Source organism: Pseudomonas putida, assembly GCF_028682635.1.
Taxonomy (GTDB): Bacteria; Pseudomonadota; Gammaproteobacteria; order Pseudomonadales; family Pseudomonadaceae; genus Aquipseudomonas; species Aquipseudomonas putida_AE.
In genome coordinates this window covers 173,015-225,606 of sequence record NZ_JANHLK010000010.1, presented here as the reverse complement: position 1 = coordinate 225,606, position 52,592 = coordinate 173,015, and the positions used below count along the sequence as shown (strand labels likewise).

Below are 52,592 nucleotides of genomic sequence, written 5' to 3'. Positions count from 1 at the left end.
GCCGGTGCGGGTGATGCCCATGTCCTCGTAGTCCGAGGAGTCGCGCTGGTTGACCTGCGTCAGCCGACCGGCATCCACGGTCAGGCCTTCGAGTTCGAGCGAGGTCAACTGACCGCCCTTGAAGGTTTGTGGCAACAGCCGTGAATCGTTGGCCAGTACCGTCGGCAGCTTGGGCAGCAACGTGCCGAGCTTTAGCGTACTTTTCGAAGCGCGCAGTTTGGCGGTCAGGCCCAGTTCGCCGTATTCGTCCTGGGCACCTTTGCTGGTGTCGCTGTGGCGTTTGAGCAGGCCGGAACCGGCGCGATCGGGGCTCGAATCGAGTTTGACGCCGAGCAGGCCAATCGCATCGAACCCCACGCCGATCAAACCGTCAGTGAATCCCGATTCATAGCGCAGCAGGAACCCCTGGGCCCATTCCTCTTGTTTCGATTGCGCGGCGTTGGTCTGGCGATAATCCCGGTTGAAGTAAAAGTTGCGCAGTTCCAGGCTGGCCTTGCTGTCCTTGATGAAGTCAGCAGAAGCAGGCGCCGTGAGGCTGATGACGCCGCCGGCCAACAGGAGACGGGTAGCGAGAATACGAGTGCTGCGGTCCATGGTGAAGCCCCTTGGTTTTTATTTTTGAAATGACGGGCACAGCAGCCCCTGCCGCAATGGCAAGGGCCCGGGAAGTAAAAACCGCGACGCCAAAAGAGAGGAGCCGACGCCGCGGCGGTTCAATCGTCAGAACTGTTCGGCCGACAGGCCATACAGCGAGGCGCTGCCAGCACGAATGGATTGCTCCAGGCTCAGAATGCGTGGCAACAGGCGGTGGATGTAGAAGTCGGCGGTGGCGATTTTCGCGCCGTAGAAACTGTCGTCTTCGCTGCGTTTCTGCCCGGCAACCTGGGCCATGCGCGCCCACAGCCAGGCGTAGGCGACGTAACCGAACAGGTGCAGATACTCCACCGAGGCGGCGCCGACTTCGTTGCGGTTGGTGGCGGCGCGATCCTGCAGCCAGTCGCTGATGTCCTCCAGCCGTTGCACGGCATCGAGCAGTTGTGTGGCATAGGGGGCATCGGGCCGGGCGGCGAAGCGGCGAATCTCGCCGGTGAACTGGCGCAGCGCGAGACCTTTGTCGGCGAGCACTTTGCGCCCGAGCAGGTCCAGCGCCTGGATGCCGTTGGTGCCTTCGTAGATCTGCGCGATGCGCACATCGCGAACCAATTGTTCCTGGCCCCACTCACGAATGTAGCCATGCCCGCCGAACACCTGCTGGCCGTGGATGCAGCTTTCCAGGCCGGTATCGGTGAAAAATGCCTTGGCCACCGGTGTCAGCAGCGCGACCAGGTCCTGTGCGCTTTCCCGTTCCCCGATATCGTCGGAAAACTTCGCCAGGTCCAGTTGTTGCCCGACATAACTGGCGAACGCGCGACCCCCTTCGGTCATGGCCTTCATGGTCAGCAGCATGCGTCGCACGTCGGGGTGAACGATGATCGGGTCGGCCACTTTGCCCGGCGCCATGGCGCCTGTCGGCGAGCGGCTCTGAAGGCGTTCGCGGGCGTACGCCACGGCGCTCTGATAGGACGCTTCGGCACAGCCGATACCCTGGATGCCGATGGACAGGCGTTCGTAATTCATCATGGTGAACATCGCCGCCAGCCCCTTGTTCTCCTCGCCGACCAGCCAGCCGCTGGCGCCGTCGAAGTTCATCACGCAGGTCGCCGAGGCCTTGATCCCCATCTTGTGTTCGATCGAGCCGCAACCTACGGCGTTGGCAGCGCCGAGGGAACCGTCGGGATTGACCAGCACTTTGGGCACGACAAACAGCGAAATACCTTTCGGGCCCGCAGGTGCATCCGGCAGTTTGGCCAGCACCAGGTGCACGATGTTTTCGGTCAGGTCCTGATCGCCGCCGGTGATGAACATCTTGCTGCCGGTGATCTGGTAGCTGCCGTCAGCCTGAGGCTCGGCACGGGTGCGGATCAGTCCCAGGTCGGTGCCGGCATGGGCTTCGGTCAGGCACATGGAACCGGCCCAGCGGCCTTCATACATCGGCGGCAGGTAGAGGTTTTTCAGGGTCTCGCTGGCATGGGCATCCAGCGCCAGGCAGGCGCCGGAACTCAATGCCGAATACAGCGCAAAACTCGAGTTGGCGCCGTAGAGCATCTCTTCGAATTGCACCGCCAGCATCTTCGGCATGCCCATGCCACCGAACCCGGCGTTGCCGGACAGCCCGACCCAGCCGCCTTCGATGTAGGTGGCGTAGGCCTGTTTGAAACCGCTGGGCGTGGTGACACGACCCGCATGCCACTGCGCGCCTTCTTCGTCGCCGCTGCGATTCAAGGGCGCAATCAGCTGCGAGGTGACTTTCGCCGCCTCCTCGAGAATGGCGTCCGCGGTATCGGCGTCGACACTGTCGGCCAGGGCCGGCAGGCGCGCCCACAGGGCCGGGGCGTCAAAGACTTCATGCAGGACAAAGCGCAGGTCGCGCAGCGGGGCTTTGAAATCGGGCATAACGTGAACCTCAAAAGGACGGTTGTGCGATGGGCACGGCAGCGAATGCCGTGCCCTTGCAATCAATGACTGGAAGCGCTGGCGGCACCCAGGCCGGTCTGCGCGCGCACGAACTGGTCGGCGTAGGCGTCACGTTCCTTCTCGGCGCGCACGCTGCGGTCGAGCCGGGACACCACGACAATCACCAGGAACGCCAGCGGCATGGAGAACAGGGCAGGGTGGTCGTATGGGAAAATGGCGTGGGTATTGCCAAGCACCGTGACCCAGACCGCAGGCGACAGGATCACCAGCACCAGTGCGCAAATCAGGCCGGCGAAGCCGCCGATGATCGCGCCTTTGGTTGTAAGCCCTTTCCAGTACATGGCCATGATCAGCACCGGGAAGTTGGTCGAGGCGGCAATGCCGAAGGTCAGGCCCACGAGGAACGCGACGTTCATCTTCTCGAACAGGATGCCCAGCAGGATCGCGATGATGCCCAGCCCCACGGTCGCCATGCGCGTGACGCGCATTTCCTGTTTCTCGCTGGCCTTGCCTTTCTTGAACACGGTGGCGTAGAGGTCGTGGGAAATCGCCGAAGCACCGGCCAGCGCCAGCCCGGAGACCACCGCGAGGATGGTGGCGAACGCCACAGCCGCGAGGAAACCGAAGAACAGGTTGCCGCCGACCGCCTTGGCCAGGTGCATGGCAACCATGTTGCCGCCGCCGATCAGGGCACCGCCGACTTCACCGTTGACGTAGTACTGCGGATCGGTACCGATGATCACCATGGCGGCAAAACCGAGGGTGCAGACCACGAGGAAGAAGAAGCCGATGAAGCCGGTGGCATAGAACACCGACTTGCGGGCTTCCTTGGCATTGGGCACGGTGAAAAAACGCATCAGGATGTGCGGCAGGCCGGCGATGCCGAACACCAGTCCCAGGGACATCGACGCGGTGTTGATCGGGTCGGCGAGCATCGAGCCCGGGCCCATGATGTTCCAGCCACTGGCGTGGGCCTGGACGGCCTTGTCGGCCAGGGTCTCGTAGCTGAAACCGAACTGCGACATCGCCATGACCGCAAGCGTGGTGCCGCCGGCCAGCAACAGCACGGCCTTGATGATCTGTACCCAGGTGGTCGCGATCATGCCACCGAAGATCACGTAGACCAGCATCAACGCACCGACGATCACCACGGCTACCGGGTAGTCGAGGCCGAACAGCAGCTTGATCAACTGACCCGCGCCGACCATCTGTACGATCAGGTAGCAGCACACCACGGTCAACGAGCCGAAGGCCGCGAAGATCCGCACCTTGTTCTGGTCCAGTCGATAGGAAACGATGTCGGCGAAGGTATAGCGCCCCAGGTTACGCAGACGCTCGGCCATCAGGAAGGTGATGATCGGCCAGCCGACGAAGAAACCGATGGTATAGATGAAGCCGTCGTAGCCCTTGGCAAACACCAGGCTGGAAAGCCCCAGCAGGGTGGCCGCGGACATGTAGTCACCGGCAATCGCCAGGCCGTTCTGGAACCCGGTGATACCACCGCCCGCCGTGTAGAAGTCGGAGGTGGACTTGGTCTGGCGCGCAGCCCACCAGGTGATGGCCAGCGTGCCCAGCACGAAGACGAAGAACATGCCGATGGCATTCAGGTTGAGCGGTTGTTTTTCCACCGCGCCCAGCGCGGGCGCGGCAATGGCGACGGAAACAGGCAACAGGCCGGCAGCGGCGAGGGCAAGCGTACGGAACAGGTTCATCACTTGCTCTCCTCGAGAATGGCGGCGCCCAGTGCGTCGAAGCGGGTGTTGGCGCTGTACACGTACCAGCCGGTCAACAACCAGGAAAACACGATGATCGCCGCGCCTACCGGCATCCCCAGCGTCAACATCCGATGTTCCCCAAGCGGCGCATGCAGCCACTGCGGGGCAAAGGCCACAATCAGCATGAACAGGTAATAAATGCCCAGCACGGCGGCGCTCAACGACCAGGCCAGGCGCGACCGGCTACTCACCAGTTGGAGGAATTTCGGATTGCCGCGAATGCGTTCGCAGCGTTGCGTATCGGTTGAATGGATGTCGGTCATCGCTAGCTCCACTTTGTTCTTGTTATCGGTCTGTGGGGGCCGGGCAGCCGTATTCGGCGTGCACGAGCCCGAGGCGGCAGGTCAATCACCTGCCACCGTGGGGTACAACGTGGTTTTCGGTTAGAGCGCCTTGGCCCGGTCGCGCAGCACGTACTTCTGCACCTTGCCGGTGGACGTCTTCGGCAACAGGGTGAAGATCACGGTGCGTGGTACCTTGAATCCGGCCAGGTGTTCGCGACAGAAACTGATGATGTCGGCTTCGCGAACGTCCTGGTGATCGGCCTTCAAGGTGACGAAGGCGCAGGGCGTTTCGCCCCATTTCTCATCGGGGCGGGCGACCACGGCCGCTTCCATCACGCCCGGGTGGCGGTAGAGCACGCCTTCGAGCTCGATGGTGGAAATGTTCTCGCCGCCGGAGATGATGATGTCCTTGAGCCGGTCCTTGATCTCGACGTAACCATCGGGATGACAGACCGCCAGGTCGCCGGTGTGGAACCAGCCGCCTTCGAACGCTTCGGCGGTGGCGGTCGGGTTCTTCAGGTAGCCCTTCATCACGGTATTGCCGCGCATGAAGATCTCACCGATGGTCTGGCCGTCACGCGGGGTGGGTTCCAGCGTCGTCGAGTCGCCGACCATCACGCCTTCGAGCGTGGTGTAGCGCACGCCCTGTCGGGACTTGATCTGCGCCCGCTCATCCAGGGGCAGCTCATCCCATTCCGCGTGCCAGGCGCACAGCGTCACCGGGCCATAGGTTTCGGTCAGGCCATAGACGTGAGTGACCTGGATGCCCATCTCTTCCACGGCGCCGATCACTTTGGCCGGCGGTGCGGCACCGGCGACCATGGCGTTGACCGGGTGATCGATGGCCGCTTTCGCCGACTCCGGCATGTTCACCAGGGCATTGAGCACGATCGGCGCGCCGCACAGGTGAGTGACCTGATGCTCGCGGATCAGCGTGAGGATTTTCTGTGGATCGACCCGGCGCAGGAACACATGCACACCGGCCATGGCGGTAATGGTCCAGGGGTAGCACCAGCCGTTGCAATGGAACATTGGCAGGGTCCAGAGGTACACCGGATGGTTGCCCATGGCCCAGGTCATCTGGTTGCCCAAGGCGTTAAGGTACGCGCCGCGGTGGTGGTAAACCACGCCCTTGGGGTTGCCGGTGGTGCCGGAGGTGTAGTTCAGCGAGATGGCTTGCCATTCATTGACCGGCCATTTCCAGTCGAACGCAGGGTCTCCTTCGGCCAGCAACGCTTCGTAGTCCAGGTCGCTGACGGCCTGGCCTTCGCCGTATTCCGGGTCATTGACGTCGATCACCAGGGGCGGGTGATCCAGCATGCCGATGGCTGCGTGAATCACGCTGTGGAACTCGCGGTCGGTTATCAGCACCTTGGCCTCGCCGTGCTGCAGCATGAAGGCGATCGCTTCGGCATCCAGGCGCACGTTGAGCGGGTTGAGCACGGCGCCGATCATCGGCACGCCGAAGTGCACTTCAAGCATTTCCGGAATATTGGGCAGCATCACTGCCACGGTGTCGTCCTTGCCGATACCGCGCCCGGCCAAAGCCGAGGCCAGGCGCCGACAACGGGTATAGGTCTGCGCCCAGGTGCGGCGGATCGAGCCGTGGATGACGGCGGGGTAGTCCGGGTAGACGTTGGCGGTGCGCTCGATGAAGCTGAGCGGAGACAGGGCAATATGGTTGACAGCCGAAGGGCCTAGCCCTTGTTCATAGATCGACATGTACGGGTACTCGGTGGCTGATTGTTAGCTCTATGGGAGCCCCTGCGGTGTACGCGCCGGGGTCGCCTTTTTTATGTCCGGTTTACTTTATATAACATTCATCCATTGGTATGGAAGTACAACCTAAGCAATATAGTAAATGTACTATATTCAATTAGTCCGGTACCAAATCACTTGCCCCCGGACTTCCGTAGCCGGTATATGCTTGGATTTATTGAAGAAGTGGACCGGCAATGACCCTGACTCCCGTTCGACTGCACAGCTGGTTGCGCCTGCAACGTGAAGGCGTGTCCCTGGCTGCCCGGGCCGACGCGCTGTGTCATGCGCTGCAGGATTGCCCGGAAGTGCAGCGGGCGGTTTACTTGAGTTGGCAGCCCAATGCGCGGATCTACAGCCATGAGGGGGCGGCCCAGCATTTCCCGCCGGGCCTGGGCGACCCGGCGCTGGCCAGCGATCAGTTATTGTTCGAGCAACTGATCGAGGCCGGGCGCCTGGACCTGGCGCAAGTCAGGCAATTGGACTGCTGGCTGGCCGGCCGCCTGCGCCGAGCCGCCATCAGCCATGGCCAGGTATTCGACCTGGCCTTGCAGCCGGGGCAGGCGGGATTGCTGCTGGTGGAAGTGTGCGAGGGGGTGAGTCTTGACTGGCTGGGCTGGGTGCGGGATTTGCTGACGACGCTGTTGAGCAGCGTCAACGGCATGCTCCGCGGCTCGCCGCTACTGGGCCACGATCCACAACCGAGCCTGTTGCTCGATGCACAGGGCCGACCGCTGGAGTTCAATGCGGCGCTGTTGGCCCTGCTGGCCGAGAAGCCATTGCCTGATGTATTGGGTTTTTTGCCAGTCAATCATCGGGTGCTGGTGCGCGCCTGTCTGGATCAGCAACGGGCCATCGAAGGTGTCGAGGCTCAGTTCGAAACGCAGATCCTGATCTGGACATTCATTCCCGACCCGCAGGACAACCGCGTGCTCGCCCGTTGCCGCGACGCCACGACCCAGGTCCTGGCGGAACGAGAAGCGATCACCGCACGCCGGCTTTACCGGCTGATCATCGAAAACACCACCGACCTGATTTCCCGCCACACCCCGGACGGGCGCTTCCTCGATGCGTCGCCCGCGTCCTGGACCCTGCTCGGCTACTGGCCGGAGGAATTGCGCGGGCAAATGGCCCAGGGCCTGTTCCATGGCCAGGATCTGGCCGGCCTGATGCAACGTGCACGGGATGCGCTGGAACAGGATGGCTATCACACCATGACCTATCGCATCCGCCATCGCGACGGCCATTACCTGTGGTTCGAATCCGCCAGCCGGGCGATCCGCGAAACCTATACCGGGGCGGTGGTCGAAGTGGTGAGTGTCTCCCGGGACATCACGGCCCGGGTGCTCGCCGAGGAGAACAAACGACGCCTGGCCGAAGTGGTCGAGGCCAACATCGATCCGGTGTTGTTCATCGCTCCCGAGGGCCTGGTCACTTACCTCAATCCCGCCGCGCGCCGCATCCTCGGGATTGATGAGCAGCAATCCATGCCGGCCCTGGCCGATCTGTTCGCCAGCGGCGACCTTGCGCGCCTGCAACGGGATGGCTGGAGCAGCGCCGAGCGCGATGGCGTCTGGAGCACCGATGCGCGTCTGCAACCACCAGGCGGCGGTACGTCCGTGCCGGTATCGCTGGTGTTACTGGCCCACCGCTCCGCCGGCGGCGAGCGTTATTACTCGCTGGTGGCGCGGGACATGACCGAACGGGAACTGCGCGAAGCGCAACAGCGCCGCCATCAAGACGAACTGGCCCACACTGCGCGCCTGGTCACACTCGGTGAACTGGCCTCGGGCATCGCCCACGAAATCAACCAGCCGCTGGCTGCCGTGGTGAATTACGCCAACGCCAGCCAACGCTATCTACAAACACTGGGTTCCAATCCGCAGGCCGCCGTCCGGGTGGCGCAAGGCCTGGAACGCATCACCCATCACGCCACCCACGCTTCCGAAGTGATCCGCCGGTTACGCTCGTTTTTGCGCAAGGGCCAGCGGCGCATGCAGGCGCTGAACCTGACCGACATTGCCCGCGAAGCCGTGCGTTTATGCGCGTGGGAGGCCAGTCATTGCGAAGTGACAATCGAGGATCGACTGCCGGATAATCTGCCGCCTGTTTATGCCGACCGCGTGTTGCTGGAACAGGTGCTGCTCAATCTGTTGCGCAATGCCATCGACGCCAACCGTGACCAGCATCCGCACGAGCCCTCGCTGATCGTGATGGCGGTGGAGCAGGGCAGTGGCGCCACCGTGGAAATCAGTGTGCAAGACCAGGGCCCGGGCGTCAGCGAGCCCGAGCTCGAGCAGATATTCACCCCGTTCTTCACCAGCAAGCCCGATGGCCTGGGGCTCGGGTTGTCCATGAGCCGCAGCATCATCGAAGGTTTCGGCGGCGAACTGAATGCCCGGCTCCAGCCTGTCGGGCTGCTGATGTGTTGCCGATTGCCGCTGGCCGGCCCAACAAAACAACAACAGGAATGACGTAATGGCAGGTGTGGCGGAGCACGTGGTGTATGTGGTCGACGATGACCAGGGAATGCTCGATTCGACGGTCTGGTTATTGGAGTCGGTCGGCCTGACAGCCCTGCCGTTTACCAGTGGTATCGAGTTTCTCGAGGCCTGCGATGCCAGTCTGGATGCCTGCGTGCTGCTCGACGTGCGCATGCCCGGCATGGGCGGGTTGAACGTGCAGGAGGAAATGCGCGTACGCCAGCTGAATCTGCCGATCATCTTTGTCAGCGGGCACGCCGATGTGCCCATCGTGGTCCGTGCGTTCAAGGCCGGTGCCCATGATTTCATCGAGAAGCCCTATAACGAGCAGTTGCTGCTGGACAGCGTGCAACAGGCGCTGGGCAATTGCGCCGCGCAACGCTGCGGCAATCAGGGCCAGGAGGCGTTGCAGGCCCGCTTGCTCACGCTGACGCCGCGAGAGCGGGACGTCATGTTGCCGTTGGTGCAGGGCTACACCACCCGCGAAATCGCCGAGCAACTGGGGGTCAGTGCCAAAACCGTCGATCTGTATCGCTCTCGCGTCATGAAACGCATGCAGGCCAACACACTGCCGGATCTGGTGGGCATGGCGATTGCGGCAGACTTGGTGGATCCACTTAAACTGCGTTGATCCTTCACGTTGTGAATTGTGCGTCTATGCTGGGCTAACCGGTTTTCCTTCCCAGTGAACTGTCAGGAGACGTCCATGGTACCCATGCCGCTGTCAGAGAAGGCCTTGTCCCGCGGGTTGCTCGATATTTTGATCCGCGCCGGACTGATTGTCGTGCTGGTGCTGTTCTGCTTTGAGATTTTTCGCCCGTTTCGCGACTTGATGCTGTGGTCGGTGATCCTGGCGATCACCCTCTACCCCTTGCAACAACGGCTGCGGGGACCGATGGGAGAAAAGGACGGACGTATTGCGACGCTGATCGTGCTGGTGGCCATCGCCATCCTCATGGTCCCGATCTACCTGTTGGGCACCTCGATTGCCGACTCGGTCGAAAATGCCATGACCGTGGTCCGGGACGAAGGCATCCGCATTCCGCCTCCGTCCGATTCCGTTGCCAGCTGGCCACTGGTGGGTAAACCGCTGTCGGCGCTGTGGCTGCAGGCGTCTACCGACCTTCCCGGACTGACGTCAAAGTACATTCCGCAAATCAAGGACGTCAGCCTGTCGGTACTGGGCAAGGTGGCCGGCGTCGGCATGGGCCTGCTGATGTTCATCGTCGCGCTGATCCTTGCCGGGATCTTCATGGCCTATGGCGAAGCGGGTAGCCGCGCCTCGGTGCAGATCGCCTCGCGGATCAGCGGACCGGAAAAAGGTCCCCAAGTGGCCACCTTGTGCACCGCAACCATCCGCGCCGTGGCGCTCGGGGTGGTCGGCATCGCGTTCATCCAGATGCTGCTGGTGGGGCTCGGGTTCGTGTTCAAGGGGGTTCCCGGCGCCGGGTTGCTGGCATTGGCGGTGCTGCTGCTGGGCATCATGCAGCTGCCGGCAACCTTGATCACAGTGCCGGTCATTGCCTTTGTCATCGCGACCGAAGGGGCCAATACCGTGACCATCATCTTCTCCATCTACGTCTTCGTCGCGGGCCTGGTGGACAACGTGCTCAAGCCATTGATGCTGGGGCGCGGGGTCGACGTGCCGATGCCGGTGATATTGATCGGAGCCCTGGGCGGGATGGTCACCGGCGGCATCCTGGGCTTGTTCATCGGCCCGGTGGTGCTGGCGGTGGGTTACCAGTTGTTCTGGCAGTGGGTGCAGGATCCGCCGCCGCCGGTGGTGGAAGAACGACTGTAGACAGGATCGAAAAGGGGCCGGCGCGCCGTCGGCCGGTTCCTGCTTCAGAATCCGAGGTAACAGCAGTAGACAAGGGCCAATGCGGCGGCGACACCGAAGGCTCCCAGCGCCTTGATGGTCAAGGGGTGCGTGGACTCGGGGTTGATCTCGCGCTGCAGGCGGGGATCGGAGTAGGCCACCGGTTGATAGGGCCCGCGCATGATTGCCAGGTAGGTGTAGCGCAACCCGATCAACAGGAACAGGCTCGCCAGGCTGAGGAGCAGGGTGGCAAAGGTCGCAGGTCCGGCCGCTTTCCCGTGGTCATTTTCGCAGGCCGCGCTGTCGACTGCCACGACACTGATTTGCCCATGATCCGTCGAAGGCCGTACGCCTTCATTGAGCAGCCCGGCCTGTTGCACCAGGTCCAGAGTCTGGTACTGCCAGAGCGTCGTTGACCCTTCCCGGCAGTAGGTGAACCTTCCGGGGCTTTGGGCGGCGACGATGCACGCGTCGTCGATCCCACGCTTCTTGAGGGTTTCCATGGCGGTGCGGGAGAAGTCCAGATCGAGCACCGGCGCAATCCCCGTGGCGCAAACCGCGCCCGAGACCAGCAGACTCCCCACAACGCCGATAGTTGAAGTTTTCAAGGCTGGACTTCCTGGTTTTTATTGGCTTTTTTGTCAGGGACGCGGAGCTTTAATGAACCTGCCAGTAGTGGAGTCTAGAACGCGTTAGTCACTTTGATAAGCATGCGCATTTAAAAAATTGAACGGGTCGAACTAATCGCAGTCATCGGCAACGGCCTTCTCGGCACGCTGGATTTCCTGCTTGATGTCGGTGGTGATGCGCTGTTCCTTGCGTTCCTGGACGAGGAACTTCTGCTCACCCCGGGACTTGACCTCTGCGTCTTCAGCATGGATCTGCTTTTCGATGGCGGCAGAATGCTGGTCGATCACGGCATCGACCTCGGCTTCGTTCTTTGCCGTATCCAGCGCCGACACCAGTTTGCCGGCCTCGGCCTTTTCGGCTTCGGCATAGGCCTCCACCGACAACCCGGCGGCCAGGGCCCGCGCCTGTACTTCCAGGTCCTTGAGGTGCTGGCGCGCTAAGGTACAGACCGCTTCCTGACGCTCGCTCTGCAGCGTTTTCCAAGTGTTCAGTCCATAGACAGCGGTACCGATGACGACGACGGTAACAGCGACCCCCAGTAACTTGGCTTTCATTCCATCCCCTCAAGTGGCCACGAAACAGCCTTTGGCAATGATTCCCGAATCCATTCGGGGGAAAGAAAAGCGTAGCAGACTGGGTGGCACTCAAGTGCCATCTGGTTCGCAAGAAAGGCTTTGCAGGAGAAAGTTCGCGCTTATGCAGGGTTACTTTCACTTGACGGGTTGGCGGCGCACCAGCGATTTCGTCCCTGACGTTTCGCCGCGTAAAGCAGGGCGTCAGCGGCTTTGATCAGGGTGGCCGGCGTCACGTCCTCGACGTTCGGCCGGTGGGTGGTGATACCCGCACTGGCCGTGACCCTGCCCAGGGGATGGGCATTATGCTCGATGTCCATTGATCGAATGGCCTGCAGGATCTCTTCGGCGACCTGGGCTGCGCCCGCGCCATCGGTATTGGGAAGCAGCACGGTAAATTCCTCGCCACCGTAGCGGACGGCCAGGTCCCCGGGTCTTTTGACCGCCTGCTGGATCGCGGCGCCTACCGCACCCAGGCAATCATCGCCGGCGGCGTGGCCGTAGCTGTCGTTATAGCGCTTGAAGTAATCGACATCGAGCATGATCAGTGACAGCGAGGAGCCCTGGCGTGCAGCCAGGCGGATTTCCTCCGGCAGCGCGGTGTCCAGGCGGCGACGATTGCCCAGGCCGGTCAGGCTGTCTGTCAGCGCCATGTCGCGCATGGCCTGGTGCGCGTGACGCAACTTTCTTTCCGTCACCATTCGCTGGCGCAACTGACTCAAGACGATGAGCCCGAACACCGCGAGCACCCCGATCAGCACCACCAGCACCCAGCCGGTTTTCAGCAGATCGCGACGCCAGGGGGCGATGATCGAATCCCGGGACAGTCCGGCTTCCACCACCAACGGGTAGGTGGTCAAGGCCCGGTAACCGTACAGACGCTCGGTGTCGTCCACGACGGCCTTGACTTCGGCGATGCCCTGGTTGGCATTGGGCAGGTAACGCTGGAAAATCTCGCTGCCCGCCAGGCTCTTGCCGACCACGGAGGCAATGAAGGGGCGGCGCACCAGGATTGTTCCGCTGCGGGTGGCCAGCACCAGGGCACCCTTGTCATCGATCTTGAAGTCGCCGTAGTAGTCGACGAAGTAGCTGACCTTGATCGTTCCCAGCAGAACGCCAGCGAAGGTGCCATCCGGATTGTTCAGGCGCCGGGAGATGGGGATGATCAGGTCGTTGGTTGATCTACTGGTGACTACCTCGCCGATGCGCACGTTTTTATCCGTGTGCGTGCGGTGATACTGGAAGTAATCGCGGTCGGCGTTGTTCACCAGCTCCGGCGTTGCGTCCTTGTCTGTCACGATCCATTGCCCGTCAGGGCCGTAGATGAACAGGCCATGCAGCTGCGGCATGATGTTCGATTGCTGGACCAACAGTTTGTGGATACGCGGGACGTCGATGTTCTGCAAGCCGTCGCCTTCCACCCGCTCACCGAGCGCGGCAGTCAGTACATCCACTTGGCGAATGGCATCTTCGGCGTGCTGCGCCGTGGCTCGCGCCAGGTTCGTCACCGAGTCGCGGGCCGAGGCGAAGGCTGACCGGTAGTCACGCCACGTCCGCCAACCCTCGACCGCGAGAAACACCAGGACCACCACCAGCATGAAGCTCACCGTGAGCCGGAAGACCGCCCCAGCACGCAACGTTCTCGCAGAGACAGTTTCAACGCCGCCATCAACCAGGGTTGGTGGCTGCTTGCGTCCAGGCATCAACCTCTCCTTTTGCGAGCGATCTGGGCTCGCCGAACGCAACCTGGGCTATACAAGACCGACAAATGACAGGATAACCAGGACGATTACGACGGCACCAACGATGTAGATAATATTGTTCATGGGGACCACCTCTGTCTCTCAAGGGAAGGCGACACCGGGGTGTCTAGTACAAATGACACCTGCGGTCGTACATGCGTTCCGCAATCGGCCACCATCAGTCCTTGAGATCGTCCCGGGTTCTCGTGTGAGCCTGTTGGTAGATGTGGTTGACCATCGCGAAGAACAGGCCCGTGGATAACCCGCACATGAGGATGCCGGTCAAGCCTTCGATTGGCGCGAGCAAGCGCCAGGGCGTTGCCAGCACCACCTCTCCGTAGCCAATCGTCGCGTAGGTGACTGCCGAGAAGTAGAGTGCCGTTTCGAGATCGGGCAGGCATTGCTGCCACAGATAAAAGGCGGCCCAGATCGAAATTTCCGCCAGGTGCAGAATCACCAGGTAGACCGCCACCCAGGCCAGCCTCCAGCTGATGGCCCAGAGTCGCGTCGCAGCCTTGCGGCGATTCAGAAGCCTGAGCATCAGCGCGATGCCGACGGCGTGCACAATCACCGTACTGACCGCCAGCCCCCAGGCGAAAAGGATGTTTGAAGACATGGGTGTTCCTCCGTCCGTATCGACCCAGGCACCCGAGCGTGGCAGCAAGGAGGGTGCCGCTTGACTCTAGTCGATGGACGGCTGGGCAACCAGCAAGCGCTTTCGCGCCTGGGGTTATTGACCAAGCAGGAGCATGCGGAAAAAATTCATCCCCGCGCCGCGCAGACAATCACCTCGACCAACAACGCCTTGTCCGCCAGTTTCGCCTCGCCACAGGCCCGGGCCGGCGCATGTCCGGCCGGTACCCAGGCGTCCCACACGGCATTCATCGCTGCAAAATCGGCCATGTCGGCAAGCCAGATGGTGGTCTGCAACAGTTGTTCCCTGGAGGAACCGGCTTGCTCAAGCAAGGCATCGACCCGTGCCAGCGCATCGCGGGTCTGCCCGGCCACGTCGTGATGGCGTTCGCCCACTTGCCCGGCCAGGTAGACTGTATTGCCGTGGATCACGATCTGGCTCATGCGTGGGTTGGTCTGTTGGCGCTCGATGGTTTGCATCCATTGTTCTCCTGTGGAAAGACGTTGCTCAGAAGCGTTGCACGGAAAAACTGTCCAGCCATTGGGGCGTTTTGCCGGCGATGCAGTCGGCGACCAACAGGCCGGTGGCCCCGGCCAGCGTCAGGCCCAGGTGCTGATGGCCGAAGGCGTAGATCATGCGCGGCTCGTTCGGTGACGGGCCAATGACCGGTAGCGAGTCGGGCAGGGAAGGGCGAAACCCCAGCCATTTGCGCGCGACCGGTTGCGTCAGGCCCATGACCCTGCGCACGTGACGCTCCAGATAATCGAAACGCTGCGGATTGGCCGGGTCGTGGATCGAGCCCAGCTCCACCGTGCCCGCCACCCGCAGTCGGCCCGCCATCGGTGTCATGTAGAACGCGCTTTCCACCGGGCAGCACGGGCGGTTGAGCAAGGTGTCCTGCAGGTCGAATTCGAGGTGATAGCCGCGCTCGGTATCCAGCGGGATGTGATCGCCCACCTGCCGGGCCAGCGCCGCTGACCAGGCGCCGCCGCACAGCACGACGCGGTCGGCGCGCCAGGATTTTCCTTCCACGCAGCTCAAGTACAGGCCATCGCTTTTACGTTGTACACCGGTGACCGTGGCCTGATGCAGCGCACCTTCGGCAATCAGCGGGGCCGCCAGCGCTTCGATGAAGGCGCGCGGGTCATCCATGTGTGAGGACTCGGGAAACAGGATGCCGGCCACCGCCTTGCCCGCCAGGGCCGGCTCCAGTTGTTCGACGTCTGCCGCGTTCAACACTTGCTGGGCAATGCCCAGTGAGCGGCGCAATTCGATCGCCGCCTGGGCACCGGCGAAACCTTGCTCGGTGCCATAGGCATAGAGGCAGCCGTTATGGCGCAGATGCCCATCGGCCTGCGGGCAGTCGTCCAGCAACGGCGCATAACCGCTGTAGGTGTGTTCGAGGATGCGGGTCAGCGCCTGGGTATTGGCTTCGCAACGCGAGGCGCGACATTCATTGAGAAACCGCAACAGCCATGGCATCAGCCGGGGCAGCCGTGCCCAGTTGATGACGAAGGGCGACTCGCGGGAAAACAGCAGCGACGGGATGGCTTTCAGCAGCGACGGCTGGGCGATCGGCATCACGCCGTAGGGGGCCAGGGTGCCGGCATTGCCGTAGGACGCGCCGCTGGCGATGGCGTCGCGCTCCAGCAGCACCACCCGGTAACCCTCGCGGCGTAGCCAGAGTGCCGTGGCTACCCCGACCACCCCGGCGCCGATAACGGCGATTTCACAATGAACTGGCTGTGTCATGTCCTCAGATCCGGTTGTGCATGTGGAGATGACCCTGGCGTGCCAATTGACTGATGACGCTCAGGGCTTTGATCAGCTGCTCCCGTGACAGGGCCGCCGAGATGTTGATGCGTACCGCTTGCGGCGAAAGCTCCGGGCGCAAGGTAAAGGCGCCACCGGCCAGCAGTACCACGCCGCGATCCTGGCAGAGGCGGGCGAAGCGCGAGCCGGTCCAGGGTTCGGGCAGTACCAGCCAGGCGTGGGTACCGGTGGCGCTGTGCTGGAACTCCAGGCCTTGCAGGTGCGTGGCGAGCAGCGCCTGGCGGATCCGCAGTTCTTCGCGCTGTTCCGCGACCAGCTGCTCGGCATGCCCGTCTTCGATCAGGCGCGCGGCGATCAGTGCGGTCAGTGGCGAGGTGCTCCAGCAGTCGATGCGCTGCATGGCGGCGATGTCCTGCACCAGGGCGGGTGGGGCCATGACAAAGCCCATACGCAGGCCCGGCGCGATGCACTTGGACAGGGCCGAAATGTAGATCGTGCGCTCTGGCAGCAAGGCGACGAAGGGCGGCGGCGACTGATCCAGCAGCGGGCGATACACGTCGTCCTCGATCACCAGCAGATCGGTTTCGCCGATGACGCTCGCCAGTTGTGCACGGCGTTCGGCGTCCAGGGTGATGGCGGTCGGGTTATGGATCGACGGCACCAGGAACAACAGCCGCGGTTGATGTTCGGCGCAGGCCTGGCGCAGCGCCTCGGGAGACATGCCGCGCTCGTCGGCGTCGACCCCGACCAGGATCAGCCCCAGCGTACGGCACAGGGCATTGATGCCTTGATAGGTCACGCTGTCGGCCAGCACGGTGTCGCCGCTGTTGGTGAGGCTGCGCAAAGTACTGGCGATGCCGTGCTGCGCGCCTTCGACGATCAGCATCTGCGAGGCCTGGGCCTCGACGCCGGTGTGCCGCAGCCATTGCGCCGCCGCCTCCCGGGCCCACAACGGACCTTCGGAAGGGTGATAGTCCTTCATGTCGGCAAAGCGCGGGTCGCTGGCAAGACGCGGCAGCAACTGCGCCAGTACCCGGTTGAAGCCGTCGGTGGCCGGACGATTGACGCTCAGGTCGACGGTGCCCGGAGCATTGCTCGGTGCCGATTGAAACTGCGCCGCCGGATGCCGGGGCTGCGCGACCTGGGTACCGCGCCCGGGCCGACTTTCCACCAGGCCTTTTTGCTGCAGCACCGCCATGGCCTTGGTCACCGTGGTGATATTGACCCCCAGCGCGCTGGCAAAGTCTCGATGGGGCGGCAGGCGCTCGCCGGCCTTGAGCCTGCCATTGGCGATGGCCTCGGCCAGGGAATCGGCCAGCTGCGCGTAAAGGGTTTCGGCCTTGTCACGCTGCAAGGCGGCACTGGCCTTCAGTTCATCCAGCAGTTGTTCGAATTGACTCATGGTGCTTTATCCCTGTTGTCATGCTCGTAGCAGGGCAATGAGCAGATTTGTATTGCTTTTTATCCGATACAAGGCCCATTGACAAGCTAAAAATCCGTGATTAGTGTGTGAGTTGTAATGCTTGTCATGCAACACAATAAGAAAATGGCTGCCATGCTCAGCCCCAACGGGTACGCACATGACCAATCAGACGATCCAGCCAGGTTCCGCCCTGGCGACCCGACACCACCGACCATCAAGCCTGTTCGCGGGCGGCACAGAGTATCCGGTGTGTTGTCCCCCTCGCGCAAAGTCTTCGGTGAAATTATCCGGTCGCTCGACCCTATCCAATGCAGCGGAGGCCTTCCGATGAAAAGTGCCCAGCCAACCGAGACAAAACCCGGCCAACAGCGCCTCAGCGGGGCACTGCGCCAGCGTCACATCACCATGATTTCCCTGGGCGGGATCATTGGTGCCGGCCTGTTTGTCGGCAGCAGCGCGACGATCCAGGCGATCGGGCCGGCGGCTTTTCTCAGTTATCTCGCCGCCGGCATCGTGGTGATGCTGGTCATGCGCATGCTCGGTGAAATGGCCGTGGCGCTGCCCGGGGTCGGTTCCTTTACCGAATACGCACGGATCGGCCTGGGCAACTGGGTCGGCTTCACCAGCGGCTGGTTGTACTGGTACTTCTGGGTGATCGTGGTGGCGGTGGAGGCGGTGGTCGGCGCCAATATCCTGGAGCAGTGGATACCGCTGCCGGCCTGGATGATCGGCCTGAGCCTGCTGGCGATCATGACCGCCATCAACTGCCTGTCGGTTAAATCCTATGGCGAGTTCGAATACTGGTTCGCCTCATTGAAGGTGTTCGCGATCATCGTCTTCATCGCTGTCGTGGGCGCCTACCTGTTCGGTTTCGCGCCCAGCACCAGTACGCTGCTGGGCAACCTGGTGAATGACCGCGGCTTCATGCCTTACGGCGTGAGTGCGGTGCTGGCCGGGGTGCCGACAGTGATTTTTGCCGTGGGCGGCGCCGAGATCGCGACCATTGCCGCCGCCGAGTCCAACGACCCGTCGAAGAACGTGGCGAACATGACCCGCTCGGTGATCTTTCGCGTCATCACCTTTTATGTCGGCTCGATTTTCCTGATTGTCTGCGTGGTGCCTTGGGGGCAGATCGTCGCCGGTCATTCGCCGTTCGTGGCGGCGCTGGACGTGCTGCGCATTCCCGGTGCGGCGATGATCATGCAGGCGGTGGTGTTGGTGGCCGTGCTGTCGGCGTTGAACTCCGGGCTGTACGTGTCTTCGCGGATTCTGTTCGGCCTCAGCCAGCGGGGCGATGCGCCGGCGAAACTGGCGGTGCTCAGCGGGCATAAAGTACCAAGGGCCGCGGTGCTGCTCAGCAGTGTCATCGGCTACATCGCCATCATGGCGGCGATCATTTCCCCAGAGGGCGTGTTCCTGTTCCTGGTCAACGCTTCCGGCGCGGTGATGCTGTTCGTGTACCTCGCGGTGGCGCTGGCGCAGATCAAGGTGCGCCGCCAAGTCGAAGCCACCGCACCGGCCCGGCTGACCCTCAGGATGTGGCTGTTCCCCTGGCTGTCCTATGCTGTGGTGGCAGTCATCGCGGGTGTATTGGTCGCCATGGCGTTCCAGGAATTCTTGCGCACCCAGTTCCTGGCCAGCCTCGTCAGTCTTGGCGTGGTATCCGCTGCCTATCTGATGCTCAAGCGTCGTCGCTTGCAGGCCAACAAACCCCATGTCAGCGCCATCGACATCCTGGAGGGATTGCCTGCGCGTTCATGAGTCACAGGTCACTCAAACAACAGGAGGCAGGCGCCAGGGACGGTTATCAAGGCTTGTACCGGTCAAAACAATAATATTTGCCTATAGGTGATCTATGTCCGACTTCAAGTTCGATTCTCAGGGTTTCTCCCGGCGCGGGCTGCTCAAGGCAACTGGCTACGGATCATTGGCGGCATTGCTGGGCAGCGCGATGGGCCCGATGTCTGTTGCCTTCGCTGCCGGTGCGCCGATCAAGACGGTACGCCCCGGCTACCTGACTGCGGCCTGCCTGGGCGACATGCCTTTGGGTGCGCTGCGCGAGGGTGTGCCCGTCGGCACGGACCTGGAACTGCTCAAGCTCATCGCCGACCGTCTCGAGCTCAAGCTCGAGGTACTGACCATGGGCTTCCCGGCCGTCGTCGAAGCCGTGAGGTCGGGACGTGCCGACTGGTTTGGCGGCAACTTCGCCTGGAATCCCATGCGTTCGAAAATCCTGCTGTTGACCGACCCGGTGTTCTACACCGGCGCCTACGTGATCATGCGTGACAGCGAGCCGTTCGACACCTCGATCACCGTCAACGACGTGAAGGGCCGCACCATCGGCGCCATCACCGGTTATTTCACCATCCCCGACATGAAGAAAATCGAGGGCGTGAAGGAGGTCAAGCTCTACGACAACACCGACTCCTGCCTGCGTGACGTGCGCGCCGGTCGCCTGGATTTCGCCGTGCTGGATGCGCCGACCATCGACTACATGATCCTGCAGGACCCGAGCCTCAAGCTCAAGCAGATCCCCATGACCTACGATGAAAAATTCCCCAGCCTGACCGCCAAGTTCGAGGCGATCTGGGGCGTTCATCCGCAGAACCAGGACCTGTTCGATGGCGTGAACCAGGGGCTGCGCTGGTTGAAAGCCACGGACCAGATCCGGCCCATTCTCGCCAAGTACGGCATCAAGAACCCCGATTACCTGGTGCCACCGGCCAAGGATCCGCGCATCGGCGTGGACCGCGACGAGAAGGGCAACCTGATTGGACCGTTCGCTCACCCCGCCCGGGATTTCAGCCAGGCCTTTGCCTGAGTCGAGGACATAGCTCATGGCTGAATCAACTCCACTGGTGCGAATCGAGGGGCTGCACAAGTCCTTCGGTAGCCTGGACGTCCTCAAAGGCATCGACCTGAATGTGCAGCAGGGCCAGAAGATCTCGCTCATCGGCCCAAGCGGCTCGGGCAAGACCACCTTGCTGCGCTGCGTCAACTACCTGGAAGAGCCGACCAAAGGCGACATCTACATCGATAACGAACTGATCGGCCAGCGCCTGGTGGGCACCCGCAAGGTGCCCATGAGCGACAGGGAGCTGGCGCGGATGCGCGCCGGGATCGGCATGGTGTTCCAGCGCTTCAACCTGTTCCCGCACCTCTCGGTGCTGGAAAACATCATTCTCGGCCCGCTCAAGGTGCAACAGCGCAACCGCGCCGAGGCGGTCGAGCTGGCAGAAGACCTACTGAACAAAGTCGGCATGTTCGCCAAGCGTGATGCGTTCCCGGAGCAGCTCTCGGGCGGGCAACAACAACGCATCGCCATTGCCCGGGCGCTGGCGATGCGGCCCAAGCTGATGCTGTTTGACGAGGCCACTTCGGCGCTGGATCCGGAGCTGGTGGGTGAAGTACTTGGCGTCATGCGCAAACTGGCCGAGGAGGGCATGACGATGATCATCGTGACCCACGAAATGAGCTTCGCCGAAAGTGTCTCCGACGAGGTGATCTTCATGGCCGATGGCAACATCGTCGAGCAAGGGCCGCCCCGGCAGATATTTCGCGAGAGCCAGGTCGAGCGAACCCGCAACTTCATCCGCGCCGTGAAGGAGCATTGATCAATGCTCGATACCACTGCGCTGCACAAAGCCATCGAGATGCTGCCGTACTTTTTGAATGTGCTGGGCATCGGTGCATTGACCACCGTTGGCTTGACCGCCGCCGCGTTCGTCGTCGCTGCACTGCTGGGGTTCTGCCTGGCGCTGATGCGGCTGTCGCGCAGCCGCGTGCTGAGCCTGATCGCCAGCGTGTACCTGGAGATTTTCCGCAACATTCCGATCCTGACCCAGCTGTTCATCCTTTACTTCGGGCTCACGTACATCGGCATCACATTGCCCGCCATCGGCGCGGCGATCATCGGTTTTGGCCTGAACGGGGCGGCGATCCTGTCGGAAGTGTTCCGCGCGAGCATCCGCACCATCGACCGTGGGCAAAGCGAAGCGGCGTATACCATCGGCATGACCCGGTCGCTGGCGATGCGCATCATCGTCTTGCCCCAGGCGTTCAAGGTCGCCATTCCTGGCATGGCCAACTTCGCAATCGGGCTGCTCAAGGACACCTCCCTGGCATCGGCAGCCGCCGTGCCGGAGCTGACGTTCAAGGCCAAGATGCTGGTCAGCGAAACCTACCAGACCAACCTGATCTACTTCCTGCTGGCCATGATCTACCTGGTCCTGAGCCTGGTGCTGTCCCATTGCGCGGCGCGCACCGAACGCCGTCTCAAAGTCGTCAAGGAGCATTGATATGGGCTATGGCGAATTGTGGGAAGCAACCCATGTTGAATTGCTGGCGGCCGCCTGGGCCACGCTGCAATTGGCCTTCGGCGCGTTGGTCATCGGGTTGATCGTCGGTTTGCTGGTGGCGCTCGCACGGCTTTCGAACAGTCGGCCGTGGCGTCGGGCGGCGTTGTTCTACATCGAGGTATTTCGGGGCACGCCGGCATTGGTGCAGTTGTTCATCGTCTACTTCAGCCTGACCGAAATCGGCGTTCAGTTCAGCTCGTTCCAGGCCGCGATGATCGGCCTGGGGCTGAACGCCGCGGCGTACCTGTCGGAGATCTACCGCTCGGGGCTGGAGGCCGTGCCCAAGGGGCAAGTCGAAGCGGCGAAGGCGATTGGCATGCCCCATCTCAAGGTGTTGCGCTGGGTCGTATTGCCCCAGGCCATTCGCATCGTGCTGGCGCCGATCGGTAACGTCGCGATCTCTCTGTTGAAAGATACATCCGTGGCTTCGCTGATCGCCGCGCCGGACCTGATGTTGCGGGCCCAGGACTTGAGCTCCGTGTACTTCATGCCGCTGGAGATCTACATCCTGGTCGGCGCGATCTACTTTGCGTTGTGTTACCCGCTGTCACTCGGTGTGCGATTGCTTGAGCGCAGGACGAGGCATTGATCCGTTCGAGTAGATTGAGGCGACGCTTTAGCGTTACATGGGCATGGATGCATTTGCGATGACGCCATCGCTGGCAAGCCAGCTCCTACAGGAATTGTGGGGTATGTTGAGTTTGTGGTGAGACGCCGATCTGTAGGAGCCGGCTTGCCGGCGAAGGCGTCCTTGAGGGCCTCTTCGCTGGCAAGCCAGCTCCTACAATGGGTTGCGCCGCACGTGAATCCGTGACCGCCGCGAGTGATTGGGTAGAATTCAATATTCTTGAGGTGATTGCCAACTTCGACAGGAAGTAAAAAAACCTTGGCTCAACATTCCGCCTTCTCACCATGGCTGGCACTCCTGTTTCTGTGCCTGACACTTGAAATACCCGCCCAGACCAGCGCCTGCCCGGCCGGCGAGAAGCAGGTGTGCCTGGACGGTTGCATCTGCCTGCCATTGCCTGACGACATCTACCAGATCGCCGGGCCGGCCCTCGCGCTGTGGCTGACCCAGGCCCGCGCCGAAGCAGCCATCGCCGGCACCCAACCCATTCCACCGCAGATCCGTTTACAACTGCTGCGCTGGTACGACCCCGGCGTCCTCGATGCCGCGCGCTACAAAGTCAGCGACAACGGCCAGTTCAGCGCCGCCACCGCCATGCTGCAAAACCCCGACGTCGGTGCCGTGACATTGATCGACATCATCCTCTTTCGCGACGCCGAAACCGCCGAACAGAACGTCGCGCTCTGGGCCCACGAATTGAAGCATGTGCAGCAGTACCAGGAATGGGGGGTAGACGGATTTGCCCAGCGCTATACACAGGACTTCAATGCCGTGGAGGCGCCGGCTTATGCCATACAGGCCGAGGTCAGGCGGGCGGTGCGGGATCAGAAACAGGTGTCGCCTTGAAAGATCGCAGCTTGCGGTAGTGACTCGTGGGGCCATGAACCTGTCCCACCCAAAACAACTCCAACACGGTCATACCCCATGCACCCGTTACGTCAAAGCCTGCACAACGAACTGCACGCGCGCCCGTCACTGTATTTCGATGAACCGGCCCATGTGTTTCACCTGGCCTTCCTCGGCAGCGAGCAGGTGTGCAATGCCTTTCTTCAGGACTGCTGCCTGGCCGGCCTCGATCTGACTGCCGTCCAGGGCATCACCCAGCTCGACGGCCACGCGCTGAAATGGGAGCGCCATGCCGAGTTTTTCACCCTGACCCTTGTGGTCACTTCCTCCAGCGATGAGCTGTCCTGGACGGCGCTGCCCGACGTACTGGCGCAAAAAATCCAGGCGCATTTGCCGGCGCTGATCAATTCGGTGCAGATCGTGGTACGCGGTGAAGCGCAGCTGGAGCTGTCCCGCTACGGCTTCAAGGACCCTTGTGGTTCCTGCGTGGGGGGTGGCGATGCGGTGGTCTGGAGCGATTTTCGGATCAGCGAGGATGGCAGCAACCACCTGTTGTTCATCAACCGGCGCCTGAATGCGTACCGCCAGGGCCGGATGATCCGCCGCCTGCTGGAAATCGAGACCTACCGGATGATGGCCTCGTTATCCCTGACCATGGCCAAGGAAGTGAGCGCGCAGCTGGATGTCTTTGACAAGACCCTGGTCACCCTCTCGGAACGTAACGCCGACCCCGACGGCAGTAATGCCAAAGCCCTGCTGGCGGATATTTCCAACCTGTCTGCCCAGGTGGTCAGCAGCACCGCGAAAACCCGCCACCGCTTCAGTGCCACCCAGGCCTATGCCCAGTTGGTGTTCGAGCGCCTGGGTGAATTGCGCGAAAGTCATGTGGGTGATTGCCAGCGCCTTGGCGTGTTCATCGAACGCCGCTTCAAGCCCACCGTCCGGTACTGCACCGCCACCGAGCAGCGACTGGAGCATCTGGCCGAAAGCGTGGCCAACCTGGGCGATCTGCTGCAGGCACGGGTCCAGGTCGAAATGGAAGAACAGAACTCGGAAATCCTCAAGAGCCTGAACGCCCGCGCCGACGCGCAGATCAAGATCCAGCGCGCCGTGGAAGGCCTGTCGATCATTGCCATCAGCTACTACCTGCTCAGTCTCCTCAAGCTCGGTTACTCGGGGCTGCACCTGCTCGGCGTCGAGCTGACCCCGCGCGAGGCCATGTTCGCCATGGCGCCGCTCGCGATCGGGATTCTTGCGTGGATCATCCTTCATATCAAAAAAGTCAAAGAGCATTGAAACGCCGAAAGGATGACGGACTGCAGGCGAACAGCCGACTGAACCAGCGGGAGAAGGCGCTCAATTCGGAAAAGCCGAGGACACCGGCAATTTCGCTCAAGGGATGGTGGGGGTTAGCCAGGTAACGGGTCGCCAGTTCCCTGCGCACTTGATCCAGCAGCGAAGAAAACGTTGCACCCTCGCGCGTCAGTTGCCGATGCAGCGTCCGGCGGTCACGTCCAAGGTGGGCCGCCACCTGTTCTACGGAGCACCGCCCGGTAGGCAGCAGCGTCCAGATCATCTGGTGCACCTGTTCCAGCACGGCGGTCCTGGAATCTTCGTGAATGCTTTTCAGGTACTGATGAACGTGCCGGGCCATTTCCGGATCGGCACTGGGCAGGGCGCGATCCAGATCACTGCTGCGACAGACAATGCCATCGAGCAAGCAGTTGAACTGTACCGCGGTACCAAACACACGCTGATGCCGGCCATCTTCCCGTGGCGCGCAGTGGCGAAAACACACGGCGGTTGGGTGCCAGTGGTCACCCAGCAGGGTCTTGAGCATCCGGTGAGTCACCGCTACCGCCAACTCTACGGACTGGCGTACGAACAAGTGGCTCACGGTCACCAGTTCAAGCCGCAGCACCGCCACGCCGGCGTTTTCTTCAATCTCCAGGACCAGCCCCTGATTGTGCAGATAAAGAAATTCCTGAAGCGCTTTCAAAGCCGAGCGCAGAGTTGGCTCGCGCCACAGCAGTGCCAGGGGCCCGAGATTGGAGGCTTTGCGACTTTCCGCCAGGCGCAGGCCGAAATCTTCCACGCCGGCTTGCCGCGCCGAACTGTCCAGCAACCGCGCCACCGCATCGATGGAAATTTTCAGGTCTGGCTGCAGCAAGCAGCGCGGCTCAAGACCGACAGCACGCAATTGCTGCATGGGATCGACGTTCATCGAGCGGGCAATTTCCGCGTAATTAGTGAGGCTGGCACTGCGAACAAGACCTTTCATTGAGGCGTTACCCATACGTTGCACATGTCCCGAGATGTCATGCCCGTGCCCCCTGGAGTCAATACGAGGGGCACTGGAATGCTTAGAGTTGAAAGCAACCACTCAACCTTGAGGAACTGCAGATGAACGAAGATCAAACCCGGACCGACACCCCAACCTGCGATGCCATGCGTGAAACCGGCAACTGGAATCCCGCCTGGGACTCACTGACCGAGCTGGATGCGCAATGGGTGGAAAAATTCTTCGGCATGGCCACACACCCGATACGCAAAGGGGTATTGGAACCCAAGACCTTCGAATTGATCGCCATCGCCGTCGATGCCTCCTGTACCCACATGTATGCCCCGGGCGTGCGTCGCCACATCCGCAAGGCACTGGAACTGGGCGTCACCATCGAGGAAATCCTCGCGGTGCTGCAGCTGACCTCGATACTGGGCATCCACAGCATGGCGCTCGGCGCACCGATCCTCATCGAGGAAGCCAAAAGACTCGCCGACGAGGGACCGGTACAAGGCACATTCTGAAATCATCACGACTCCTCCAGCTCTGATGCGAAGGCCGGATCGGCCTTCGCTGATCCGCGCTTTACAATCCCCAGTGCAGCAACAGCAGCACCAACCCGACCAGAAACACGGTTTCCCCGACCATCAGCAGGATCGGCTTGAGGCCGATCGTGGCGAGCTCCTTGAGCTGCGTCTTCATGCCCAGGGCGCTGATGGAGATCACCAGGCACCAGCGCGACAGTTCGTTGACGAAGCCTTGCACCGCCGGCGCGATCCAGCCGGTGCTGTTGATACAGGCCAGGAGCAGGAAGCCCACGGCGAACATGGGCTGCAGCGGAGGGCGCTTGCCAGTGGCGTCCGCGCCCTGTGCACGAACTTGCCATCGCCGGCCAGAAAATTCATCGCGATACCGAGCAGCAGCGCGAACAGCATCACCGGTGCGCCATAGTGCTCGGCGAGTAAGGTCGCCGCGGTGGCAACGATCACGCTGACGAAAAAACCCGGCGCAAGGTCGAGTGCGCGGGTGTGAATATTGACGAGAGCGATAGAGCTCATGGAGTTTTGTCCTCGCAGGCGATGCCATGGGGAGGTGGGCAGCTGCCAGTGCGGCAGATGATTCACTCTAAGGCGATGGCCGCTGGAGAACTTCTCATTTGATGCCAGCGACCTTTCAATTGATGCCAGATTCGGCCGCTGGATTGCCGGGTCGAGCAGGGCGCCATGGACCCGGCGTAGCGTCGTTCATCCGACCAGGATCGATTCAGGCGAACTGCCCGCGGTGGCGAGTACGCGCAAATCCTTGCGCAATATCTTGCCCACCGTGGACTTGGGCAGTGCCGTCAGGAACCGCACCTGGCGCGGTACCTTGTAGGCCGCAAGGTGTGCGCGGCAGTGCTGGACCAGCGTGGCTTCGTCGAGTGTGGCGTTGGCCGCCTTGACGACGTAAAGGCAGACGGATTCACCACTGCGCTCATCCGGCATGCCGATCACCGCGCATTCGCTGACGCCTGGGCAACTGGCGACAACGACCTCCACTTCGTTGGGGTAGACGTTGAAACCCGAGACAATGATCAAGTCCTTTTTGCGATCGACGATCTTGAGCAAACCATCGGCGGCAAAGATGCCAATGTCTCCGGTGCGAAAGTAACCATCGGCGGTAAACGCCTTGGCATTGGCAGTGGGTTTTTGCCAGTAACCGGACATGATCTGCGGCCCCTTGGCGCAAATTTCCCCGGCCTCGCCGAGGGTGGCGGGTTGATCATCGTCCTTGAGCAGCACGATGTCGGTCGAAGGCAGGGGCAAGCCCACAGCCGCCGAAAACTGGCTGCGTCCCATGACGTTCAGGCACAAGATGGCCGACGTCTCGGAGAGGCCGTAGCCTTCGAGGATTTCCTGCCCGGTGATGGTCTTCCACTGTGTGGAGGTGGCCGGCAGAACCGCCGCGCCGCCGCCAATGGCCAGGCGCAGGCGCGAGAAATCCACTTCACCGATGCGCGGATGGCGGACCAGCGCGCCATACAGCGTATTGACCCCGGTCAACAGCGTCGGCCGGGCGTTGATCAGTGTGTCGACCAGGTCATCGCTGTTACGCGCATCGGGGACCAGCCAGTTCTCGGCGCCGGCCGAAAAACCGATCAGCAGATTGATCGTCAGGGCGAACACGTGGAACAGCGGTAGCGCTGTCACCACCACGTTGGCACCCTCGGTGTCGAACATGTCAGGCAGAAAAGCACGCGCCTGCAGGATGTTGGCGATCAGATTGCGGTGTGACAGCGCCGCACCTTTCGAGGGGCCCGTGGTACCCCCGGTGTACTGCAGAAAGAGCAAGTCGTCGCCCGTCAGCTCGACCGGTGTCAACGCCAGCTGGCCGCCCTCGTGCAGGGCATCGGTGAAACGCGTTATCGGAAAGGCCGGCGAGGAGGGGAGGTCGAACTCGCCGTTCCCCACGGGCCCGTCCAGGGTGTCGCCGGGGTGGACCACGATGACTTTCCTGATGGTGGTGCTGACCAGTATCGATTCCAGCGCAGGGAGGGCACTGGCGATGATGACAATGGTCTGGACCCCGGCGTCATTGAGCTGGTGCAAGAGCTCCTGCGGGGTGTACGTCGGGTTGACATTAACCTGGGCTGCACCGGCCCGCAGGATACCGAACATGGCGACTGGAAACGCCGGGATATTGGGCAGCATGACCGCGATACGATCCCCGCGCTGCACGCCCAGGTGCTGCAGGTAGGCAGCCATTGCGCGTGACTGCTGGTCTACATCGCCATAGCTGAGTGAACGCTTGAAGCAGTGGAATGCGGTGTGGCTGGCATAACGCTGCATGGCCTGTTCGGCCATGGCGACAACGGTAGGACAGGCATCCGGGTTGATATCGGCAGGTACGCGGGCGTCGTAACTCTGTTGCCAATGACGAGGGGGAGTGAAGGGTGTGGTCATGATCAACCTGCTATTGAAGTTATTGGTGGCGGGTGATGGGTTGGGGCAGAGTGATACGAATGCGTTCGTCGACGACCTCTACCGGATAGGCGCGCACGTTCATGCCACCACCGCGCATGCAGCCAGTGGCGAGGTCGAAGCTCAGGCCATGGGCGGGGCATCGCACGAAGCGACCCTCGAGTTTGCCGAACAACAGCGAGGCGCCGCTGTGGGGGCAACTGTCGTCGATGGCGTAAATCTGGCCATCGATGTTGAACACTGCGATATCGATGCCGTCGGATCGCACGCGAGCGCGCTTGCCGATGCCCAGGTCAACGGAACCGGGCACATCCAGGGTATGCGTCATGTTTTGCCTCCAGAGTGTGGCGGGGCTTGGCCGGCGACTGGCGCTTGCGATGGCGCCCGATCAGGAACAGGGTTGCGGGCAGATGCGCTCAAGATCAGTGCGATAGTTGCGAACCCCGACCATCAGCACCAACGCGGCGGCAATCCCCGCCAAGGGCAGCAGTTGCAGGGCCGAGGCCAGGCCAATGCGATCGGCGAGCAAGCCGGTGACGAAGGGGCCCGGGGCCATGCCCAGCAGGTTGTTGGCAATGGCCAGTGTGGCCATGGCGGTGCTGTGCAGGGCCGGCGGCGTCAGGTCGGCGACCATGGTGCCGGAGGGGCCGACGATGCCGCCGCCCACGAACATCGCCAGGCCGATCATCACCAGTTGAGCAATACCCACCGGCAGCGCAAAGGCCAGGGTCAACAGCGCACTGCAGAGCAGGCAATAGCCCATGGTCAAGCGGATCTTGCGGGTTGGCGAACCGTTGCAAAGCCGGTCGGCGATGGCGCCGCACAGTGGCATGCCGACCGCCGTGCAAAGCATGAAGAGGGCGGCGATGGCACCGGCGCTGGTCAGCGGCATGTCGTAGAAGCGATTCAGATAGCTGGGCAACCACGTCAGCAAGGCGGCGATGGCGAACAACTGCAGGCCGCTACCGATATAGATGCTCAGCACCGACGACGTCGAGAACAGGCTGCTGAGTGGAGGATGGGCCTCGGCCGGGCTCGAGCCCGAGCGAGTGCGTGGCGATTCAAGGCGGCCAGGGCGCACGACCAACGCGTACACGACCGTCAGCCCAATGCCATAGATGGCCATGCCCACAAAGGACGCTCGCCAGCCAAAATGGCTCGCGAGCACTCCGCCCAGGCCAATGCCGAGCACGGAACCGACCATGCTCCCGGCCAGGAAGGCCCCAGTGACCGTGGACCGCTGCTGCGGTGGAAAGATGCTCAGTACCACGGCCAGTCCGACGCTGCCATAGGCCGCTTCGCCGACGCCGATGAAGAAGCGCGCGACGAACATTTCCTGATAGTCGGAGGCGAAACCGCACATCAGGGTGGCCAGGCTCCAGATCGCCGCCATCAGAATGAGGCTGCGGATGCGTCCCAGGCGATCGGCGACCACCGACAGCGGAAAGGCCAGCACACCGACGGCAATGGCGACGACGCCGGACAGCGCGCCCAGCTCGGAATCGGAGAGGCCCCATTCGGCCTTGAGCTGCGGAAAAACCACCGTCAGCACCTGCCGCGACATGAAGTCTGACAGCAGCAGGCCGAAGGTGAGGGCGAAGACCACCCAGGCGTAGGGCCTTGCGACGCGTCGCCAGGTGTCACTGCGTACTTCCATTGGTGCATGCAAAGTCACGGAGTCTTTCCTCTTGTTACGGCCGCGTGCAATTCGCAGCTCTTGAAATGACGTGTTGCGGGGTTTGCGGGACGCACGCCGGTCTGGCAAGCGTGCCACCCGCAGGGTGAGCTCAGCCGAATTGGGTAAAGCCTTTCTGACCGGATTGACGGTTCGGCGCAAAGCCGTTCTCGGCCAGCGTCTCGTCGGCGTCCTTGTAGAACGTGCCGATCTTGTAGATCTCGCGGGCTTCTTTGCCATTGGCCACTTCACGACCCATTTCCCGGGAAATGCGCACCAGTTGCTCGATCTGCTCGACGTTGCTCATCTTGCGATCACGGCCCTGGGTCCAAAGGTTGTCCTCGGTGCCGCAACGCACATGCATGCCCATGGCAATCGCCATCACGTTCAGCGGCAAGACATTGAGCATGGCGGTTTCCAGAGTCAGCACGGCACCGTCCGGACAGGCACGCACGAAGTTCGCCAGGTTGTAGAGGTTGGGCGCGTCCGAGCCACCACCAATCGCCACCCAGGTCAGGACCAACGGCACGTTGCAGACGCCACGGCGCATCATGCGCTCGACTGTTTCGAACGAGGGGATGTTGCCGAGCTGGAATTGCGTCTGAATGCCAGCTGCCGAGAGGCGCTTGATGTGCTCTTCAACCCATTCCGGGCCGGCCGGAATGGTCATTTCGCGGTAGGCGCGATAGATCTCTGGTGTGGCAATGCTGGTGCCGGCAAGATCGGCCTCGCACATTTGCTCGACGATGTTCATCTGGTTGCTGTTGATGGCAATCGTCACCTGGTCGGGCTTGGGCGAGAGTTCGGCAAGCATGTGGCGGGTGTCATCGGAGAGCCATTTGGCGACGTCGCTATCACCTTCCGGGGCGAAGGAAATCGAGCCACCGACCTGAATGATCATGTCCGGTACCGCTTCTCGTACGCCGGCGATCAGTTCATTGAACTTGGACAGTCGCTTGGAGCCTTTACCATCGAGCTCACGGACATGCAGGTGAAGCACAGTAGCGCCGGCGTTGTAGCAATCGACAGCCATTTGCACCTGCTCTGCCATGGTGACGGGGATGTCTTCCGGGAAGTCCGAAGGCATCCACTCCGGCGCGTAGGGAGCAACGGTGATGACGAGCTTCTGTTGATTTTCGGGGTGCAGGGATCCGTCGAGAAAGTTCATGCATGACTCCAATCTGTTGTTGTTTTTGTGACGCGGGTTTATGGCTTTCACTCTGGGCCAGCTGACCGCTGCAAACTTCTCATGTCATGCCAAAAAGCTTTCATTTCGTGCCAGGAACCGCGGTGCTGGCAATCGGTGCCATATAATCGATCGCAGGCGGTAAACATCAGGCAGGGGAGATGAGATGGACGCGTTCGTAAGAGCCGCAACGCTCAAGCACTACATCGAGGTGGCGCAGACTCTGGCTTTGAATCCGGGCGAGATGCTGCGTGACGTCGGCTTGCTGCCAACCCTGCTCGACGACCCGGAATCCTTGCTGCCGCTGGATGCGGCGCTCAGGCTGCTGGAGAATTCCGCCGAGCGTTCAGCGTGCCCGACCTTTGGCTTGCGCATGGCACAAGCGCGGCGCATGTCGGATATCGGAGTGGTCAGTTTGCTGCTCAGCCATCAGCGCACGCTACGGGACATGTTGCTGACCAGTATCGAGTATCGGCACCTGCTCAACCGGACGCTGGCCATGAACCTGGAGACCACGGGCAATATGGTGCTGATCCGCGAGGAGATCATGGCAGAGGCGGGCATGCCCAAGCGTCAAGCCACCGAACTGGCCATTGGTATCCTGCACCGTACGTGCAAGTCGGTCATGGGCAACCAGTGGAATCCGCAGAGTGTTCATTTCAGCCATGAAGCGCCGGCAAGTGCGCATGAACACACGCGATTCTTCCGCTGCCGGGTGGTGTTCGACGCCGAATTCGATGGCATCTTTTGCAGTAAGGAGGACATCGATCAACTCAACCCACAGGCCGACCTGGCGATGGCCGGCTATGCCCGTCAGTTCATGGACTCGATGGCAGGCGCCAACGAACGCTCGGTGATTTTCGACGTGCGCAAGGCGATCTATCTGTTGATGCCGGTTGGACGCGCCACTATCCATCAGGTGGCTTACGCCCAAGCGGTCAGTGTGCGAACCCTGCAACGGGAACTCGACGAAGAAGGCCTGACATTTTCCGCGTTGCTCAACGCGGTACGTCGCGAACTGGCGCTGCGCTACATGGAAAACCGCAACTATTCCCTGCAGCGTGTGGGGATGATGCTCGGTTATACGGTTCCCACCTCATTCACGCGCTGGTTCTGCGCCGAATTCGGCTGTGCACCACGGGAATGGCGCAACCGCAACAAACAGCTCGCCAGCGATTCCTTCACCTGACCGCTCGATGTCCCACTGTAGGAGCCGGCTTGCCGGCGAAGGCGTCCTGACAGCCAACCAATCTCTCGCGACTGTCCCCAATCAACTGTAGGAGCCGGCTTGCCGGCGAAGGCGTCCTGACAGCCAACCAATCTCTCGCGGCTGTCCCCAATCAACTGTAGGAGCCGGCTTGCCGGCGAAGGCGTCCTGACAGCCAGCCAATCTCTCGCGACTGTCCCCAATCAACTGTAGGAGCCGGCTTGCCGGCGAAGGCGTCCTGACAGCCAGCCAATCTCTCGCGGCTGTCCCCAATCAACTGTAGGAGCCGGCTTGCCGGCGAAGGCGTCCTGACAGCCAACCAATCTCTCGCGACTGTCCCCAATCAACTGTAGGAGCCGGCTTGCCGGCGAAGGCGTCCTGACAGCCAGCCAATCTCTCGCGGCTGTATCCCATCCACTGTGGGAGCGGGCTTGCCCGCGAATGCGATGGGCCAGTCACCATCAATGTCGGCTGTGATGGCCTCTTCGCGGGCAAGCCCGCTCCCACAGGTCTTGCGAATGCCGCTCGATGATGGGGCGACCGGCCGGCCTGACCGGTTTTAACGACCGCCTGTCCGGCGTCCCGAAATGTCAAACCCATGCCCCGGCAAGTCAATCCGGTTCACAGCGATTTTCTTAAAGTGAATTCCGGGATCAGCGCTAACCCCACCCGTAGCACGACCCCAATTACACGTCGTTAGCCGCCATGGCTGACCTCAAGCCACAACAAAAACAATAAAGGTGTATCACCCGATGAAGAGTCGCAATCTCCTGTCTGCGCGACGCCAATTGCTCGCCACGGCTATCCTGGCCACGAGCCTGCCGGCTGCCCACGCTTTCGAGCTGGATACCGGTAGCGAGGACTGGTCGGTCCGTTTCGACAACACCGTCAAGTACAACTATGGCGTGCGGACGGAAAGTGCCGACACGCGCATCCTGGGTACGCCCAACAGTAACGACGGTGATTACAACTTCCGCAAATCCGGCACCAACATCACCAACCGTGTCGACCTGCTGACCGAGCTGGATGTGGTCTACCAGAACAAGACCGGTTTTCGTGTCAGCACGGCGAGCTGGTACGACAAGGCATATGAAAATACCGGCTCGAACGCCAACCCGTTCCCCAATGGCAACGACGATTATTCTTCGATCGCCGGGTTTGGCGGTCGTCCAGGCGCGCCGGCCGTGTTTGGCAGCCCGCACCTGAGCAACTATGCCCAGCGCTACTACAACGGGCCGTCCGGTGAAGTGCTCGATGCCTTCGTGTTCTACAACACCCAGGTGGGCGACGATTCCCAGCTCAGTATCAAGGCTGGCCAGCACAACGTGTTCTGGGGCGAGACGGTACTCAGTCCGGTGCATTCGCTGAGCTATGGCCAGGCGTCCCTCGACCTGGCAAAGGCGGCCGCATCGCCCGGTACCGAAGCCAAGGAGCTGTTCGTTCCACGCAACCAGATCTCCACGACCTTTACCCTCAACCCCGAACTGACCTTCGGCGCCCAGTATTTCCTCGATTGGGAAGGCGCGCGCTTGCCTGAGGCCGGGACCTTCTACAGTGGGTCCGACGTGGTGGGCTTCGGCGCTCAGTCATTCCTCCTGGGGCATACCGGCGGTGCGGGACTGGCGGGGCCGAACGGCACGCTGACCACCGTTCGACGCGGGCATGACTACACCCCGGACAACCGCGGGGACTGGGGCCTGATGCTCAAATGGTCGCCCGAGTGGCTGGACGGAACCCTGGGTGCCTACTATCGCAAGACTTCGGACATCCTCCCGCAAGCTGTTCTCGACACCCGAGGCTTGACCAGTGTCGGGGGAGTGGCGGGACTGCGCAACTCGATCGGCACGACCTCCTATGAATTCGCTTATGGCGATGACATCGACATCTACGGCCTGAGCCTGTCCAAGGAAGTGGGCGGCGTCAGCATCGGCAGTGATTTGAACATTCGCCACAACATGCCGCTGGCCAGCATTCCGGCAATCATCAGCGCCGCAGGGCCTGGCGGCTTGCAGGCCGGGCTTGGCTTGCTGCCGGCGCGTAATCCGGGTACCGGCGTGATCACCGATGTGCCACGCGACGGTGACAGCCTGGCCGCCACGGGCGACACACTGCACTGGACCATCAACGGCCTGGTCGCCATCGCCGACACGCCGCTGTTCGATTCGGCGACCCTGTTGGGCGAGCTGTATTACAGCAACCTGTTGAGCCTCGATAGCAAGAACAAGGCGCTCTACAAGGGCGAAGACACCTATCGCGGTGTCGACAAGCCGACCCGCGACAACTGGGGCATCGCCGTCAACTTCACGCCGACCTGGTACCAGGTGTTTCCCGGTGTGGACCTGAGCGCGCCAATGTCGGTCAACGTCGGTATCGACGGTGTTTCGCCTGTGGTAGCGGGCGGTGCGCAAGATGCCGGCAACTATGCGGTCGGGGTGAGCGCGGCCATCTACAACAAGTACTACGTCGACCTCAAGTACGTCGACGCCTTCGGCAAAACCACCGACTGCAACGACGGCGCCACCGATGGTGCGACCCCTAACGCCCTTGATGGCACGCAGCGGTACACCTGCTATGCGGGCGGTCTTGCCTCGGCCTCCGGTTCCGGTGCCACCGAGGACCGGGGCGCGGTTTACCTGACCCTGAAAACCACCTTCTGATTCACCCAGCCTCGCGAAAGCAGGAGAACAACAAGATGAAATTCGCCTATACCCTGATGGCCGCTTCTCTGGCCCTGGCCCTTGCCGGGCCTGCCCACGCCGCCGTCGATGCCTCTGAAGCCGCCAAACTGGGTAACCAGTTGACCCAGGTCGGCGCCGAAAAAGCCGGTAATGCCGACGGTTCCATTCCGGCCTATCAAGGTGGCCTGAGCACGCCCCCGGCCGGCTTCAAGGCGGGCGACAAATTGCGCCCGGACCCTTTCGCTGCCGAAAAGCCGCTGCTGGTGATCGATGGCAAGAACGTCGACCAGTACAAGGGCCAACTGACCGCGGTGACCGCCGAGCTGGCCAAACGTTATCCCAGCTTCAAAATCGAGGTTTTCCCGACCCACCGCACTGCCGCGTTGCCTAAAGGCGTGCTGGACAATACGGTAAAAAATGCCACGGCGGCACGCTCCACCGAAGGCGGCAATTCCATCGAAAATGCGCTGCCAGGCATTCCATTCCCGATCCCCAAGACCGGTGCCGAGGCGATCTGGAACCACTTGCTGCGTTATCAGGGCGTCAACCTGCAGACCAAGTACGACAACTGGAATGTCGACTCCGCCGGCGTCGCCAGCCTGGCCACCACCGGTATCGCCCAGATCAACTATGCCGCCTATGACGACCTGGCCAAACCGCTGGCCGCCGCAGACACCTATTACCAGATCAAGCTGGCCTTCACCGGTCCTGCCCGTCGTGCCGGCGAGGCTGTGTTGGTGCGCGATGCGGTCAATCCGCTGGAGCAACCGCGCCGTGGCTGGCAATACCTGCCGGGCCAGCGCCGCGTGAAGCTGGCGCCGAGCCTGGCCTACGACACGCCTAACCCGGGCAGCGCGGGCGCCTCGACCTGGGATGATTCCTTTGTGTTCAACGGTGCCCTGGACCGCTTCGACTGGAAGCTGGTCGGCAAGCAGGAAATGATCGTTCCGTACAACACTTACCGTGTGACCTATCAAAACGATCTGAAGCCGATGATGACCCCCAACCACTTGGCGCCCGAGTTCGTGCGCTGGGAAAAACACCGGGTGTGGGTGGTCGAGGCGACCCTCAAGCCAGGCGCCCGGCACATTTACGCCAAGCGCCGCTTCTACCTGGATGAGGACAGCTGGGTCGCCCTGGCATCCGACCAATACGACGCGAACGGCCAGCTCTACCGCGGCGTCTTCACCTTCCTCAGCCAAAGCTACGACCAGCAAGTGCCGGATGCCTCGCCTTACCTGAGCTATGACCTGGTCGGTGGCACGTACAGCGCCGTCGGCTTTCCAGGCCCCTACGGCGGCATCAAGTACAGCGAGGCGCTGAGCAAGACCCAGTGGTCTCCTGAATCGCTGGCGGGTTCCGGTATCCGCTGACAGCTTCGCCGCTACTGCCGATTGCTGATCGCGCAGTTTTTGCGCCGGGTCGTACCCAGGTACCACCCGGCGCCTTTTTGCCAAGAGGGCGCAACATGGGCTCCTGTAACAAGAAGATCGCGCCACGGGTGCTGGGGATGCTGGGGATGCTGCTGGTATTGCTGCAGGGCGGCGCGCAGGCATCATCCTACGTTGACGTGCTGGACCTGCCGGCGCAGTCCAGTGCACTGGTGCAGCGCAGCCCCTTGCTCGGGGTGACCCAGGCAGGGCAGCGCCTGGTCACAGTGGGCCAGCGTGGCCATATCCTTTATTCAGATGACGCCGGCCTGCGCTGGCAGCAGGCCGACGTGCCGGTCAGCTCTGACCTCACGGCGGTGAGTTTCCCTTCGGCAACCCAGGGCTGGGCGGTCGGCAATGACGGCGTGGTGTTGCACAGCAGCGATGCCGGCGTCACCTGGACCCGGCAACTCGATGGCCGCCAGATCGGCGAGCTGATGCTCAAGCACTACAGCGCCCTGGCCAAGGCCGAGCCGCAGGTCGAGCAATGGGCCCTGTTGGCCGCCGACGGCCAGCGGCTGATGGAGGAGGGTGCCGACAAACCGCTGCTCGACGTCTGGTTCGCCAACGACAAGGTCGGCTATGTGGTCGGCGTGTTCAACGTGATCCTGCGCACCGAAGACGGCGGCCAGACCTGGACCCCATTCCAGGATCGTACCGACAACCCGCAAGGTTTCCACCTCAACGCCATCACCTCCACCGGCGATGCGCTGTACATCGCCGGCGAACAAGGCCTGCTGCTCAAATGGGATGACGCCCGCCAGCGTTTCATGGCACTGCAGACGCCTTATGAGGGCAGCTTTTTCGGTGTGGTCGGCCAGCCCGGCGAAGTACTCGCCTATGGCCTGCGCGGTCATGTATATCGCAGCGCCGATGGCGGGCTCAGCTGGACCCGGCTCGACAATGACCTGCAGGTCAGCGTCACCGCTGCCACGCTGGACGTCGACGGCCGCTTCCGGCTGTTCACCCAGGCCGGGCACATGCTCATGAGCCGAGGGGGTAATGCCCCGCTGCAACTGATGCCGCAAGCCCGACAGTCACCGGTGGCCGGTGCCGCATTGGCCGTCAATGGTGCGCTGGTGCTGGTTGGCGGTCTTGGTGTGCGTACGCTGCCCGTCGAATAACGATAAGAACCAGAGTGAGTACCCAGACATGGGCAATTTGAAGCAAGACACCCTGCCGGTGATCCGCGAACTGCCGGACTTCGACCGGCGCTCCGGCAATCTGCTGGAACGGCTGGTGTTCAACCATCGACCGCTGTTCATGCTGCTCATGGCCCTGGCCACCGTGGTCCTGGGCTACATGGCCATGACCCGCCTGGAACTGCGCCCCAGCTTCGAAAAGATGATTCCGCAGAGCCAGCCCTACATCCAGAATTACCTGGAGAACCGCCAGTCGCTGCGCGGCCTGGGCAACTCGGTGCGGGTGGTGGTGGAGAACACCCGGGGCGACATCTTCGATCCGCACTACCTGACGGTCCTCAAGCAGGTCAATGACGAGCTGTTTCTCATGCAGGGCGTCGACCGCGCCTGGATGAAATCGCTGTGGAGTTCGGCGGTGCGCTGGACCGAAGTTACCGAGCAAGGCTTCCAGGGCGGCACGGTGATGCCTGACAGTTATCAGGGTTCTGCATCGGACATCGAGCAACTGCGCCAGAACATCAACCGTGCCGGCATCGTCGGCAGCCTGGTGGCCAGCGACTACAAGTCGAGCATGCTGATCGTGCCGCTGTTGGACAAGGCCACGGCCACCGGCCAGGGCATCAACTACCACGCCTTTTCCCGCCAGCTCGAAGAGCGCTTGCGCGACAGGATCGAGTTCGCCAGCGACGCCGTGCACAAGGCCGGGGAGGAGGGCAAAGGTCAATACAAGATCCGTGTGATCGGTTTCGCCAAATTGATGGGCGACCTGATCGACGGCCTGATCCAGGTGATGATGTTCTTCGGCCTGGCCGTGGTCACCTCGCTGCTGATCATCTACGCCTACACCCGTTGCGTGCGCAGCACCTTGCTGGTGGTCGGCTGCTCGCTGATCGCGGTGGTCTGGCAGTTGGGCATCGTCGCCTGGCTGGGTTATGCCATCGACCCGTATTCTGTGCTGGTGCCGTTTTTGATCTTCGCCATCGGCGTGTCCCACGCGGCGCAGAAGATGAACGGGATCATGCAGGACATCGCCCGTGGCACCCACAAGCTGATCGCCGCGCGCTATACGTTTCGCCGTCTGTTCATCGCTGGCGTCACCGCGTTGCTGGCCGATGCGGTGGGCTTCGCCGTGCTGATGCTGATCGACATTCCGGTGATCCAGGACCTGGCGATCACCGCCAGCATCGGTGTGGCGGTGCTGATTTTTACTTCCTTGCTGCTGATGCCGGTGGCGCTGTCCTATATCGGCGTCGGGCGCAAGGCGGCCGAGCGCGCGCTGAAAATCGACACCCGTGCCGAGCACCACAAAGGCTTCGGCAAACTCTGGGACCTGCTCGATCGCTTCACCACCCGCAAGTGGGCCACCGGCACCGTGCTGGTCGCCGTGTTGCTGGGCATCGGCGGCTTCATGGTCAGCCTGCAACTGAAAATCGGCGACCTCGACAGCGGGGCACCGGAGTTGCGTGCCGAGTCGCGCTACAACCGCGACAACGCCTACATCACCAGCCACTACGCGCTATCCAGCGATCAGTTCGCAGTGATGATCAAGACCGCGCCGGAAGGCTGCCTGGACTACAAGACCCTGATCCTGGCCGACCGCCTGGCCTGGAAGCTGCAGCAGCACCCGGGGGTGCAGACCACCGTGTCACTGGTCAATGCCGTGCGCCAGATCACCGCCGGCACCTTTGAGGGCAACCCCAAGCTCAACAACATCCAGCGCAATCAAAACGTGCTGAACTACGCCGCGCAACAGGCCTCGGTCAACGCCCCGGAGCTGTTCAACACTGACTGCTCGCTGATGCCGGTGATCGCCTACCTCAAGGATCACAAGGCCGAGACCCTCGACGCCGTGGTGGAGATCGCCGAGCAGTTCGCCAGGGAAAACAGCAGCGAGGATCGCCAGTTCCTGTTGGCCGCCGGCAACGCCGGCATCGAAGCGGCCACCAACATCGTGGTACGCGAGGCCAATCGCACCATGCTGCTCTATGTTTATCTGGCGGTGACGCTGTTCTGCCTGATCACCTTCCGCAGTTGGCGCGCCACGCTGGTGGCGCTGCTGCCGCTGGTGCTGACCTCGATTCTTTGCGAAGCCTTGATGGTGGCCATGGGCATCGGCGTGAAGGTGGCGACCTTGCCCGTGATTGCCCTGGGCGTAGGGATCGGGGTGGACTACGCCTTGTACCTGCTCAGCGTGCAACTGCAGTACCAGCGCCAGGGACTGTCGCTGTCCGAGGCCTATCGCAAGGCCGTGGCCTTCACCGGCCGGGTGGTCGGGCTGGTCGGTATCACCCTGGCCGCCGGCGTAGTGTGCTGGGTCTGGTCGCCAATCAAGTTCCAGGCCGACATGGGCATTCTGCTGACCTTCATGTTCCTGTGGAACATGCTTGGGGCGCTGATCCTGATTCCGGCGCTGTCGTATTTCCTTTTGAACGACGATCGGCGCCGCCAGGAAGCGGGAGTCCAGGGTCAAGTCACCGGCCTCAAGCCTCACTACGATACGGGCACTAACGAATCCTGAATCTGCATTGTCCAATTTTCAAGCGAGCGATTTCATCATGGCTGACTACAAAGCACCCCTGCGCGATATGCGTTTTGTTCTGAATGAAGTGTTCGAGGTTTCCAGGCTTTGGGCGCAACTGCCAGCCCTGGCCAATGTGGTGGACGAAGACACCGCCAGCACCATTCTCGAAGAAGCCGGCAAAGTCATCGCCGGCACCATTGCCCCGCTGAACCGCAGCGGCGATGAACAAGGCTGCTCCTGGGCCGACGGCGCGGTGCAGACCCCCAAGGGTTTCCCCGAGGCCTACCAGACCTACGCCGCTGGCGGCTGGACCAGCGTCGGTGGCGACGAACGGTTCGGGGGCATGGGCATGCCCAAGGTGATTTGCGCCCAGGTCGAAGAAATGCTCAACTCGGCCAACCTGTCTTTCGGCCTGTATCCAATGCTGACCGCTGGCGCCTGCCTGTCGATCAACGCCCACGCCAGCGAAGAACTGAAGGCTGCGTACCTGCCGAACATGTACGCCGGTGTCTGGGCCGGTTCCATGTGCCTGACCGAGCCACACGCCGGTACCGACCTGGGTATCATCCGCACCAGGGCCGAGCCGCAAGCCGACGGCAGCTACAAGGTCAGCGGCACCAAGATCTTCATCACTGGCGGTGAGCACGACCTCACTGAAAACATCATTCACCTGGTGTTGGCCAGGCTGCCGGATGCTCCGCCAGGACCCAAAGGCATTTCGCTGTTCCTGGTACCGAAATTCCTGGTCGATGCCAACGGTGCGTTGGGCGCGCGCAACAGCCTGTCCTGCGGCTCGATCGAGCACAAGATGGGCATCAAGGCCTCGGCCACCTGCGTGATGAATTTCGACGGCGCCACCGGCTACATCATCGATGCGCCGAACAAGGGCCTGGCGGCGATGTTCACCATGATGAACTATGAACGCCTGGGCGTCGGGATCCAGGGCCTGTCCCTCGGTGAACGCTCCTATCAGAACGCCGTCGAATACGCCCGCGACCGAATCCAGAGCCGGGCGCCAACCGGCCCGGCCGATCCGGACAAGCTCGCCGACCCGATCATCGTGCACCCGGACGTGCGTCGCATGTTGCTGACCATGAAAGCGTTGAACGAAGGCGGCCGCGCGTTCTCCAGCTACGTCGCCCTGCAACTCGATAGCGCAAAATTCAGCGAAGACGCCGCCACCCGCCAACGCGCGCAAGCACTGGTGGTCCTGCTGACGCCGGTGGCCAAGGCGTTCCTCACCGACATGGGGCTGGAAACCACGGTGCATGGACAGCAGATCTTCGGCGGTCATGGTTTTATCCGTGAATGGGGCCAGGAACAGCTGATCCGCGACTGCCGCATTACCCAGATCTACGAAGGCACCAATGGCATCCAGGCACTCGACCTGCTGGGTCGTAAAGTACTCGGCAGTGGCGGGGCGTACTACCACCTGTTCGCTGACGAAATTCGGCAATTCACCGCTTCGGTCGGCGCTGACCTGATGGAGTTCACCCAACCGCTGAACGACGCTGTGCAGACCCTCGACGAACTGACCGCATGGCTACTGGATCGGGCGGCATCCAACCCGAATGAAATCGGTGCGGCGTCAGTCGAGTACCTGCACGTATTGGGCTACACCGCTTACGCCTACATGTGGGCGCTGATGGCGCGTACCGCGTTGCAAAAGCAGGACCAGGATGTTTTTTACCGGACCAAACTGGGAACTGCGCGCTTCTTCTTCGCTCGCCTGTTGCCTCGGGTCCACTCCCTGGCCGCTGCGGTCAGGGCCGGTAGCGAGAGCCTGTTCCTGCTCGATGCCGATCAATTCTGACGTGACGAACGCATCAACCCCATTTCAAGGACCCCCCCATGAACGTTTTAATCGTGCATGCCCATCCCGAACCGAAATCCTTTACCGCGGCGCTGCGCGACCAGGCGGTCGAGACCTTGCAGGCGCAAGGGCATCAAGTCCGGGTATCCGACCTCTACGCGATGAACTGGAACCCGGTGGCCAGTGCAGAGGACTTCTGCGTCAGGGAGAATCCCGAATACCTGGTCTACGCCCTCGAGCAACGACGCAACAGCAAGGAGCAGACCCTCGCCGCCGATATCCAGCAGGAGCTGGACAAACTGTTGTGGGCGGACCTGCTGATCCTCAATTTCCCGATCTACTGGTTCTCCACGCCGGCGATTCTCAAGGGCTGGATTGACCGGGTGCTGGTATCCGGCATCTGCTACGGCGGCAAGCGCTTCTATGATCAAGGCGGCCTGAGCGGCAAGAAAGCCCTGGTGACGGTGACCTTGGGCGGGCGTGAACACATGTTCGGCGAGGAAGCCATCCATGGTCCCCTGGAAGACATGTTGCGCCCGCTGTTGCGCGGGACGCTGGCCTATGTCGGGCTGGAGGTGCTGCCGCCTTTTGTCGGCTGGCACGTGCCGTACATCAGCGCTGAAGACCGACAGGCATTTTTGCTCAGCTATCGCCAGCGCTTGGAAAATATCGAAGCGGATGAGCCCATCCAATACCCACGCTTGAGTCAGTTCGATGATCGGCTGTATCCGCTCCAACCCATTACCTTGTGATGCCTGGACTGCAGATTCGCCTAGGCGCTGGCATCGGCTTCATGCCCATCGGCGAAGGCCATTAGCACGTCCAGATCAAGCACATCCAGCTTGATTCGCGAGATAAACGCCGAGAACGCCAGGTTGGCGGCGAGCAGGCGCAGGTCGCGGGCCCAGGCCGGCACATGGACCGGTGCCTGGAGCCAGCCGGACTCGAACAGCGGGGCCAGGCGTACGGTGTCCCCCAGGCTCAGGCGCCCGGCGAACAGATAGCCGACCAGCTCCGGCCGGTTGTCACGGATGGCGATGCGCAGCAAGGTGTGCACGCCGAGCAGACCGGTCAGGTAGGCCGCGTCCTTGGTGAACGCCGAACCGCCGCGCAGGTCGGCGCCGCGAAATACCCGCTGGGTCGAACGGAAGGACTCTTCCTGGGTCTGGCCGGCAGCGAGAAAACCTTCGAACACCTGGATGAAATCGGCACCATCGAGCGCCTGTTGCACCGCGAGCACGCGCAAGGCCAGGCGACGCAGGCGGTTGATGTCCATGCTGCCGGTGAACAGCTCGGCCAGGGTGGCGATGCCTTCCTGGGTCTGGGTGGTACGCGGCGCGCCCAGGCCAAGGCTCTTGAGGTTCGATTGCAGCGCGCCGTTCTGCGCCGTGGCCACATGCACGAACGCCTCGTGCTGCAACAGCTGGTTCTTGTCCAGTTCGGAAAACAGCGCGCTGGCCCGCAGGCGAATGCGGCTCGCGCCGGCGATTGCCTTGGCCGCCAAGGTCGGATCGAGCAGCACGGTGATCCGGCCGGGGCCGAAGAAGCGGTCCAGTTCCGGCTGCATCCAGGCCGCGAAGGCTTCGGCCGGAATCTCCGCCGGGCTCGGCGGGATCCGCGCACCGCCAATAAGGGCGTCGGTGGTGTTGAGGAAGAAGTTCGCCGCGTCCAGCATGCTCAGGTTCAGATTCGGGTAGGAGAAGTCCGGGCGCCGGTACAGCGCCGACGAATACTGAGTGAAGGCGGGCGTGCCAATGGCACCGAGCATGTGCCCGGCCGTGGCATAACTGCGCGCAGTCATGGCCAGGTGGCGCCCGGCCGGATGGCCCACATCGCAGCGGTCGATAAAGCCTTCGAGCGCGTCAATGTCGGCGCTGTGATCACGCGGTTGCAGTTGGACCCTGGGCAACTCGGGCTGCCCGGCGCGCCAACTCGCCAGGAACGCTTCCTCGACCCCATCCGGCCAGGACAGGGCGTCCAGCACGCGAATCTTGCGCACAAGGCCAGGCAGGGCGGCATCGAGTTCGGACAGGGGCAGGCTGCTCACGAAGATCTCCTCAGGAAAAGAAGCTCAATCGTAGAAGCTTAGCCGGTGTCGAGACGTCACGGGGCAGGGCTGAAACCAACTACGGTCTTCAGCCCAAATCTTGCGCCTGATGCCGCTCAGGCACCTGCGTCGCCTCATCCCCCCACGTCCGATTGACCCGCTGACCACGAATGACCGCCGGCCGCTTGGCGATTTCTTCCGCCCAGCACTGCACGTGGGTGTATTGGTGGGCCGATAGAAACTCGGCCGCCGAGTACACGTTGTCGCGCACCAACTGGCCGTACCAGGGCCAGACCGCGATGTCGGCGATGGTGTAGTAGTCACCGGCCAGGTAGGGACTCTCGGCAAGACGACGGTCGAGAACGTCCAGCTGACGTTTGGTCTCCATGGTGAAGCGGTTGATCGGGTATTCGAATTTCTCCGGCGCGTAGGCGTAGAAATGCCCGAAGCCGCCGCCCAGGTAGGGGGCCGAACCCATTTGCCAGAACAGCCAGTTCAGGGTTTCGGTGCGTCCAGCGAGGTCGGTGGGCAGGAAGGCGCCGAACTTTTCCGCGAGGAAAAGCAGGATCGAACCGGATTCGAACACGCGGATCGGCGGCTCGGCGCTGCGGTCCAGCAGTGCCGGGATCTTCGAGTTCGGGTTGATCTCGACGAAGCCGCTGGAAAACTGATCGCCCTCGCCGATGCGGATCAGCCAGGCGTCGTACTCGGCACCGGCATGCCCAAGCGCCAACAGCTCCTCGAGCATGATGGTCACCTTCACGCCATTGGGCGTGGCCAGCGAATACAGCTGCAACGGATGCTTGCCGGTCGGCAGCGTCTTGTCATGGGTCGGGCCGGCAACCGGGCGGTTGATGCTGGCGAACTGACCGCCAGACGGCGCGTTGTGTTTCCAGACCTTGGGCGGAACATAAGACGCTTTGCTCACGAGATGGACCCCATTGTTTGTAGTGATGACATTGACCGCTTGCGATCGCGTTGGGGTAAAACAGTATGTCGCGCAAGCAATACGAGCAACTGCTGTCGATTTCGCAGAGTCCCGTTCGACTATGGGTCAGGGAATGCATTGGGGTCGATGTTCCCTGAACGAGGACTAATCAGGAGAAAAACATGCGCAAACTCATCGTTGCCGCTTTCATCAGCCTCGACGGCGTTATTCAAGCACCCGGCGGGCCGGATGAAGACACCAGCGGCGAATTTCGTTTCGGTGGCTGGATAGTGCCTTATTCGGACGAGAGCTCTGGCCAGGCTATTAAGGACCTGTTCTCACAGCCATTCGAGTTGCTGCTGGGACGTCGCACCTACGACATCTTCGCGGCCTACTGGCCACGGATAAACGGCGGGGCACACAACTACATCGCCGACCTGTTCAACACGGTGCCCAAGCACGTGGCCACCCATCGCCCCGATACGCTGGATTGGCACAACAGTCATGCACTGCAGGGCAACCTCGTCGACGCCATACGCGCGCTCAAGCAACAGGACGGCGCCCACCTGTTGACCCAAGGCAGCGCCGAGCTGGTGCGCCAATTGCTGGCCGCCGGATTGGTGGACGAGCTTAGGCTGATGACTTTCCCCGTCGTCCTCGGGCACGGCAAGCGCCTGTTCGACGACAAGGCGCAAGCCTCGGCGTTCACGCTGGAGCATTCGACCTGCTCGCCCGGGGGTGTGTTGATCGGCCGTTACGTGCGCAGTGGCGAGGTGCGCACGGGAACGTTCTGATCCCGTACCTGGGCGCAAAGACACTCCAGGAAGCTTTTGCAAACCGTTGACAGGTAGGGAGCCGGCTCGCTGCTGTGGGGTAGGGCTCGAAGTACCACCGGACTGCGCGCACCTTTGGTGGCCCGCGCAGGTTCACGCGACAAGGAAGAACTGATGCTGCCGGGCGGTCATGTCAGCCTGGTGGCGGGGCCGGCCGCAGTCAAGCGGATGTGGCCCAAGCTTGATCAATGGTTGGGCGGGCGATCCGTTTGATCTTGTAAATACTCTGTTCCCGGTCAAGCTTTCAGCAGGTGTATTCGCGGCTGTACCCGATCCACTGTGGGAGCCAGCCTGCTGGCGATGGTATTCCAGGCGCCAAGTGACCTTTATCGCCAGCAGGCTGGCTCCCACAGGGTTCGGCGGCGGTCGACAGAGGGGGACGATTCACCGCGAACCTAGCGAATACCGGTCCCCGCCATGGACTCCGGCACCCACTGCGCCGTCGACAGCGGCTCGATGTAGCGGATGCCGCCATGGGGACCGACCACGCCATTGATGTTGTAGGTGCCACGCGACAGGTCGTACGTCATGAAAGGGGTGGCATCCGGGACTTGCTGGTCATAGCTCTGGCTGAAGAAAGCGAAGGAACCGCGATACAGCTGGCCACGGGTGTCGTACTGATCGGACGCCACCGCGGCCCAGGTATCTTCATCGAGGTAAAAACGGCGCTTCTGGTAGATGTGCCTGGCACCGGGCTTGAGGTTGCCCTCCACGACGTAGACCCGGTGTTTTTCCCAGCGCACGAAATCCGGGGAGATGAAATCGGGGGTGGTCAGCGATTTGGCGTCGCGAGCGTAGGTGAGCTTGTAGGTGTTGTAGGGCACGATCATTTCGCGCTTGCCGACCAGCGTCCAGTCGTACAGCTCCAGTGCTCGGGCGGTGCCGGGGTTGGGGGTGTCGTAGGCCAGGATCGAAATCTGTTTGACCCGACGCTGTGCCGGCATGTACTGCCAGGCGCGGCCAGGAAATTCCGTGGGATTGGTCGCGTTCTTGAGCATGATCGATTCACCGGCGCGGCGTGCAGGCCCGGTATAGGACAGTTTCAACTGATAATAAATGTCCGAGCTGTTGAACGGCTTCGACATGTTCTCGTAGATCGGAAACGAGACGAATGCCTCACCGGTGACGGCCAGGCTCGGTACACCTGCCGTGTCGACGCTCCAGGAGTCGTACTTGGAATGGATGTTCACACCCTGGTAGCGCAGCAGGAAGTTCCACATCGCCTCGGCGCCCGATTTCGGGATCGGGAACGGCACCCCGGGCATCACATTGTCGATGGCAGTCCCGCCGTTGAGGGTCCTGGCGTTGGTGGCATTGGTGCGGCTATTGTCCAGGACCGCCTGGGGCAGCGATGCCGTGCGGTGGGTCGGGTACACGTCGACGCGAAAACCAGGGTAGCGCCGGGCCAACTCCAGGGTGGTGGCGGTCAGCATGCCCTTGTAGGCGTCAACGTTCTTGCCGTTGATCACCAGCAACGGTTTTTCATGGGCAAAGGGGTCAGGGCGCATGCTGTCGCCGGCCTTGAAACTGGCGGGGGCTGTGGTCAGGCCACCGCTGTAGGGCGGAATGGAGCCATCGGCATTGCCGGCCTTTTCGGCACCCACCGACGTCAGGCTGGTGCCCAGACGGGCGGCTTCCTGACTCGATACATAGGCATGAGCATCGATGGCCAGCGCCATGAGGGGGATGGCGGCCAGCAGGCTTTTCACGGATTTCATATTGTTATTCTCCTGCCTGGCGTACCAGGCAACTCGTGACTCAGGGGTCGCGGAGGGATCCGTCGACTCAATTGCCAGAGACTTTTTAGTACCCCCATTAAAAAGCCCCCGATTCGGGGGCGCTTCGCATTTGACGACAGTTGCTTGACTATTCATGACAGAGCCGCAGGCTTGCCGAGGAGGCGCAGAGGTTGACTAGCTCACGTATCTCTCGGACTTTGCCTACAACCTAACGAGAATTACCTGCTATCCGGATCTAGATGAAAAGGAGACAGTAATCGCACCTGTATGCCCCGTGGCTCGTAAAGCATGATCCTGCAACCGCTTTGCCATCAGGTCCTTTGTCCCTTTTTCCTGTCGTGAACGCGTAAAGGCGGTATGATTTAAGCAGGAAGTACCAGAGCAACAATTCGTACGGAGATTCCCGATGATTGTGACAACTAAAACGCTCTCGGACCAAGAAATGGACGTTCTTGAGCGCGAGGTGCCTGACCTGGCCAAGATGGCTACCATGACTGCTTATGCCCGTGCATTGTTGGTGAGCAGTAGCGTGCTTCGCGTGGATTCTGGGGATTTGGTGCGGGTGTCGCCGGATGGGAACAAGGTTTTTGTTGCCAAAGCAAAGCCACGTCGCAAGGTCAAATTGGGTGAAGTAATTACAGTGCGCCGCGTAGAAGGTAAAACGGCAGTTGGTCGTGCCTAGACTCCGGGTTTTTGCGGGGCCAAACGGCTCAGGAAAGAGCACGATCAAGGATGTCATCGATCCCGCTCTAATTAAAACCTACGTGAATGCAGATGAGCTCGAAAAAGAAGCGTGTGGAGATCAGGGTGCGAGAGGGTGGTCATCCCGTAGCTCCCGATAGGGTGAGAGATCGGTATCACAAATCTCTAGCATTACTTCCAGATGCCATTGCAGTAAGCAACCGGGCGTACATCTTTGATAACTCTGGTACCAGCGCAGTTCTACTCGCGGAAGTAACTGACGGGATCAGTCTTGAGTACGGCACCGAAGAAATCCCTGATTGGTTCTTTGAGTCTTACGTCGATAAAGTGGAAGGCTGATCGGCGTTCCAAGCTCGCTCACGTCGAGCTCCAAGGGCCTCCATCCGCAACCGGTACCTCGTCCAGATCTAAGGTATTGCCACTCCCTCAGGATCGAATCAGCGCATGCACGCGTGAACTGAGTTCATTCAAGCTGAAGGGTTTGGCCAGGACCCGCGTGGTTGCATCGACCGACACCAGGTTGGAGCCGCCCGCGAAACCGGTGATGAAGAGCACCTTGAGCCGAGGGTGTTTGAGCTTGAGTTCGGCGGCCAGGCTGATGCCGTTCATCATGCCTGGCAAGCCGATATCGGTCAGGAGTAAATCCAGGTGTTCCAGTTTTTCCGCCTGGTTGATCGCGGACACACTGTCCACCGCTTCCACGACGCGGTATCCGGTTTCGCTCAAAAGCTCAGAGGCCATTTGGCGTACGGCCGCTTCGTCGTCCACCAACAATATGATTTCGTTGTGACCTGTGGTCTCCGTGGTTTGGGAGGTGTCCGAACGGGTCCCGATCTCGACCGGCTGTGAATCATCGACGGGAAAATACAGGGTCACAGAGGTTCCCACACCGACCTTGCTGTGAACGCGCACCTGGCCCCCCGATTGCTGGGCAAACCCATAAATCATCGAAAGGCCAAGCCCGGTGCCTTCGCCAATTTTTTTTGTGGTGAAAAACGGATCGAAAATACGCGACAGGATGTCCGGATTGATGCCCGTGCCAGAGTCCGTGACGGATATGCTCACATAGGATCCTGGCGGCATCATTTTGTCGGATGACGACGCTGGATCAATGACGCAGCGGTCGACCAGAAGATCCAGCCTGCCACCGTTGGGCATTGCATCCCGAGCGTTGATCGCGAGATTGAGCAGTGCATTTTCCAGCTGGTTGAGATCGCACTTGATACGATCATTGGCCTTGAATGAACACTCCACGGCGATGCTCGGGCCAACTGACCGCCGGATCATGTCTTCCAGATCCGCCACGACCTTGCGAGGTTCGAGCAGTTCGGGATCGAGTGATTGCTGCCTTGAAAATGCCAGCAGCCGTTGCGTCAAAGCGGCAGCGCGGGAGGCGGAGGTCATGGCGATGGCGTTGTATCGGTTCAATTCCTCGTAGCGCGCAGCATCGATTCGCCGTTGCATCAGCTCCAGGTTACCGATGATGCCAGCCAACAGATTATTGAAATCATGGGCGATTCCGCCGGTCAGTTGGCCTACCGCTTCCATTTTCTGACTTTGCCGAAGCTTGAGTTCGGCCATCGCGCGTTCGTGTTGTTCGGCTTCAAGCTGCTGGGTGCGTTGAACGATGCGATCCTCGAGTAGGTCGTTCCAGTCACGCAATGCGCTCTCCAACTGAACGCGATCGTCGATGTCGTCAATGGTGCCATACCATTGTTCGCAGCGTCCGTCGATGCCGAAACTGCACAGCGCGCGGACTCTGAACCATCGGTAATCTGCCGTGTGTTTGCGCAATCGAATTTGCGAGTCGAAAGGTTGCAAGGTGGTCAATGATTGATCCCAAAGCAGGATCAATGACGCCTTGTCTTCAGGGTGAACCGCATTGGCCCATTCACGCCCTAACGTTTGCTCAGGGGTCAGGCCGGTGTATTCAAACCAGCGCTGATCAATGGACATAAGGTTGCCATGGGTGTCCGCCGTCCAGGGCCAGAGTGGATTGAGCTCGGCAGCTATGCGGTAGTGCCGCTCGCTTTCACGCAGTTTTTTCTCGGTCAAATGCATGGACAGCATGGTTTTGAAGCGCTTCAACACTGCCCCAAGCAGGTTGCTGTAGCCCCGAAGAAAATCGATATCGCTTTCGGTGAACTCGCGGGGAACCCGACTATCGACTTCAAAGATGCCGAAAGGGCGCTCTCCATCAGCGCCGAGGACAAGCACGTTGACGAATGCCTGTACCCCGTTGGCTATTTGAAAGTCGTGATAGCGAAATCGCGTTTCCGAGGAAATGTCCGTCGATATCACCGGGCCGTTGGTGTCCAGGGAATGCCGCTCCGGGCTCCCTTCGTCGGCCTGTACCCGAACTTTGCCGACCACATCGGGTGCCCAGCCCACACCATTGCGCACCAGGAAGGTGATGCCGTCTTCCTGCAGGAGCATGAATTTGGCCATGTTGGTTTGAAGGGCATCGCCGACCAAACGACATGCCTCGTTGAGAATGTGCTCCAGGTCATCTGACGCCAAGGCCAGCTCGCCAAATGTGGCGAGCACTTTGCGCTGGCGCAGAAGTGTATCCTCGGTTGCCATGTCGTCACCTATGGGCGTTTTAGTATCCGAGGATCGCGGGTTCGCCGAGGTTCAACCGATTTGATCAAACGCAGACACATCGGTTTGTTACCTGCCCAAGACAACGTTCAACCTGCCGTCCCGGTCAAGGTGATAACGCTGCAGATCCCGCGCCAGGAACAGCTCGCCGGTGAAGTGCGCCGCCGCTTCCTGTTGTACATCCTCGATGCACGGACTTCGCTCGGGATTGTTCTGGTAGCGCGCACTGAAGTGGGTAAGCACCAGGTTGGGAATGCCTGCCGACTCGGCAAAACGCGCCACGGCGGCGGCACTGCTGTGCCCGTAATGCTCGTGGGCGTGATCGATCAGGGCCTGGGTGAAGGTCGCTTCATGGACCAGCACATTAGCGCCGGCGGCCACTTGCGCCAGCAGTTCAGGGCTATCGTTATCGCCGCAGATGATAAAGCGCTGAGCGGGGCGCCAAGGGCGCAGGTATTGCTCGGCATGAAATATTCGTCCGGCGTGCTCGATCTCGCGTCCATGGGCCAACTCGCCCCACAGGGGGCCACGGGGAATACCTTCTGCTTCCAGGCGTTGGATATCCAGGCGCGGATTGGGATCAGCTTCGTCAAATACATAGCCATGGCAGGGAACACGATGGGAGAGGGCAACGGTATTGACCTGAACCTTGCCGTTTTGCCAGCCACTGAAAGTTTCGCTCGCATGCAGGTGCAATTCGAAGGGTAGCCAGGATTTGCTGACGGCGAGGCTCAGGCGCACCCAGGGTTCAAGCGCAGCGGGCAATACAATGTCCAGGGGCTCGACTCGACCGGACATGCCGGCACTGGCCAACAAACCGGGTAAGCCGAAGCAATGATCGCCATGTACATGGGTGATGAAACACCCGCGCAGCTCGTGCAAAGACAGCGAGGTGCGCATCACCTGGTGTTGCGTGGCTTCACCGCAATCCACCAGATACCAGCCTTTGCCTGATGATTCGATAAGGGCTGTGCCGCTCACATTGCGACTGCGGGTGGGAACGCCTGAGGATGTGCCAAGAAAAATCAGATCCATGGTCGATCCTTTATTCAGGCATTAACTTCTCGGCCAGCCCGACGATAAGGCCCTCGGGCCCACGGATATAGGCGAGCCGGTACGATGCCTCGTACTGCATCTGGCCAATGACTTCTGCGCCATGGGCCTGCATCCGCGCAACGACAGCATCGATGCCATCGACGGCGAACATGATGCGGCGAAGACCCAGCGCGTTCACTGGCGTATTCACGGGCCCGAACCTGACTGCGTCGGGCGTGTGGAACTTGTCAAGTTCAACTCCCTGCCCATCGGCAGTGCGCAGCATCGCGAGGGTGGCTCGCACGTTTTCAAGCCCTATGAGCTTGCCGATAGCAGGCCCTTCAACGGTGGTCTGGCCCTCAAGCTCGAGGCCCAACTCGATAAAAAACGCCTTCACCGCTTCGAGATCGTCGACAACGATCAGCACGTTGTCCATTCGCTTGACTGTCATGGCCTTCGCTCCCTTTTTTGTACTGTGTCGCATATTTGGGGGAATTGGCGTCCGGATTGACCCGAGCAAATGATTATAGCCTGCCCGAGATCTGCCCTTGTCGGCGAACGCCGAACCTGCGGCC

43 protein-coding genes and 1 pseudogene are annotated in these 52,592 nt (G+C 61.5%); 20 read left to right on the top strand and 24 right to left on the bottom strand.

The genetic code is table 11. The features are described from left to right. The 5 genes from NPS56_RS15225 to NPS56_RS15205 all read right to left on the bottom strand — a co-directional run. Nucleotides 1-594, bottom strand: a 594-nt coding sequence (locus tag NPS56_RS15225; protein ID WP_274075349.1) for an OprD family outer membrane porin, incomplete at its 3' end; no start/stop codon positions are given. 126 nt (nt 595-720) lie between these two features. Then, entirely contained in the window at nt 721-2,493 is a 1,773-nt protein-coding gene (locus tag NPS56_RS15220) for an acyl-CoA dehydrogenase C-terminal domain-containing protein (protein ID WP_274075348.1), read from the bottom strand. Between the two features lie 62 nt (nt 2,494-2,555). Further along, complete coding sequence (locus NPS56_RS15215; RefSeq protein WP_274075347.1) at nt 2,556-4,226, bottom strand: cation acetate symporter; 1,671 nt, start codon at nt 4,224-4,226, stop codon at nt 2,556-2,558. Next, nucleotides 4,226-4,552, bottom strand: a complete 327-nt coding sequence (locus tag NPS56_RS15210; protein ID WP_274075346.1) for a DUF485 domain-containing protein — start codon at nt 4,550-4,552, stop codon at nt 4,226-4,228. Before NPS56_RS15210 ends, NPS56_RS15215 begins: the two co-directional genes overlap by 1 nt. A gap of 120 nt (nt 4,553-4,672) precedes the next feature. After that, nucleotides 4,673-6,295 carry an acyl-CoA synthetase gene (locus NPS56_RS15205; protein ID WP_274075345.1) on the bottom strand — a complete coding sequence of 541 codons (1,623 nt, stop codon included), beginning with the start codon at nt 6,293-6,295 and terminating at the stop codon, nt 4,673-4,675. A gap of 233 nt (nt 6,296-6,528) precedes the next feature. Between NPS56_RS15205 and NPS56_RS15200 the strand changes: the two genes are divergently transcribed. The 3 genes from NPS56_RS15200 (at nt 6,529) to NPS56_RS15190 (ending at nt 10,615) form a co-directional block, all read left to right on the top strand. Continuing rightward, nucleotides 6,529-8,805, top strand: coding sequence for a PAS domain-containing sensor histidine kinase (locus NPS56_RS15200; RefSeq protein WP_274075344.1), 2,277 nt, complete (start codon nt 6,529-6,531; stop codon nt 8,803-8,805). 4 nt (nt 8,806-8,809) lie between these two features. Then, nucleotides 8,810-9,445: a response regulator transcription factor gene (locus tag NPS56_RS15195; protein WP_274075343.1), complete on the top strand. Its 636-nt coding sequence runs from the start codon at nt 8,810-8,812 to the stop codon at nt 9,443-9,445. Between the two features lie 75 nt (nt 9,446-9,520). Then, nucleotides 9,521-10,615, top strand: coding sequence for an AI-2E family transporter (locus NPS56_RS15190; protein ID WP_274075342.1), 1,095 nt, complete (start codon nt 9,521-9,523; stop codon nt 10,613-10,615). Nucleotides 10,616-10,659: 44 nt separating this feature from the next. On the opposite strand, the gene NPS56_RS15185 is transcribed toward NPS56_RS15190, so the two are convergent. From NPS56_RS15185 to NPS56_RS15155, 7 genes are all read right to left on the bottom strand, one after another. Continuing rightward, a complete protein-coding gene (locus tag NPS56_RS15185; protein ID WP_274075341.1) occupies nt 10,660-11,241 on the bottom strand; it encodes a hypothetical protein in 582 nt (193 codons plus the stop codon). 132 nt (nt 11,242-11,373) lie between these two features. Next, on the bottom strand, nt 11,374-11,817 hold the full coding sequence (locus tag NPS56_RS15180) for a hypothetical protein (RefSeq protein WP_274075340.1): 444 nt from the start codon (nt 11,815-11,817) through the stop codon (nt 11,374-11,376). Nucleotides 11,818-11,957: 140 nt separating this feature from the next. Beyond that, the gene (locus NPS56_RS15175; RefSeq protein ID WP_274075339.1) at nt 11,958-13,538 is read right to left on the bottom strand and encodes a sensor domain-containing diguanylate cyclase; all 1,581 of its coding nucleotides are present in this window, start codon (nt 13,536-13,538) and stop codon (nt 11,958-11,960) included. Nucleotides 13,539-13,755: 217 nt separating this feature from the next. Continuing rightward, on the bottom strand, nt 13,756-14,193 hold the full coding sequence (locus NPS56_RS15170) for a potassium channel family protein (protein WP_274075338.1): 438 nt from the start codon (nt 14,191-14,193) through the stop codon (nt 13,756-13,758). A 146-nt stretch (nt 14,194-14,339) separates the two neighbouring features. Then, the gene (locus tag NPS56_RS15165; protein ID WP_274075337.1) at nt 14,340-14,690 is read right to left on the bottom strand and encodes a RidA family protein; all 351 of its coding nucleotides are present in this window, start codon (nt 14,688-14,690) and stop codon (nt 14,340-14,342) included. A gap of 28 nt (nt 14,691-14,718) precedes the next feature. Then, a complete protein-coding gene (locus NPS56_RS15160; RefSeq protein ID WP_274075336.1) occupies nt 14,719-15,963 on the bottom strand; it encodes an NAD(P)/FAD-dependent oxidoreductase in 1,245 nt (414 codons plus the stop codon). A gap of 4 nt (nt 15,964-15,967) precedes the next feature. Further along, nucleotides 15,968-17,386 (bottom strand): PLP-dependent aminotransferase family protein, encoded by a 1,419-nt coding sequence (locus NPS56_RS15155; protein WP_274075335.1) that lies wholly within the window; start codon nt 17,384-17,386, stop codon nt 15,968-15,970. Nucleotides 17,387-17,734: 348 nt separating this feature from the next. On the opposite strand from NPS56_RS15155, the gene NPS56_RS15150 reads away from it, so the two are divergent. From NPS56_RS15150 to NPS56_RS15120, 7 genes are all read left to right on the top strand, one after another. Then, on the top strand, nt 17,735-19,168 hold the full coding sequence (locus tag NPS56_RS15150) for an amino acid permease (protein WP_274075334.1): 1,434 nt from the start codon (nt 17,735-17,737) through the stop codon (nt 19,166-19,168). Between the two features lie 94 nt (nt 19,169-19,262). Continuing rightward, nucleotides 19,263-20,228, top strand: coding sequence for a transporter substrate-binding domain-containing protein (locus NPS56_RS15145; protein WP_274075333.1), 966 nt, complete (start codon nt 19,263-19,265; stop codon nt 20,226-20,228). 16 nt (nt 20,229-20,244) lie between these two features. Continuing rightward, nucleotides 20,245-21,021, top strand: a complete 777-nt coding sequence (locus NPS56_RS15140) for an amino acid ABC transporter ATP-binding protein (protein WP_274075332.1) — start codon at nt 20,245-20,247, stop codon at nt 21,019-21,021. A gap of 3 nt (nt 21,022-21,024) precedes the next feature. Further along, nucleotides 21,025-21,705 (top strand): amino acid ABC transporter permease, encoded by a 681-nt coding sequence (locus tag NPS56_RS15135; RefSeq protein ID WP_274075331.1) that lies wholly within the window; start codon nt 21,025-21,027, stop codon nt 21,703-21,705. A gap of 1 nt (nt 21,706) precedes the next feature. After that, the gene (locus NPS56_RS15130; protein ID WP_274075330.1) at nt 21,707-22,354 is read left to right on the top strand and encodes an amino acid ABC transporter permease; all 648 of its coding nucleotides are present in this window, start codon (nt 21,707-21,709) and stop codon (nt 22,352-22,354) included. A 297-nt stretch (nt 22,355-22,651) separates the two neighbouring features. After that, a complete protein-coding gene (locus tag NPS56_RS15125) occupies nt 22,652-23,239 on the top strand; it encodes an eCIS core domain-containing protein (RefSeq protein WP_274075329.1) in 588 nt (195 codons plus the stop codon). A 78-nt stretch (nt 23,240-23,317) separates the two neighbouring features. After that, complete coding sequence (locus tag NPS56_RS15120) at nt 23,318-24,535, top strand: DUF3422 domain-containing protein (protein ID WP_274075328.1); 1,218 nt, start codon at nt 23,318-23,320, stop codon at nt 24,533-24,535. Here the strand turns inward: NPS56_RS15120 and NPS56_RS15115 are convergent. Next, a complete protein-coding gene (locus NPS56_RS15115) occupies nt 24,522-25,520 on the bottom strand; it encodes an AraC family transcriptional regulator (RefSeq protein ID WP_274075327.1) in 999 nt (332 codons plus the stop codon). The genes NPS56_RS15120 and NPS56_RS15115 overlap by 14 nt on opposite strands. A gap of 122 nt (nt 25,521-25,642) precedes the next feature. On the opposite strand from NPS56_RS15115, the gene NPS56_RS15110 reads away from it, so the two are divergent. Continuing rightward, on the top strand, nt 25,643-26,044 hold the full coding sequence (locus NPS56_RS15110) for a carboxymuconolactone decarboxylase family protein (protein ID WP_274075326.1): 402 nt from the start codon (nt 25,643-25,645) through the stop codon (nt 26,042-26,044). Between the two features lie 61 nt (nt 26,045-26,105). Here NPS56_RS15110 and NPS56_RS15105 read toward each other — a convergent pair. The 5 genes and pseudogenes from NPS56_RS15105 to NPS56_RS15085 form a co-directional block, all read right to left on the bottom strand. Beyond that, nucleotides 26,106-26,578: pseudogene (locus NPS56_RS15105) on the bottom strand (putative sulfate exporter family transporter). Between the two features lie 186 nt (nt 26,579-26,764). Next, nucleotides 26,765-28,462, bottom strand: a complete 1,698-nt coding sequence (locus NPS56_RS15100) for an AMP-binding protein (RefSeq protein ID WP_274075325.1) — start codon at nt 28,460-28,462, stop codon at nt 26,765-26,767. 19 nt (nt 28,463-28,481) lie between these two features. After that, nucleotides 28,482-28,808: a Rieske (2Fe-2S) protein gene (locus NPS56_RS15095; RefSeq protein ID WP_274075324.1), complete on the bottom strand. Its 327-nt coding sequence runs from the start codon at nt 28,806-28,808 to the stop codon at nt 28,482-28,484. Between the two features lie 60 nt (nt 28,809-28,868). Then, complete coding sequence (locus tag NPS56_RS15090) at nt 28,869-30,137, bottom strand: MFS transporter (protein ID WP_274075357.1); 1,269 nt, start codon at nt 30,135-30,137, stop codon at nt 28,869-28,871. Between the two features lie 130 nt (nt 30,138-30,267). Continuing rightward, nucleotides 30,268-31,323 (bottom strand): 3-keto-5-aminohexanoate cleavage protein, encoded by a 1,056-nt coding sequence (locus NPS56_RS15085; RefSeq protein WP_274075323.1) that lies wholly within the window; start codon nt 31,321-31,323, stop codon nt 30,268-30,270. Nucleotides 31,324-31,507: 184 nt separating this feature from the next. Between NPS56_RS15085 and NPS56_RS15080 the strand changes: the two genes are divergently transcribed. From NPS56_RS15080 to NPS56_RS15050, 7 genes are all read left to right on the top strand, one after another. Next, nucleotides 31,508-32,530 carry an AraC family transcriptional regulator gene (locus tag NPS56_RS15080; protein WP_274075322.1) on the top strand — a complete coding sequence of 341 codons (1,023 nt, stop codon included), beginning with the start codon at nt 31,508-31,510 and terminating at the stop codon, nt 32,528-32,530. Between the two features lie 770 nt (nt 32,531-33,300). Beyond that, entirely contained in the window at nt 33,301-35,205 is a 1,905-nt protein-coding gene (locus NPS56_RS15075; RefSeq protein WP_274075321.1) for a DUF1302 domain-containing protein, read from the top strand. Nucleotides 35,206-35,240: 35 nt separating this feature from the next. After that, nucleotides 35,241-36,599 (top strand): DUF1329 domain-containing protein, encoded by a 1,359-nt coding sequence (locus NPS56_RS15070; RefSeq protein ID WP_274075320.1) that lies wholly within the window; start codon nt 35,241-35,243, stop codon nt 36,597-36,599. A gap of 95 nt (nt 36,600-36,694) precedes the next feature. Then, nucleotides 36,695-37,780 carry a WD40/YVTN/BNR-like repeat-containing protein gene (locus NPS56_RS15065; RefSeq protein ID WP_274075319.1) on the top strand — a complete coding sequence of 362 codons (1,086 nt, stop codon included), beginning with the start codon at nt 36,695-36,697 and terminating at the stop codon, nt 37,778-37,780. A 28-nt stretch (nt 37,781-37,808) separates the two neighbouring features. Beyond that, nucleotides 37,809-40,316: an efflux RND transporter permease subunit gene (locus tag NPS56_RS15060; protein ID WP_337994659.1), complete on the top strand. Its 2,508-nt coding sequence runs from the start codon at nt 37,809-37,811 to the stop codon at nt 40,314-40,316. A 37-nt stretch (nt 40,317-40,353) separates the two neighbouring features. Then, complete coding sequence (locus NPS56_RS15055) at nt 40,354-42,132, top strand: acyl-CoA dehydrogenase C-terminal domain-containing protein (RefSeq protein WP_274075318.1); 1,779 nt, start codon at nt 40,354-40,356, stop codon at nt 42,130-42,132. Nucleotides 42,133-42,170: 38 nt separating this feature from the next. Beyond that, entirely contained in the window at nt 42,171-42,884 is a 714-nt protein-coding gene (locus tag NPS56_RS15050; RefSeq protein ID WP_274075317.1) for an NAD(P)H-dependent oxidoreductase, read from the top strand. Nucleotides 42,885-42,904: 20 nt separating this feature from the next. Here the strand turns inward: NPS56_RS15050 and NPS56_RS15045 are convergent, their stop codons facing one another. Next, a complete protein-coding gene (locus tag NPS56_RS15045) occupies nt 42,905-44,179 on the bottom strand; it encodes a flavohemoglobin expression-modulating QEGLA motif protein (RefSeq protein ID WP_274075316.1) in 1,275 nt (424 codons plus the stop codon). 88 nt (nt 44,180-44,267) lie between these two features. Further along, entirely contained in the window at nt 44,268-45,107 is an 840-nt protein-coding gene (gene yghU / locus NPS56_RS15040) for a glutathione-dependent disulfide-bond oxidoreductase (protein ID WP_274075315.1), read from the bottom strand. Between the two features lie 182 nt (nt 45,108-45,289). Here yghU and NPS56_RS15035 point away from each other — a divergent pair, with 182 nt between their 5' ends. Next, nucleotides 45,290-45,901: a dihydrofolate reductase family protein gene (locus NPS56_RS15035; protein ID WP_274075314.1), complete on the top strand. Its 612-nt coding sequence runs from the start codon at nt 45,290-45,292 to the stop codon at nt 45,899-45,901. A 434-nt stretch (nt 45,902-46,335) separates the two neighbouring features. On the opposite strand, the gene NPS56_RS15030 is transcribed toward NPS56_RS15035, so the two are convergent. After that, entirely contained in the window at nt 46,336-47,658 is a 1,323-nt protein-coding gene (locus NPS56_RS15030) for a DUF1329 domain-containing protein (RefSeq protein ID WP_274075313.1), read from the bottom strand. A gap of 427 nt (nt 47,659-48,085) precedes the next feature. Between NPS56_RS15030 and NPS56_RS15025 the strand changes: the two genes are divergently transcribed. Then, nucleotides 48,086-48,361 carry a hypothetical protein gene (locus NPS56_RS15025; protein WP_274075312.1) on the top strand — a complete coding sequence of 92 codons (276 nt, stop codon included), beginning with the start codon at nt 48,086-48,088 and terminating at the stop codon, nt 48,359-48,361. Between the two features lie 446 nt (nt 48,362-48,807). Here NPS56_RS15025 and NPS56_RS15015 read toward each other — a convergent pair whose 3' ends face one another. From NPS56_RS15015 to NPS56_RS15005, 3 genes are all read right to left on the bottom strand, one after another. Then, a complete protein-coding gene (locus NPS56_RS15015; protein WP_274075311.1) occupies nt 48,808-50,964 on the bottom strand; it encodes an ATP-binding protein in 2,157 nt (718 codons plus the stop codon). A gap of 87 nt (nt 50,965-51,051) precedes the next feature. Next, nucleotides 51,052-52,017 (bottom strand): ribonuclease Z, encoded by a 966-nt coding sequence (locus NPS56_RS15010; protein WP_274075310.1) that lies wholly within the window; start codon nt 52,015-52,017, stop codon nt 51,052-51,054. A 10-nt stretch (nt 52,018-52,027) separates the two neighbouring features. Then, on the bottom strand, nt 52,028-52,468 hold the full coding sequence (locus NPS56_RS15005) for a VOC family protein (protein ID WP_274075309.1): 441 nt from the start codon (nt 52,466-52,468) through the stop codon (nt 52,028-52,030). Between the last annotated feature and the right edge of the window lie 124 nt (nt 52,469-52,592).

What these genes read in the sequence shown, in the direction of transcription:
- NPS56_RS15220 (WP_274075348.1), bottom strand. Translation starts at nt 2,493, where the DNA reads ATGCCCGATTTCAAAGCCCCGCTGCGCGACCTGCGCTTTGTCCTGCAT.
- NPS56_RS15215 (WP_274075347.1), bottom strand. Translation starts at nt 4,226, where the DNA reads ATGAACCTGTTCCGTACGCTTGCCCTCGCCGCTGCCGGCCTGTTGCCT.
- NPS56_RS15210 (WP_274075346.1), bottom strand. Translation starts at nt 4,552, where the DNA reads ATGACCGACATCCATTCAACCGATACGCAACGCTGCGAACGCATTCGC.
- NPS56_RS15205 (WP_274075345.1), bottom strand. Translation starts at nt 6,295, where the DNA reads ATGTCGATCTATGAACAAGGGCTAGGCCCTTCGGCTGTCAACCATATT.
- NPS56_RS15200 (WP_274075344.1), top strand. Translation starts at nt 6,529, where the DNA reads ATGACCCTGACTCCCGTTCGACTGCACAGCTGGTTGCGCCTGCAACGT.
- NPS56_RS15195 (WP_274075343.1), top strand. Translation starts at nt 8,810, where the DNA reads ATGGCAGGTGTGGCGGAGCACGTGGTGTATGTGGTCGACGATGACCAG.
- NPS56_RS15190 (WP_274075342.1), top strand. Translation starts at nt 9,521, where the DNA reads ATGGTACCCATGCCGCTGTCAGAGAAGGCCTTGTCCCGCGGGTTGCTC.
- NPS56_RS15180 (WP_274075340.1), bottom strand. Translation starts at nt 11,817, where the DNA reads ATGAAAGCCAAGTTACTGGGGGTCGCTGTTACCGTCGTCGTCATCGGT.
- NPS56_RS15175 (WP_274075339.1), bottom strand. Translation starts at nt 13,538, where the DNA reads ATGCCTGGACGCAAGCAGCCACCAACCCTGGTTGATGGCGGCGTTGAA.
- NPS56_RS15170 (WP_274075338.1), bottom strand. Translation starts at nt 14,193, where the DNA reads ATGTCTTCAAACATCCTTTTCGCCTGGGGGCTGGCGGTCAGTACGGTG.
- NPS56_RS15165 (WP_274075337.1), bottom strand. Translation starts at nt 14,690, where the DNA reads ATGCAAACCATCGAGCGCCAACAGACCAACCCACGCATGAGCCAGATC.
- NPS56_RS15160 (WP_274075336.1), bottom strand. Translation starts at nt 15,963, where the DNA reads ATGACACAGCCAGTTCATTGTGAAATCGCCGTTATCGGCGCCGGGGTG.
- NPS56_RS15155 (WP_274075335.1), bottom strand. Translation starts at nt 17,386, where the DNA reads ATGAGTCAATTCGAACAACTGCTGGATGAACTGAAGGCCAGTGCCGCC.
- NPS56_RS15150 (WP_274075334.1), top strand. Translation starts at nt 17,735, where the DNA reads ATGAAAAGTGCCCAGCCAACCGAGACAAAACCCGGCCAACAGCGCCTC.
- NPS56_RS15145 (WP_274075333.1), top strand. Translation starts at nt 19,263, where the DNA reads ATGTCCGACTTCAAGTTCGATTCTCAGGGTTTCTCCCGGCGCGGGCTG.
- NPS56_RS15140 (WP_274075332.1), top strand. Translation starts at nt 20,245, where the DNA reads ATGGCTGAATCAACTCCACTGGTGCGAATCGAGGGGCTGCACAAGTCC.
- NPS56_RS15135 (WP_274075331.1), top strand. Translation starts at nt 21,025, where the DNA reads ATGCTCGATACCACTGCGCTGCACAAAGCCATCGAGATGCTGCCGTAC.
- NPS56_RS15130 (WP_274075330.1), top strand. Translation starts at nt 21,707, where the DNA reads ATGGGCTATGGCGAATTGTGGGAAGCAACCCATGTTGAATTGCTGGCG.
- NPS56_RS15120 (WP_274075328.1), top strand. Translation starts at nt 23,318, where the DNA reads ATGCACCCGTTACGTCAAAGCCTGCACAACGAACTGCACGCGCGCCCG.
- NPS56_RS15115 (WP_274075327.1), bottom strand. Translation starts at nt 25,520, where the DNA reads ATGAAAGGTCTTGTTCGCAGTGCCAGCCTCACTAATTACGCGGAAATT.
- NPS56_RS15110 (WP_274075326.1), top strand. Translation starts at nt 25,643, where the DNA reads ATGAACGAAGATCAAACCCGGACCGACACCCCAACCTGCGATGCCATG.
- NPS56_RS15100 (WP_274075325.1), bottom strand. Translation starts at nt 28,462, where the DNA reads ATGACCACACCCTTCACTCCCCCTCGTCATTGGCAACAGAGTTACGAC.
- NPS56_RS15095 (WP_274075324.1), bottom strand. Translation starts at nt 28,808, where the DNA reads ATGACGCATACCCTGGATGTGCCCGGTTCCGTTGACCTGGGCATCGGC.
- NPS56_RS15090 (WP_274075357.1), bottom strand. Translation starts at nt 30,137, where the DNA reads ATGGAAGTACGCAGTGACACCTGGCGACGCGTCGCAAGGCCCTACGCC.
- NPS56_RS15085 (WP_274075323.1), bottom strand. Translation starts at nt 31,323, where the DNA reads ATGAACTTTCTCGACGGATCCCTGCACCCCGAAAATCAACAGAAGCTC.
- NPS56_RS15080 (WP_274075322.1), top strand. Translation starts at nt 31,508, where the DNA reads ATGGACGCGTTCGTAAGAGCCGCAACGCTCAAGCACTACATCGAGGTG.
- NPS56_RS15075 (WP_274075321.1), top strand. Translation starts at nt 33,301, where the DNA reads ATGAAGAGTCGCAATCTCCTGTCTGCGCGACGCCAATTGCTCGCCACG.
- NPS56_RS15070 (WP_274075320.1), top strand. Translation starts at nt 35,241, where the DNA reads ATGAAATTCGCCTATACCCTGATGGCCGCTTCTCTGGCCCTGGCCCTT.
- NPS56_RS15065 (WP_274075319.1), top strand. Translation starts at nt 36,695, where the DNA reads ATGGGCTCCTGTAACAAGAAGATCGCGCCACGGGTGCTGGGGATGCTG.
- NPS56_RS15060 (WP_337994659.1), top strand. Translation starts at nt 37,809, where the DNA reads ATGGGCAATTTGAAGCAAGACACCCTGCCGGTGATCCGCGAACTGCCG.
- NPS56_RS15055 (WP_274075318.1), top strand. Translation starts at nt 40,354, where the DNA reads ATGGCTGACTACAAAGCACCCCTGCGCGATATGCGTTTTGTTCTGAAT.
- NPS56_RS15050 (WP_274075317.1), top strand. Translation starts at nt 42,171, where the DNA reads ATGAACGTTTTAATCGTGCATGCCCATCCCGAACCGAAATCCTTTACC.
- NPS56_RS15035 (WP_274075314.1), top strand. Translation starts at nt 45,290, where the DNA reads ATGCGCAAACTCATCGTTGCCGCTTTCATCAGCCTCGACGGCGTTATT.
- NPS56_RS15030 (WP_274075313.1), bottom strand. Translation starts at nt 47,658, where the DNA reads ATGAAATCCGTGAAAAGCCTGCTGGCCGCCATCCCCCTCATGGCGCTG.
- NPS56_RS15025 (WP_274075312.1), top strand. Translation starts at nt 48,086, where the DNA reads ATGATTGTGACAACTAAAACGCTCTCGGACCAAGAAATGGACGTTCTT.
- NPS56_RS15015 (WP_274075311.1), bottom strand. Translation starts at nt 50,964, where the DNA reads ATGGCAACCGAGGATACACTTCTGCGCCAGCGCAAAGTGCTCGCCACA.
- NPS56_RS15010 (WP_274075310.1), bottom strand. Translation starts at nt 52,017, where the DNA reads ATGGATCTGATTTTTCTTGGCACATCCTCAGGCGTTCCCACCCGCAGT.
- NPS56_RS15005 (WP_274075309.1), bottom strand. Translation starts at nt 52,468, where the DNA reads ATGACAGTCAAGCGAATGGACAACGTGCTGATCGTTGTCGACGATCTC.